Source organism: Allomuricauda sp. NFXS6, from assembly GCF_040148835.1.
Taxonomy (GTDB): domain Bacteria; phylum Bacteroidota; class Bacteroidia; order Flavobacteriales; family Flavobacteriaceae; genus Flagellimonas.
The window spans coordinates 1-57,671 of the sequence record NZ_JAGEMG010000010.1; the positions used below are offsets into that span (position 1 = coordinate 1).

A 57,671-nucleotide genomic window follows, 5' to 3' on the forward strand; every position below is an offset into this window, starting at 1 on the left:
TGGGATATGTGTCCCCTAAACAATATCTGGAACTCAATTCCTTGTGCGGTACCGCACAAGGAATTGAAAACGATAACTTTGATGAAGTTTTAGAAAAATAAGCAGTTCTATCTAAGGGAAGTCTACAGTAAGAAGACGTATTGAATATGTAGTGGGAACAAATCCAAACGGTAGGTTGGAAGTTAAAAAACTTGGAACAAAAGAAGAAACCCGCAATGGATGGGAGTACGAACTGACCTTGAATTTTGAGATGTTGAATGAGCGACATTTGGTTAAGGTCACCAAGGATAGGACAGGATTATTCCTAAACAGACCTGAATTTGTAATTGGCACCTCTACAGGAACGAAACTTAAAAAGTGGCTAGAAAGTGGCTTAAAATTGAATAAAACTCAGATACAACCTATCAAAAAAACAGAATAACTGGTCAAAATACATTGAGTCCAGAAGGTTTTGTATTAAAATAATATAGCGGTTATGGACAAAAAGATAATTGTGGACTTACTAAAATACTCCACGCCCTACAGTATTTTGATAGTGGATTACAACGGAAGGTTAAAAGAGTTGTTTTGTCCATTTCACGTAAAAGCTAAATATTCAATTAGCACAATTAATAGTGGGCAGACATACCAAGTAAAACAAGTTTTACTTTCAGAGACGCTATCTATTATATTTAGGATTGATGATGTGAAGTATTATTACTACCATTTTGAAATTCTCATATAGAGGTTCTATGCTGTATTTTGACATCTATACGATGTGTGTTTGAGACGGTTTCTCCCTCTTAAATCCAAGAAACCCCTGAAAAGGTGTACACAGGATATACGGCTTTATATTTTAATGTTTGCATAAAGTCGTATATTTGTAATGACTTTAGAGTCAATTGACAACTACAAGACAAAAAAGACAACAGTCTACTACAACTTCTTTAACAACTACAGACAACACTTCACAACTTTTATCACAAGAAACTATTTAAATTATTAATGTATTCACGCTCAAAACTATTTGTTATGTAAATGGAATGAAACACAATTTAGGAATTACCCTTGGAAAAATTCAGTTTGATTTAATAGACCTAAAAATGATGACTATTCAATAGGGTGATGAGATGACGACCTAAAAGGTCAGATTATATTTCAAATGAAAAATACAAAAATGTATTTATCGGAAAAGTATGATTTCCGATTCAATGAGGTGCTTAATAGAGTAGAGTACCGCACTAAGGATGAAAAAAGCCAGAATTTTTTTAAGATACTCAATGATTATCAACTAAATTCAATCTACGTTGAGCTTCAAGAAAGTTATATAAATATTTCCAAGGGAAATCTTAGAAGTCTATTGGAGTCAAGATTTTCGGAAAGGTATGATCCAATATTTAATTATTTCATTCAGCTCCCAGAATGGGATAAAGAGAGAGATTATATACTTGAACTTTCTAATACAGTAAAAGTGTCAAATCAAGAGGAATTCAATTGGGCATTTAAAAAATGGATTGTGGCTGTTGTGGCCTCAGCAACTCAAAGAGATGTTAGCAACCATACAGTTCTGATTTTAACAGGAAAACAAGGTTTAGGTAAAAGTACTTGGTTTCAACAAATGATTCCGAAATCACTTAAGAATTACTTTTTTTCAGGGAACATTGATCCCAGAGATAAAGATTCAGTCCTTCAATTATCGGAAAATCTGATTATTAATATGGACGAATTAGCAAGTTTTGATAGGAAGAAAATAGAACAGTTCAAAGAACTAATTACCAGACCCTCGTCAAGGGTGAGGAGAGCATACGCTCAGTTTTCGGAAAATTATCCTAGGCGTGCTTCATTTGTTGGATCTTCCAATGAGAGAAATATACTCACTGATGTATCTGGGAATAGACGTTTTCTTGTCTTTGAAGCTTTAAAAATCGATTGTGGTAAACTAATCAACATAGATGCTGTTTACTCTCAAGCATTTAATTTGTCAAGGTTTGGATTTCAATATTGGTTCGATGAAAACGATATTAATCGTGTTGAGGCAAACAACGAATTCTTCTATCAACCCTCAAAGGAAGAAGAGCTTATTAAGAAATACTTCAGACCAGGGCCGGAAAAAGGTGAAAAGCCGGAATTGATGAATGCTACGGAGGTAATCGAATACATTAATTTACATTCTAAGGGCAAGAAGCACTATGACTTAAACAATGTTGTGTTAGGTAAAGTATTATCTAAAATGGGATTCAAACAAAAGAAAACTAATGGGCTTTTGAAATATGAAATGTCAATAAAGCCGATAGTGGATTAATGTAAAAAAGGGAGGGTATCTTAAGTAGATAGCATAACAATTATGTTGAAATGTTTTTTAGAATTACAAGTTACCCACCCTCATTAAAGGTATATAATGGAAATAAGTGGAATTATTTATAGAGCCGTTAATAGGATAAATGGAAAGGTCTATGTTGGGGCGACTAAAATGACATTGGAACAACGTAAATCAGATCATTTGACCAAGGCTAAGTATGATATTGGATCAACTTTTCATCGAGCAATTAACAAATATAGCCCAGACGCATTCGAGTGGGAAGAGATAGCATGGGCTAAAAATGTAAATGAACTGGCGGTAAAGGAGAGGTTTTATATCAGAAAAAATGACTCCTTCCTTAACGGGTACAATAATGATAGAGGGGGAGGATTTAAAAAGGAAGTTTACTGTTATTGGAGAGATGGTGAACTCATTGGAATATACCCAAGTCTGGCAAGGGCTGCATTTGTGGTTTTAGGAAAGAAGAAGGGTGTGTCAAATGCCTGCATAGGCAATAATTTAACCTATAAAGGTTTTTTTTGGAGTTATGAAAACCACTGGGTCTATCCCGTTACCAAAAATGAAAAGGAAAAAACAGTTGTAAAGCTCTCTATGAATAGAGAGTTACTCAACGTTTATCCTTCCGTAAGTCAAGCAGCAAAAGACAACAAACTTGGAAAGTCTAGTATAGCTAGAGTTTGTAGAAATGAACGCCAGCAAGCAGGAGGGTACATTTGGAGGTATAAATAACTAAAGGTTAAAATTAATAATAGGGCAGCAGCAATGTTGCCCTATTTTAATTAAATCGTGTAGTCTTTTTACTAACAAGGATTTAGTAATTTTATGAACAAATAGAATTTGATGACCGCATCCCAAATTGAAAAGAATGTTCAAACGGTTGTAAGCAACTTTAATAAAGAATCATTCGTCTATGACCTTTTAACTGCCTACGGCATTTCTAAAACATCTATAACACGTTTAAAAAAGGGAGATTTTAATTTATCTAAAGTTGAGGGGGAAGTGCTTTATAAAAGTAAAATGCTTTTTAAAGAAGTAGAATCTGGCACTTTACTAAATACCATTGATGAACTCACAAAAGATGTAGATTCACTAAAGCACAATCCACGCTTTGTAATAGTAACGGATTACAAAACATTCTTAGCAAAAGATATAAGAACAGGTTTAGCATTAGACACGCCTATTCTTGAAATACATAAACACTTTAGTTTCTTTTTGCCATGGGCTGGTCAGGAGAAATACGCCCAAAAAAATGAGAATTATGCCGATAGAAAAGCGTCATATAAAATGGCGAAGCTCTATGATATATTAGTGACTGAAAATCCCAACATCTACGATGATGGCGGTCACAACTTAAATATCTTTCTATCTCGCTTACTCTTTTGTTTTTTTGCAGAAGACACTGATATATTTCCCATTGAGGGTATGTTTACGGATACCTTGGCGCAACACACCAAAGAAGATGGTAGTGATGTAAATACATTTTTAGATAGGCTCTTTAAGGTTCTCAATACCAAAGACAACGATAAAGAAGCATCCCACTTTAGAGAGTTTCCTTTTGTAAATGGTGGCTTGTTTAGAGATACCATTGTATCTCCACAGTTTACCAAAGAAGCGCGTAAAATTATTTTAGAATGTGGCGATTTGGATTGGAGTGAAATCAATCCAGATATTTTTGGTTCTATGATACAGGCAGTAGTAAATCCTGCGTATCGAAGCGGTTTAGGTATGCATTATACCTCTGTACCAAATATTATGAAAGTGATTGAGCCGTTGTTTTTAAATGAGTTGTACGATGAATTTGAAAAAAGAAAATCCAGTGAAAAGCTTTTAAGAACATTGATTTTTCGACTTGGCAAAATAAAAATCTTTGACCCTGCTTGTGGAAGCGGCAACTTTTTAATTATAGCCTACAAAGAATTAAGAAAACTAGAAATAAAGATTTGGAAACAAATAGATATTTTAAAAAAGCAACAAGCTGTTTACCAAACAGAGACTGTTTACACTGAAATTAAACTATCTCAGTTTTATGGTATAGAATTAGACGACTTTGCTCACGAAATGGCAATACTTTCATTATGGCTGGCAGAACACCAAATGAACAAAGTATTTGTGGATGAGTTGTTTGATTTTGGTAAAGCCAAACCTATTCTACCATTAAAAGAAGCTGGCCATATTAAGCAAGGAAATGCGACTCGTTTAAATTGGGGGGATATCTGTCCCAAAAATGAAGGTGATGAAATCTATATAGTGGGAAATCCACCTTTTGATGGTTCAAGGAAACAAAGCAAAGAGCAAAAAGAGGATTTGAAATTTAATTTACTTAAGGATTATAAAAATCTGGATTACGTTGCTGCATGGTTTTATAAGGGCGCTAAATATATTTCGGATTTTAATTCAAAAATGGCATTGGTGTCTACAAATTCAATTTGTCAAGGTGATCAAGTTGCTAGAATTTGGCCGAGAATTTTAGATGATAAAATTGAAATAGATTTTGCCCATCATTCTTTTAAGTGGAAAAATAATGCTAAAGGCAATGCTGGTGTAACTGTGATAATTGTCGGCTTGAGAAATGTTTCTAATAAGCCCAAATACATATACATAGATAATTTCAAGAAAGACGTGAATAACATCAACGCCTATTTATTAGATAGTAAGGATATTTATATAAAAGGTATTGGGCATTCAATTTCTGGTTTACCAAAGATAAATTTTGGGAATATGCCTGCCGATGGAGGTAAATTTATTTTTACTGAAGAGGAGAAAAATATATTTCTAGTAAAAGAGCCAAAAAGTGAAAAATGGTTTAAGGAGTTAATATCATCAAGAGAATATATAAATGGGACAAAACGATATTGCCTGTGGCTAGAAGACATTCAAAATGACGAAATAAATGAGCTAACAGAAGTAAAGAAAATTATTGAAGAGGTTCGGAAAATACGGCTAAACTCGTCAAGGCCTCAATTAGCTGATATTCCACATTTATTTGCACAAATTACTCAACCTTCAAGCGGAGAATGCGTAGTTATCCCAAGAATATCATCTGAAAAACGAAACTATTTGCCAAATGGTTTTATTGAATCAAATAAATCTAAAGTCACAGACTCTCTTTATACTATTGCTACTGAGCAACCGTATATTTTTGGTATAGTATCATCAAGGCTTCATACAGTTTGGGTTAAGGCTACTGGAGGTAAAATGGAGGAAAGATATAGATATGCCAAAAACTTGTGTTATAATACTTTTCCATTCCCAGAAATCAATCAAAAACAAAAAGAGCAAATTAATTTACACGTTTTTGAAGTTTTAGAAGAAAGAGAAAAATATTCAGGTAAAACACTAGCACAACTTTATGACCCAGATAAAATGCCAAAAAGTTTAAAAGAAGCACATCATCAATTAGATTTAGCCATAGAGCGATGTTATCGCTTAAAACCATTTGAGAGTGATACTGAGCGTCTAGAATATCTGTTCAAAGAATATGAAAAAATGATTAATAAAAATACTTTGTTGGAAAAACACAAAAGAACCAGAAAAAAGAAGGCCTAATTTATGGCAGACTTTGATAACAAAATAGAACAATTTTTAGCCCAACCTAAAATTGCTAAAGCGCAGTTTGATGCATTTAAAGCTTCGATAATTCAGCAAGGTCAGGAGAAGGACAAAGAATATTTGAAGAGAATTTTTGATTCTGTAGAAAGGAAGTTTAAAAATGGATATTTAAAAGGTCCAACAACTTTAAAAAAAGCACTGAAAAACAAAGACAGCCAAAGTAAATCTAAAGGAAATAGGTTACTAGCTAAAAGTAAGGCAAAAAGTGGTGCGGACGCTTCTTCAAAATCGAAGAGAAAAAAAATTAAGGAACCAAATATTAAGCCTAGAAAATCACCAAAGTACTCGGATGAATACTATAGATTGAAAAAACTGAAACAAATATTTTTTGGAAATAACTTGACTATTGCAGATATAGCAGATTATTACCATTATAATCAAAATTGGTTTTTAAGCGATTTAAAACCTGCGTTTAAGAACATTAGGTTATCGGACAGTATAAAAGAAAGTCATTTAATATATATTGCAAATAACCTAAAGAATCAACTGGAGGCAAACAAAAAAGATAAAGAAACCATTATTACTAAAACTGCCAAAACCAAACCCAACTATTATAAAACTTATAGAGGATAAAATGCCTGATTTAGTACACGTAAAATATCAACAAACAGGGAAAAGCAAAAAGACTAATGAGCTTGGCATGAGAGAAATGCAACAAAAAGCTTATGAGGCTAGAACAGCTCAATATTTACTGATTAAAGCACCACCAGCCTCTGGTAAATCTAGGGCTCTAATGTTCATTGGATTGGATAAATTAAAAAATCAAGGGATTAAGAAAGTGATTGTTGCCGTACCTGAAAGGTCTATTGGGAGTTCTTTTGCCAGAACGGAACTGAAGAAGTTCGGTTTTTTTGAAGATTGGACACCTAATCCTAAATACAATCTATGCACTCCTGGAGGGGAACAAAGTAAGGTAAAGGCCTTTTTAGAGTTTTTGGATACGGATGAACAAACCTTAATTTGCACCCATGCAACGCTCCGTTTTGCATTTGAAGCAATTGATGAAAAACAACTAAATGATTGCTTGTTGGCCATAGATGAGTTTCATCATGTATCTGTAGATGGCGATAATAAGCTCGGACTTGTTTTAAGCAGTATTATGGATAAGTCCAACGCACATGTAGTGGCAATGACTGGTTCATTTTTTAGAGGGGATAGCGTGCCTATTTTATTGCCAGAAGATGAAGCCAAATTCATTAAGGTAAAGTATGATTATTACCAACAGTTAAATGGATACGATTATTTAAAATCTTTAGGTATTGGTTACCACTTTTACCAAGGAAGGTACACATCAGCTATTCATGAAATATTGGATGAAAACAAAAAGACCATAGTCCATATACCAAGTGTCAATTCAGGTGAGTCTGAAAAGGACAAGTACGAGGAAGTTAACAGAATAGTTGATGGTTTAGGTGAACTAGACTATCAAGACCCTGATACAGGCGTTCTTTATGTAAAAAGTAAAGCGACTGGGAAAATCTTAAAGATTGCGGATTTAGTCCACGACAACCAAAAGGATAGAGACAAAATACAAGAGTATTTACGTAATGTGAAAAGTGTAGATGATATTGATATTATCATCGCACTTGGTATGGCTAAAGAAGGTTTTGACTGGCCATATTGTGAACATGCATTAACAGTAGGTTATAGAGGGTCGTTGACTGAGATTATTCAGATCATAGGTAGAGCAACTAGAGATAGCGAAAATAAAACACACGCACAATTTACCAACTTAATAGCGCAACCAGATGCCGAAGATGATTTAGTAAAGTTATCTGTAAATAATATGCTAAAGGCTATTACTGCTTCTCTATTAATGGAGCAAGTATTAGCACCTAACTTTAAGTTCAAACCAAAATTTCCCGAAGAAGAGGATATTGATGGAGGTGAAGATGATGATAACACGATAAAGATTAGAGGTTTTAAACTTCCAAGTTCACAAAGAGCAAAAGATATTATTGAAAGTGATATTAATGACCTAAAGGCAAAAATTATGCAAGATGACCAAATGCTTAAAGCAATGCCTGGTAATGTGGACCCTGAGGTCATCAATAAAGTACTTATTCCAAAAATCATAAAAGAGACATACCCTGATTTATCCGATGAAGATGTAGAGGCTGTGCGACAACACGTAGTGGTTGACACTGTTATCAAGGATGGAACGATAGAGGAACAAGGAGATAAGCGCTTTATACGAATGGCGGATAGTTTTGTAAACATTGATGACATCAATATTGATTTAATTGACACTATAAATCCATTTCAAAAGGCATTCGAAATATTATCCAAGTCTGTAACTGCATCCGTATTTAAAGCTATTCAAGAGACTATTGATGCCACAAGAATCGAAATGACAGAAGAAGAGGCAATTATTTTGTGGCCTAAAATAAAGAGTTGGATTGCTAAAACAGGAGAACAACCTAGCATACAATCCTTCGACCCTCAGGAAAGACGCTTGGCGGAAGCAATCATTTTTTTAAAAGAACAAAAGCGCAAAGCCAAAGCAAATGAGTAAAAAGAAAACATTAGAGGATATTTTTAATGATGATGAGTTTGGGATTTTGGATTCTAAACCCAAAGACTCTAAGGTTAAATCAGAAAATGAGCGACTCATTGAATCTTTCCAAGAAATCAATAGATTTTATGAAAAGAATAACAGGGAGCCTGAAGCTGCCAATGTTACCGAATTCAAGTTACTGTCTAGGTTAAAAGCATTAAGAACCGATTCCAAGAAAATAGAAATTTTAAAGCCCTTTGACTCTCACCACCTTCTAATCACTAAGGAAGAAGTGAAATCAGTATCAGATATATTAAATGATGATGATTTAGGGATTTTAGATACTGAAGATACCTTGTCAATTTTTAAACTGAAGAATGTACCCAATTCCTCTACGAGGGCTGAATCTGATTTCGTAGCAAAAAGGAAACCAATTAAAGATAAAGAGTTTTTACCTTATGAATCAATGTTCAAAGAGATTCACCAGAAGCTTCGAGAAAGAAAAATCTCATTAAAAAGATTTAGAAACCCAGATAAAAATCTAAAAAAAGGAAATTACTATGTTTTGGATGGCTTACTGTTATACCTTGAAGAAACAGATTTAGAAATAGACAGTGTTAACCTGCCATCTGGTGATAGGGTTAGAAAGGATGGCCGTACTCGAATAATTTTCGAGAACGGGACCATGAGTAATATGCTGTTCAGGTCTTTAGGAAAACAATTATTGGATAATGGCCACATTGTAACTAAAACAGAAGCCGAAACCGGAAAAGAATTGCTTGATCGTGCAAATGCTGTAAATGAAGATGATTTAGAAACAGGGTGGATTTATATCCTGAAATCTAAATCTACACAAAAGGAAATTCTTTCAATTGATGATTTATACAAAATAGGTTACTCTACTGTTCCCGTTCAACAGCGTATAAAAAATGCATCCAAAGAGCCTACTTATTTAATGGCAGATGTTCAAATAGTCGAAGCTTATAAAACTTACAATTTAAATTCACAGAAATTTGAACTATTGATTCACCGCTTCTTTTCTGAAGTATGTTTGAATATTGATATTGTAGATGATAAAGGCAGAAGAATCTCTCCTAGAGAATGGTTTGTAGTTCCTTTATCAATAATTAAAAAGGTTGTACAATTGATTTTATCTGGAGATATTGTCAATTTTAAATATGATCCCAACAACCAATCTTTAGTTCCACTATTGAAAAAGTAATAAAGAAGGATTGTGTTACAGCCTTTGTTTTTCTAATAATCAACTTTCATTTGCTGGTACCACCCACACAAATATCTTTTAACTTCTTTATGGTCATTTCACTGTCTCTGTGAAGCATTCGATGACAATTACTACACACAAGAGCAATATCACTTTTTCGAGTTACCTGAGCACCTTCCCTTTCGCTCAATGGATAAATGTGGTGGGCTTCAATGAATCCTAGTCCAAGTTCACCGTATTGAGCCAAAAAAGAAAAATTGCAAACTACACAGTTGAGCATTTTATTTTCTTTTAATGCTTGTGCTTTAATTTTTTTGATAAGGCTAGCATTTCTCTCATACCTCATATGTGTAGCTAGTTTTGAACCACCTTCAATAATCGTAGGTTCTTCAAATTCGACAGGGGATATGTCGGTTTTTTCTTTTCCAAATTTTCCCAAAATCCTATCTAGAACAAATAAATGGAAATCTTGAGTTAACCAAACCCAGTCAACTGGTCCTAAATGATCTTTTTTTGAAACAGTTAAAGCATTCTTATTGGTACCCAAGGCATTCCAAAACTCCAGATACAATTCTTCAAGTGGGAATTGTTTTAAAAGTGCATGTGATTGTTCACAAAATGATTGGCATTTGGTAATGTAGTCAAGCCCATTTTTGGGGAAAACATCTATTCTTGGATTGTAAAGATATCGGACTACTTCATTAATATTTCTCATAGGAATGGGATAATACTTTTCAGGAAACAGTGTGGAAACCCATACAGAAATACCTCCTGTAAAGCTCATAGTCCTTTTACTCCAATCAATTTTATTAAGGGGTTTGATTTTAGCCTTTTTTAATAGTGTAACATCTGATAAGGAGAGAAAAACGCCAGCTTTTTCACGCCCACTCTTTAAGATAAACTTGATGCCCTTTCTCCCTGTGTACTTTTGTTTTTGGGACTCAATTAAAATATGGAATATTTCTTCGTTAGTTTGTGATTCCCAATTGATAGAATTGTAGATATGATTGGCAAACAAAAATTTGTCGGCTTCACGGGAGAGCCAACCTTCATTTTTACATGCCATTAAGTATTTATTTATTGCGTCTGTACAAGTGTTTGTCATATGTCTAAAGTTGTTATGTGCCAGTAAACTTTTCAAAAGTAAATTAATTAATAGTAACTTTAAATCAATTAAATAGGCATATAATTCGACAACAAGAATAACAAGTACATTGTATGGTGTTGGCAATCAATCTGCTATAGTCCTTGGTTCGAGTCCAAGAGGGGGAGCCAAAAAAGCAAAAGCCACCGGTATCGGTGGCTTTTTTATTGGCTTTATTTCAACGGTATTCATACGTTGCTTAACAACTCCAATAATTGGTTCTTATTTTTTAGTTGAGCTGTCCCGTACTGAAATAAGTTGAATTTGTGTCAACCTATTTTAGGACGACTCAAAGCGTCCTTTTTATTGCTGTGCCATTTCCAAGTGAATGGTCATGTCCACTTCATTGCCAATAGAGGCGGATTCTTCTCCCACACCAAACTCCAATCGGTTGATGGTGCCGGTGAGTTTTAGGCCCGCCTTCAGTTTTCCGCTCCTTTGATCGGTGATAATACCATTTACCTTACCCTCCAAGGTCACAGTTTTGGTTACACCGTGGATGGTGAGGTCTCCGTTGAGCGCAAAAGTTTTATCTCCTGTTTTTTCAAAACTTGTGGTCTTAAAGGCAATGGACGGATACTTTTCGGCATCAAAAAAATCAGCACTCCTCAAGTGATCGTCACGCCGGTCGTTATCTGTGTCGATACTGGTCGTTTTAATATCAACAGTAAAATCTGCTTCATCAAATGTGTCGGTTGCCGTAGCTGTTATATCAAAATCACTAAAATGACCTTCAACTTCGGAGATCATTAAGTGGGTGATGCCAAAACCAACTTTGGAGTGAGCCCCGTCCGATTTCCATGTGGATTGAGCGGTTACCATTAGCGTGGTCAAAAATGCCACGGCAAAAAATACTTTTTTCATGATCATGTTATTTAAGTGTTAGTAGTTTTGTTTTAACTTTTGAGCCAAGCTTTTGAGAATGGCACATCATAAATATGGCATTATCAGGATAAAGTATAAAATATAATCCGTGAACGACAGGGCTTAACCTCCAATCAACCAAACAATTATAGGTTGTAGCTTTGTAAAATGTCGTTGACGGGCTAAACTTTGTTGTTGGTATTGCTCTTTTTCCTTAACAAGAGTTTTATGCATAATTTTAACGCCAATTAATAGTTTAGCATTGATTTCTAGAAAAGAACTTCTTTTTCAAATTACACTTCACGTTTTAGTGCTATTGTTTTTTTCCTTTAGCCGACATACGGGAAGCATTGATGTGCACCGGGCTATTTTCTTGTTGTTTTACAGTGTGGCTACGGTTGCGATCACATATTACTTGATGCCCAGATTTTTGTACAAAAAAAAGTATAGACAATTTTTCTTGGGTTCTGCCTTGTTGGTAGCGGCGGTTATTACCATAGAGGAAGTTGTTTTGGAACCTCTTCTGTTCCCGAATACCAAAAGGGCGGAGACCTTCCCGGGAATATACGTGTCACTTTTGGGGGTTTTGCCCGTAATGTTTATTCTTTCTGGATGTAAATTTGGATGGGACGCACTCAAAAAACAGGCGCAGATCGATGAGCTGGAGACCACCATACAAGAAAGTGAGCTACAGTTTTTACGAAGCCAGATCAATCCTCATTTTTTGTTCAACAACTTGAACAACCTTTATTCTTATGCGTTGCAAGAATCACCAAAAACCCCCGAAATAATATTGGAGATGAGTGGCGTGTTGCGATATATGCTTTACGAATCCAAAGAACAGTTCGTACCTTTAAAAAAGGAACTGGAGCAACTGGGCAACTTTATCCGGTTGTACAAATTACAGATAGAAGATCGGGGCGAGGTACAATTTGATGTTGACAAAATTGAAGGGGAATACAAAATAGCACCCTTAATTTTGATTGTATTTATTGAAAATGCCTTCAAACACAGCCAATCAGGACAGTCTTCCGACATCGAAATCGATATGTCCGTGAAACTGAACAATTCTACACTGGAGTTCCGATGCAAGAACAATTACCAGTCAGGTTTTAGTCTGGATAGCGTAGCCAAAGGAATAGGATTGAAGAACGTGCGAAAGCGATTGGAACTGTTGTATCCTAAAAAGCATATCTTGGAAATTAAAGAAACCGATAATGCTTATAATGTGTACCTACGATTGGAATTGGAAGAAGTATAGGTTATGAGGTGTATAATTGTTGAGGATCAGCCGCCAGCTCAGCGGATACTGAAAAAATTTATTCAAGATGTGCCCACTTTGGAGTTGGTCGAGGTATTTTCCGATGGTTTAAAGGCGATGGAGTTCTTAAACACGGAGTCCGTGGATTTCATGTTCTTGGACATTCATCTTCCAAAAATAAATGGCCTGGATTTTTTAAAGAGCATTCCGGAACCGCCTCAAGTTATCTTGACCACTGCTTTTTCCGAATATGCCTTGGAGGGCTACGACCTTAACGTAGTGGATTATCTTTTAAAACCGTTTTCTTTCCAGCGTTTTTTGCAGGCCGTGAACAAAGTGAATGCCAAGTATGAGCAAGTCATTCCAAAAAACGATGCATCACACTTATCGGAAATCTATGTAAAATCCAGCCACGAACACATCAAAGTACTGGTAAAGGATATTTATACGATTGCTTCAGATTCCGATTATACCGAAATACATCTTCAGGATAAAAAAATACTCTCCAACGAGCCCCTTCGACATTGGATGGAAGTATTGGGCGGCAGCCAATTTTATCAAATACACAAATCGCATATTGTCAATACCAAAAAGATTGATAGAATCTCGGGAAACCTGGTAGTATTGATCAATGGCGCCAAAATCCCGATGGGCAGGGCTTACAAAGACAGTTTCTTAAAAAACATATTGCAATAAAACAGGGCGTCTAAAACCTTGTTACTTGTCAGTTCCAGCAGTCTAGATCCAGATTCAAGTTGATAATCAAGAGGTTTCGACTGCGCTCAACCCTACAAAATCGAAATTTTGTTGCTTTTTAGATCTTTAGTTTTAATCCAATGGTTCTACTTCGCAAAGTAGATATAGATGGCAATTACAATAAAAGCAATAAATCCACTTGCCAATTTCACGTGTTTCCAAGGTTCTATGGATACCTGTTTGGTGTATTCCAACTGGAAAGGTTCCTTTCTTGGATAGAACTTTCCAATGATCAGCATAATAAGGATGTTGGAAATAAACAAGATGGCCATTACGTGCAAATAGTGGGGGTAGGCACCAGCCTCAATCAAATTAAGTTCGGTGGGGTCGGTAATACCGTTTGCTTTGGCTTCGGCCAACGCATTGGCCACCATTTTTGGGCCAACAATAAATTGGCTGATGATGTAAAGTACAGAACCTGAAAGAATACCGATTTTGGCAGCGATTGCAGGTACCCTTTTGGTCAGATACCCCACTACAATGATTGTAAATATCGGGATACTGTAAATACCATTGATTTCTTGAAGATAGTTGAACAAACTGCCTGCATTGGCAATTAGTGGTGCAATGAACATTGCGGCAAGCGCCAAACACACACCGAACACCTTACCGTATTTTACCACGGTCATTTCCGAGGCATTTTTATTGATGTGCTGCTTGTAGATATCAATACCGAACAAGGTCACCGAACTATTCAGCACACTATTAAAGGAACTCAAAATGGCTCCGAAGAGAACGGCAGCAAAAAAGCCCATCAAGGGTTTGGGAAGCACCGCTCGTACCAATTCCGGGTAAGCAAGATCACTACTGGCCAAACCTCCTTCAAAATAGTAGTAGGCAATCATTCCGGGCAATACCAAGATTATCGGGCCCAAAATCTTTAAAAATGCAGCCAGCAAAAGTCCTTTTTGACCTTCGGCCAAGTTTTTGGCCCCCAGGCCGCGTTGAATAATTTGTTGGTTGGTTCCCCAATAGAAAAGCTGAACCAGCATCATTCCGGTAAAAATGGTGGAGAAGGGTACCTCTTGACCAGGATTTCCAGTGGAATCAAAACGTTCCGGGTTGGCCGCCATCAAGGTTTCCAAACCAACCATTACACTTCCATCGCCAATGGCCATCAAACCAAAAACGGGAATCAAGATTCCACCAATAATAAGTCCAACGGCATTGATACTATCTGAAACAGCAACCGCCTTCAATCCTCCAAAAACGGCATAAATGGAACCTATAATTCCAATGCCCCAGATACAAATGACCAATGCAGTGGAGTCCGAAACCCCAAGTAGCTGGGGAACATCGAACATCCCGCTTATGGCGACCGAACCTGAGTACAAAATAACAGGAAGCAGCACCACTACGTAACCCGTGAGAAACAATCCCGAGGTTATGGTTTTTGTGGTTACATCAAAACGTTTGGCCAAAAATTGGGGTACAGTGGTGAGTCCGCCTTTTAAGTATCTTGGAAGCAAGAACATCGCAGTTACAACTATGGCAAGTGCCGCCAAGGTTTCCCATGCCATTACGGAAAGCCCATCTTTATAGGCGCTCCCGTTGAGCCCCACGATTTGCTCCGTGGACAGGTTGGTCAACAGTAAGGATCCTGCTATTACCCCAGCGGTAAGGCTTCTACCTCCCAAAAAGTAACCATCGGAGGATGTTTCATCTGTTTTTCTAACGGACCACCAAGATATGATTCCCACCATTAAGGTGAATCCCAAAAACGAAATAAGTGCCATAAATTAAAGTTTGATGTTCTGGCGTAGGCCAAAACGGGTTGTTTAGTTGGTTGCAATTAACCCGGACTGCACAGAAACTGTTTGGGGAACCGATGATGTCCAAAATTAAAAGCGGCTATCAAATTCTATAAATGCTAATATAACTGGATTTTTCCGAAATGTATATAGAATCAATAAACACAACATTTTGGGTATAAATTAAAGGGATTTAAAATAAATGTAGATGGAAAATTCCATAAAAATATAATCCATAGCTAACAATTATTTAAACTGAATTGTGAGTTTTATATGATAAAAAATTGAGTAATTAGCAACATAATTTTAGTATTAGTAAAATTTGATTGATAAAAGTACGGTCATCAAGCGACCAAGTTTAGTATTTGTCCTGCACGCTTCGCTTGCAGCTTTTGGCACCTACTTTTGCATGTACGCCTTTAGAAAACCATTTTCCGTAGCCACTTTTGATAGTTTGGTCTTTTGGGGAGTGGACTACAAGATTCTATTGGTAATCGCCCAGGTTTTGGGGTATGCACTTTCCAAGTTTGTTGGTATTAAGGTGATATCGGAACTTAAACCCAACCGAAGGTTGCTCTACTTGCTATCACTTATCGGTATTGCGGAAATTTCACTTTTGCTGTTTGCTTGGGTCCCTGCCCCATATAACATTCCTTTTATGTTTCTCAATGGTTTTCCTTTGGGAATGATCTGGGGAATCGTGTTTTCCTATATTGAAGGGCGAAGGTTTACCGATATTTTGGGCGTGGTCCTTTCCGCGAGTTTTATCGTGTCCAGCGGAGTGGTAAAATCCGTAGGGCTTTTTGTTATGAATTCATGGGGTGTCGGCGAATTTTGGATGCCATCCGTAACAGGGGCATTGTTTTTTGTCCCTCTTTTGATTTGCTCCTTCCTTTTGCAGCGCATACCATCCCCAACAACTGATGATATTGTCCATAGGACCGAACGTATACCTATGACTGCTGCTGACCGAAAAGACTTGGTCAAGAAGTTCTTTTTTCCATTGATACTTATCGTGTTGTTCTACACATTTTTAACGGCTTTCAGGGATTTCCGGGACAATTTTGCCCGAGAACTTTGGGATAGTATCGGGTATCAAGGTGATGTTTCCGTTTTTTCAACATCTGAAATCATTATTGCCATTATAGTTCTATTGATCATTGGCTCCATTTTTTATATAAAGAACAATTTTAGGGCCCTACTTACCTATCATGCACTGCTTATTCTTGGCACTTTGGTATTGGCCTTTGGCACCCTCTTGTTTCAAACAGGGCTTTTGGACCCATTTGTATGGATGGTGTGCACCGGATTTGGACTGTATATTTGCTATGTGCCTTTCAATTGCCTCTTTTTTGACCGGTTTATCGCCACTTTTAGGGTTAAGGGCAACTCAGGCTTTCTCATCTATATTGCCGATGCTTTTGGATATGTCGGTAGCATTTTGGTATTGCTTTACAAGAATTTTGGACAGGCCAATGTATCGTGGCTCAACTTCTTTATATACGGAACCTATGCCGTGGCCTTTATTGGAATATGCAGTACACTGATTTTGTATTTTCACTTTACCGCTCTCAACAAGACGGAGCAACTCAAGAAACAACTGGATTATGGACAATAAATTTGATGCTGTCATTGTGGGTGGCGGTATTTTAGGGACTTTCCATGCCTACCACGCACTGGAACTGGGCCTAAAAGTGTGTTTGGTGGAAAAAGATGCTTTTCCCAAGGGAGCTACCACACAGAACTTTGGGCAAGTAGTTCCATCGGGTATGAATACCAAGTGGCAAAAATTTGGTCGCGAAAGTCTTCGAATTTATAAGAAGATTCAGTCACAGTTTGATATTAGTATCCGTCAGAACGGAACCGTATACTTAGCTTCGAACGAAGAAGAAGAACGTTTGCTGGTTGAACTTAGAGCCATAAATAGTGGCAATGACTACGAATCTAGAATGCTCACCAAAGAAGAGTGTTTGGAACACTATCCGGGACTGCGGAGCGAGTATGTAAGGGCGGGACTCTTTTTTCCAGAGGAAGTTACCGTGGAACCACGAACCATGATCCATAAGCTTCAGGAATATTTGGTTGCCCGGAAGGATTTGGACCTCAAGTTTGATTTTCCTGTAGTCTCTTGCGAATCCAACGGAGAATGGGTTTCCGTACAAAACACAAAATGCGAAGAAGTTTTTGGAAGAAAGGTGATAATCTGCAACGGTGCCGATTTTAAAAATCTATATCCCGAAACCTTTGTATCCAGCGATCTAGAGGTCTCTAAGTTACAGATGATGCAGACCAAGCCACAAAAAAACTATCACCTTAAGGGCTCCATATTAACAGGATGGTCGATCCGCAGATACGAAGCGTTCCACGAATGTCCTTCCTATGAGGCAATAAAGACCAATGAGCCAAAGGAAAGCTTGCAGAGAAAATGGGGAGTGCATATTCTTTTTAAACAGGCCAATGACGGTTCGGTGATTCTTGGGGATTCACATCAATACGCCGATGTGGCCAGAATAGAGAATTTGGGGTATGACCTTGATATGGATATTGATGATTTTATGATCGAGGAGGCCAAAAAAATAATTGACTTGCCCACGTATCAAATCCAAAAAAGATGGTACGGAATGTACTCACAATGTAAAAACAGCGATATTTTTCAAAAAACTATGGACCATAATATTCATATTGTTACGGGAATCGGTGGTAAGGGAATGACAGGGAGTGCTGGATTCTCCAAAAAAAATATTGCCACTATATTTAATAAACAGAAAATCAATCTATGAAAAAAATACAACTGGCCGTTTTTGATATGGCCGGCACCACGGTGAACGAAGATAATGTGGTATACAAAACAGTTAGGGCCGCTTTGGCAAAACATGGAGTTGATGTTTCCTTGGAAACCGTTCTGACATTTGGTGCGGGCAAGGAGAAATTCAAGGCCATCTCTGATATTTTAATGGAGAGCCATAACAACAGTGTGGATGCCAATGTGGTTTTTGAAAATTTTAAAGAAATGTTGGCAGAGGCCTACGCAAACCTTGATGTTACTACTTATGATGGCGTAGAGGAACTCTTCAAAATATTAAAGTCCAAAGAGGTCAAAGTTGTGCTGAATACTGGCTACGACCAAAAAACAGCACAATCACTTTTAAACAAATTGGGTTGGGTTCCCGGTAATCAAATTGACGCTGTGATCACGGCAGATGACGTGGTAAAAGGAAGGCCATCTTCTGAAATGATAGATAAAGCGATGGAGATGTTCGGCATCACCGAATCTGAAAATGTGTTGAAGGCAGGAGACTCTGCAATCGATATTGAAGAAGGTAAAAATGCCAATTGTGGTTGGACCGTGGGGGTTCTCACCGGAGCGCAGAGCCGAGAGCAATTGGAGACCGCCGAGCCATCCATGATTTTGGATTCGCTTGCTGATCTGGAAGAGGTATTGTTTCCTTGATCAAATAAAAAAATAGACCACCAACATTTTAGAAGAAACTTTTCCTCGGTTAATGGGTACATGGGGTATTCTGCCATCAAAAAAAATGGAATCCCCTTCTTTTAACAACACTTCTTGGTCACCTATCTCGTAATAGCACTCTCCGGTTAAAATATATTTGAACTCAAAAGCATCCGTCATCACCTTGTCGCGCTTGGAATTCGGTTCCACCTCCAAAAGTACACTTTCAAACCCCACCGAATTCAATTGTTTGCCAAATATGTAGTTATAGGTAAAGCCTACAGCTTCATCCTCTTTTTCGATGATGGAAAGTTCATCTTTACGGGTTACCAAAAAATTGTGGCCATTTGCCCTGGGGATGCCCTCAAAAAAATCGATCATTTCGGTTTCCAAAGCGCCCACTATTTTCAGGAACACCGGAAGGGAAGGTATGGTTCGGCCATTTTCAATACGGGATATGAGCCCGGCCGTTACTCCAGCACTTATGGCAACATCGTTAATGGTCCTTTTATTGTTCTTGCGTATTTCTTTTATTCTTTTTCCAATACCTATCAGGTAATCTTCCATTTTAGTGCGAGCTCCAAAAATTTAGTATTTATAATATTTGTTGATGATTCAAGATTAAGAAAAAAAATGGTTAATCCCTATAGTTGCTGGATTAACTTGTAAATCCAAGACTTGTAGGGCTTTGCATAAATTGAGTATTTGTAAATAATGTTCACCTAACATTAGGTTGATTCTTTTAACCTTTCCATATCCTTTTTTTAATCTATTTGAAGGCCTGTCTTAACTCATGTGTTGGATATTTGTTGATAAATAATTAACCCAATTTTACAAATACTCAAAAAATGAAAAAATCGATTGTAGCATTTTTACTTGCCTTCACTGTAAGTATCATTGGTTACTCCCAAGTTACTTTTACAGGTCAGGTAGTTGACGAGAACAACATGCCCTTGCCAGGTGCATCGGTGGTTGTAAAAGGTGCGTCAATAGGGGCCGCCACAGACTTTGATGGAAATTTTGAAATTGAACTTCCACAAGGAGGAGAAACCTTGATCGTATCCTATATAGGATATATTCCACAGGAACTGGAAACGGTGGGACAGACATCGGCAACCGTGATTTTGCAACCCGATTCACAACAATTGGATGAAGTGGTGGTGACCGCTTTGGGTATCGAGCGCGAGAAAAAATCCCTAGGTTACGCTTCCCAGGAATTGAACAATGATGATGTGGTGGAGGCACGGGAACCGAACCTTCTTAACAGTATGTCCGGTAAGGTTGCCGGTTTACAGATTACCAACAGTCCTTCGGGTCTAGGAGGGTCGGCAAGGGTTACCATACGAGGGGATGCTTCCCTGAACATCAATGGGAACTCACCGTTGTTCGTGGTGGACGGAACTCCTATCAGTAATGAAATTGTTGGATCCAGCGGTTCCGGAACACAAAGTGTGGATTATGGTAACGGCGCGGCAGAAATCAATCCACAGGACATTGAATCCATGAACGTCCTGAAAGGTCCGGCTGCGGCTGCACTTTATGGGGCAAGGGCAGCCAATGGTGCCATAATCATTACCACAAAAAAAGGAAGGTCACAAGGAAGCCGATTAGGTGTTTCCTTTAACACGGGTGTAACCATTGACAATGTACTCATGCTACCGGATTGGCAAAATGAATACGGCCAAGGCAATAATCAGCAGTTCGCCTTCGTGGACGGCAGCGGCTCCGGAATTGCCGATGGTGTGGATGAAAGCTGGGGTCCAAGATTGGATACCGGACTTTTGATTCCACAGTTTGATTCTCCAAGGGCGGACGGAACACGAGGTGGCGACACTTTTGTGAGCGATGCGCCAATAACACCTACTCCTTGGGTTTCCAATCCCGATAATACCAAGGATTTCTTTGAAACCGGAATTACAAAAACAAACAGTATCGCCATTTCCAAATCAGGCGAAATGGGGAATATGCGTTTGTCCTTTCAGAACTTGGATCAGGAAGGTACACTTCCCAACACAGATCTTGAAAGAAACTCCTTGAACTTTTCAGGTAGTCTCAATGTATCGGAAAAGGTAAAGGTCAATGCCAACATCAACTATGTAAAAACGGATAGCGATAACAGACCGGCCGTGGGTTATGGCACGGAAAGCATCATGTACCTTTTTATATGGTACGGTAGACAATTGAACACCAATAATTTGAGGGATTATTGGCAACCGGGTCTTGAAGGAGTTCAACAATTCAATTATAACTATAATTATCATGACAATCCGTACTTTACGATGTACGAGAATACCAACGCCCAGGACAAGGATCGTATTTTTGGAAACATCAGCCTAACCTATGATATAACCGATAATTGGAAGTTGTTACTACGTTCGGGACGTGATTTTTATCGTGATTTCAGGGAGAGAAAAAGGGCATTCAGCACACAACGATTTCCATTTGGAACCTATCAAGAGGATAATATTTTCTTTGAGGAAAGCAATACGGATTTCCTGTTAAGTTATGATAAAACCTTCAACGAAAAATGGAATGTGAACATTTCTGGTGGTGGAAATATCCTAAGGCAAAAACAGGATTTCACCAAAAGTGTTGCTCCCCAATTGATCAACCCAGGGGTTTATTCCTTCAATAATTCCAGGCAGGCCGTTCAGGTCTCTTCCAATAATTATGAAAAACGTATCAATAGTTTATACGGATATGCGCGTTTTGCATACGATAGTAAAATCTTTTTGGATTTGACAGGAAGAAATGACTGGTCCAGCACCTTGCCATCGGACAACAATTCCTATTTCTATCCTTCTGCTACCCTAAGTGCCATAGCCAGTGACATTTTTAAAATGCCGGAATGGGTTACGTTTGCCAAAGTTAGGGCTGCATATGCAGAAGTAGGTAACGATACCGACCCCTACCGATTGCGTAGTTTTTATCAAAATGAAAGACCTTTTGATGGTTCAACTCCCATTTTAACGGAGTCATCCTTGATACCTAATGCGGATTTGAAACCGGAGATTACCTCTTCTTACGAGTTTGGTTTGGATTTGAGGTTTTTCCAAAGTAGAATGAACTTTGACCTTACCTATTATGATAGTTCAACAAAGAACCAGATCATCAATATCAGTACGGATATTGCCAGTGGATATTCCAGCCAGTTGATCAATGCGGGAGAGGTTCGTAACTATGGATTCGAGGCAATTGCGAGTTTTGTGCCCGTACTAACGGATAATTTTAAATGGACTTCCACTTTTAATTTTTCTGCCAACCAGAGTGAGGTTAAAGATCTGGGCGGGGTCAACTTTACCCTTACCAGTGCCAACGGAGCGTTTATCCAGGCTAGGGAAGGTGGTTCAATAAGTGCAATTTATGGAAGGGGCTTTCAGCGTGTTGAAGACCCCAATAGCGAGTTCTTCGGTCAAAAAATCGTAAATAATCAAGGAATCCCTATTCGTACCGATGATTTGGTGTACCAAGGGGATTATGCTCCTGATTTTACCTTGGGCTTTCAAAATACCTTTAGATATAAAAATGTTGATTTTGGATTTCTACTGGACACAAGGCAAGGAGGGATAGTAGTTTCCAGAACCAAAACAATCGGAAGTACCTCTGGGCAATTAATGGAAACGTTGGAAGGTAGGGAGACAGGAATTGTCGCGGAAGGAGTCGTGAATACAGGAACCAGTGAAAATCCGGTTTATGTTCCCAATACAACCAATGTTGATGCACGAACCTATAACAACAGGTTTTATGAAAGGGACAACGTGGAAGCGGCTAAATATGACGCTTCCTATACCAAACTACGGGAAGTTACCTTGGGTTATTCCTTTCCAAAAAAAATAATCGATAGGCTTCCGATTTCGAATGCAAGACTTTCCCTAACAGGTAGAAATTTATTGTTATGGACCGATAACCCACATTTTGATCCTGAAGTTGTTGGGGTGTCCGGAGGAACATTGCAGCCCGGAATCGAGAATATGTCCTACCCCAGTACAAGGTCTTTCACATTTAACCTACAGGTAAACTTTTAAAAGAACATCAGAATTAATTCAAATATTATGAAAAAAATAATCTTATCAATGTTCGCTCTTTCCTTCATCTTTGGGTGTACGGAAGATTTTGACGAAATCAATATAAACCCAAATTTTCCTGCATCCGCACAGCCCGATCTTTTGTTGCCGGGAATTCAAAGGGAGATGGCCTATAACTGGGGCGACCAAGGTTGGGAAGAAGGTTTTACAGTGGTACAGTATGGAGCCCGTCTTCAATTTACCAGTGGAGACACTTATAACTGGTCACCCTCTGGAGACCCATATAATGATGCATATGCTTCTCTAAGGGACGTAGAAAATATAATTAGAAGTACCAAGGACAATATGGAAGCCCAAAATTATTATGGTGTGGCTTTGGTCATGAAATCTTGGATTATGTCCTATGTAACGGATGCTTATGGGGATGTTCCTTACTCAGAAGCTACGAAGGGTATCAGTGACGGCAATGTTACTCCGGCCTTTGATCCGCAATCCAATATTTATGCAGGTATGTTGGCGGATTTGGAGACCGCAAACGCTGTGCTGACTGATGAATCCAATATTTCCGGGGATATTTTCTACGGAGGGGATATTTTAAAATGGAGAAAGTTCGCAAACTCCTTAAGGTTGCGTTTGTTGATGCGTATCAGTAATGTGGACAATGCAACCGCCGTTGCTGGAATGGCTCAAATTATAGGAAATCCAACGGTATATCCCATCTTTGAAAGTAATGAGGATATGGCCGTGGTAGAATGGAACTCCGATAATCCACAACCTAAATACAATACCCGTAGCGGTAGTTTTGACGAGGTTAGGTTAAGCCAAACTTTGGAAACGCGGTTGAAAGAACTGAATGATAATAGGTTATATGTTTTTGCCCAGCCAACGACGGCTTCAGAAAAGGGCATTTTTTCTGAGGATTTTGCTGATTATGTGGGAATGCCGAACGGATTGGATGACGAAGCGGCACTTGGCTATAGTCCATCGGGTAACCCAGATGAAGCCGGTTCAAACTTTATTTCAAGATTGGGAATACTTTTGGCATGTAGGGCCTGTAATCCTGATCAGGCATCGGCTACGGCTTCACAGACCATCATCATGAGCTATTCCGAACTTCAGTTTATATTGGCAGAGGCTAGGGAGCAGGGTTGGATTTCCGTTGGGGATGCCGCAACCTATTATGAGAACGGGATTCGCGCTTCCTTTGAATATTACACTGCAAGGGTTACTGCTGGTGGCTGGTCAGAAATTGCTGCAGCCATGCAGGCGACTGACCTTGATGCCTATTTGGGACAGGCAGCTGTGGCCTATACCGGAACTGCCGATGAAAAGTTGGGTAAAATTGCCCTTCAGAAATGGATTTCACTTTTCTATACAGGTTTTGAAGGTTGGTCAGATTGGAGAAGAACCGGTATGCCGGAAGTGGTACCTGGTCCAGATGCTGTTAACGATGGTCAGGTTCCAGTGCGTTTCCAATATCCCAACTCGGTAAAATCCACAAATGAGGATAATTATAATGCTGCCGTTTCCCGTATGGGAGGGGACAATATCAACACAAAGTTGTGGTGGGATGTCGATTAAGACCACGAAAAAATCACCAAACTTTTCAAACATACCATTTGTTTTAGTACTGACCATAGGGATTCTATCCCTATGGTCTTGTGCTAATCCAGAAAAGGAAAAGAAGGATTTCGGTATAAAACATATCATTGTTATTGGGATAGATGGAATGAGTCCCAACGGTATTCAAAAAGCAAGTACTCCGACATTGGATATGATGATTCAAAATGGTGCGGCAACCATGCATGCAAGGTCTGTGTTGCCATCCAGTTCCAGTTCCAATTGGGCCAGTATGATCATGGGGGCCGATACGGAACAACACGGAGTAACCTCCAATGGTTGGGAAAAATTCGACCATCAGTTGCCACCCGTAGTCGTTACCGAAAACGGGACATTCCCAACCATATTTACCCTTTTAAAGGACCAGCGGCCAGAAGCTCATGTTGGAGCCATCTACGATTGGGATGGTTTTGGACGTTTGTTCGAAAAAGAGGATGTTGATTTCCATATTGACGGGGACCATGAGGACAAGACGACCCAAGCCGCAGTGGACTACATCAAAAAAAATACGCCAACGTTCACTTTTGTGCATTTGGATCATGTAGATCACGCAGGTCATGCCCAGGGGCATGGCACTCCCGATTATTATAAGTCCGTGGAAAAAGCGGATTCCTTGATTGCTAAAATTGTGGATGCCACAAAAGAAGCAGGCATTTTCGAAAAAACCATGTTCATCGTATCAGCAGATCACGGAGGATTGGGCTTTGGTCATGGAGGGGAAAGCCTGGCCGAAATGGAAATACCATTCATTTTGTACGGTGCAGGTATCAAAAAAGGCTACAAAATAGAAGAAACCGTGTATCAGTACGATAATGCAGCGACTGTTGCCTATGCGATGGGCTTACAAACGCCTCAAGCTTGGATAGGCAGACCGGTAAAAGGTGCTTTCGTGGGAAATGAAGCCCCAAAACTTATCTATAAGCGAAAGGAGCAAATAACCCAACCAAAAATTCTTCCGGATGCTGGCTATTTTGAGCCGGCAGGGGGAGTTTTTAAAGCGGATTCTGTTGCAGTGGTGATGCAAAACCCAAACAATCTTGGGGAGATTAGATACACCATTGGTAATAACGTGCCCACCTTGGAAAACAGTCAAGTCTACCGAGACACTTTTTATTTGAAACAGACCAATATTATCAAAGCAGGCATCTTTCAGAACGATCGATTGGTGAGTACGGTTACCGAGGGTAATTTTAGAATTGTTCCGGAATCAAAGGAAGATCCCGTTCAATTTGAAATTTACCAGGTAAAAGGTATAGAAAAGCTACCTGATTTTACATCATTGAAGCCAATTTATGAAGGTGATGTCATCGAATTTTCCCATAAGCAAACACTGACCAACGATATGCCACAAGAACAAGTAGCCATGGTCTTTGAAAGTTATTTGGAAGTAATCGAAAACGGAAACTATAGTTTTTTTGCCAATAGTGATGATGGCAGCAAATTATATGTCAACGGGACTGAAATTGTGGACAACGATGGTGACCACGGCGTTATGGAGCGTAGCGGTTCCTTGGAACTAACCAAAGGGAGACATTTAATCCGAGTGGAGTTTTTTAACGGTGGTGGAGGCTATCATTTGGATGTAAAATATTCAGGCCCCTCCATCCCAAAACAAATTATTCCAGCAAACCATTTGTATAGAGAAAAATAAACATGCATTTCAACCTCAAAAAACTGAATTTCTTCCTCCTCATCTTTTTGATGATGATGCAAATCGCTAATGGGCAAAACCGGAAACTACCTGACTGGCAACCTGGTTTTTTGGACATACACCACATCAACACAGGTAGGGGCGATGCCGCTTTTATGGTTTTTCCCGATGGGACAACTATGTTGGTGGATGCCGGCGATATGTCCGAAACACATCCAAGGACAACATCAAGCAGAAATGCAAAATTGGTGCCGGACAGGTCCAAAACGGCACCTGAATGGATTGTAGATTATATAGATCAATTCTTGCCTAAAAACCAAGAACGAAAGTTGCATTATGCCTTGATTACACATTACCACGATGATCATTTTGGAGAGGTTGATTCCTTGCGCAAATTAGCTACAGGGGGCTATCAACTTACGGGAATCATGGAGGTGGGCACTTTGATTCCGATTAAAACATTGATCGACCGTGGTTTTGATTATCCTATTGATCTAACCAACGAGCAAGTACAATCCAAAGAACGATTCACCAAGGATGCCTACGGAATGATTCCCACCTTGAAGGAATATTGGAAATTCATTGCATATCAATCAGAAAAAGTTGATCTTGAAAATGAAGCCCTGCAGGTGGGAAGTAACCATCAGATTACCTTAAAGCATCATCCAAAGGATTATCCTCATTTTTCTGTCCAAAACATAGCCTCCAACGGGAATATTTGGACAGGATATGACAATTCGTTTTACCCACTTTTTAAAAAAGGGGAGTATCCAGGAGAAAACCCTTTGAGCAATGCCATCCGAATAGATTATGGTAAATTCAATTATTATACGGGCGGTGACATCTCTGGAATAGATGGTTTTGGGCAAGCCGATATGAATGCATTGGAGTCTTATGTGGCACCCGTTATCGGCGCTGTGGATGTGGCTACATTGAATCATCACGGGAACCGTGACTCACAGAATCCATTTTATGTGCGGACGATTCGCCCACGGGTTTGGATTCAACAGAACTGGACGGCCGATCATCCAGGGGAGGAAGTCCTCCGAAGGATAACATCTAAAAAACTGTATCCCGGCGACCGGGATATTTTTTCTACCATTATGCTGCAAGGCACAAAAGATGTGATTGGTGGCAGGTTGGATCTATACAAAAGCCAGAACGGGCATATAGTTGTTCGGGTGTACAACAATGGCGACACCTATAAGGTATATGTGTTGGACGACACCACGGAAGAAAGAAAAATAATAAGTGAACATGGGCCATATACAGCGCGATAAGCACAACTTGGAATCTGTTGTGGAAGGCGACATCAACCTAACTTCCGCTCGGAACGAATGGTTGCAAAACGAAGTAAGCGAAGAAACCAGACAACTATTGGAAAAAGATGCCAAGTACTTTATGCATCAATCTATGTCCACTCCTTGTTTGGATGTGCTACAGAATTGTGAAGGCTCGCATATTGAAAGTGTATCAGGAAAAAAGTATCTCGATTTTCATGGGAACAACGTACATCAAATTGGGTTTTCCCATCCAAAAATGGTGTCGCGTTTAACTCAGCAATTACAAAGCCTTACCTTCTCCACCCGAAGATATGCCAATGAGACGGCTATTCGGTTTGCGGAAAAACTAACCTCATATACTCCCAAAGGCCTTGACCGTATTTTGCTTACTCCCAATGGAAGTTCTGCTATTGGAATTGCCCTAAAATTGGCAAGGGCCGTAACAGGAAAACATAAAGTAGTCTCATTCTGGGATTCGTTCCACGGGGCTTCTCTGGATGCCATAAGTGTAGGGGGCGAGTCCGTTTTTCAGGAACATATAGGGCCATTAATGGCAGGTGTGGAGCGTATTCCGCCCCCAATCACCTATCGCGGTATTTTTGAAGGGGACGAAGAAAAAGCTTTGGAATATCTGCAATATGTTTTGGAAAAAGACCATCAGATAGGGGCATTTTTGGCAGAAACCATCCGTAATACCGATGTTCAGATTCCATCAAAAAAATTCTGGAAAGGGGCTAGGGAACTTTGTACCAAGCATAATGTACTTTTAATCTTGGACGAAATCCCGATCGCCTTTGGGCGCACGGGCAAAATGTTTGCCTATGAGCTTTTTGACATTGAACCGGACATTCTCTGCTTGGGAAAAGGACTGGGAGGAGGAATTTTTCCACAGGCAGCTATTGTAACCAGAGAGGAGTACAATAAGTTCGGAGATATTTCACTTGGCCACTATACCCACGAGAAAAGTCCATTGGGTTCTATGGCGGGATTAACCCTGATGGAAGTGTTGGAAGATGAAGAAATTCTTAAAAAAGTAAAGGAGGACCAAGAATTTATGCGGAAGAACCTGTACAAAATGTACCGTAAATATTCCTTGATCGGAGACGTTCGCGGTGTAGGACTTTTATGGGGCATCGAATTAGTATCCGATAGAGCCACTAAGGAAAAAGCAACGGCCGAAGCTGAGGAAATCATGTACGAATGTCTAAGGCAGGGATTGAGTTTCAAAGTTTCCAAAGGAAACGTTCTGCAACTTTCGCCCCCCTTGACCATTACCAGGGAAGAACTGGAAACCGCATTCGAAATACTTAATTGTGCCTTTTTAAAAACCAACACCATAGCTTAATGAAAAAAATCAACTGTTTATGTATTGTTTTTTGTTTGGGAATAATGCAGCTCGCTGCCCAGACCAAAACCGAAATTCTTGTGCAACCTTATTTGCAAGATGCCGAACCCAATTCCATAGTGGTCATGTGGGAAACCTCTAGCGGGGAAGAAAGTATTGTGGAGTGGGGAACCACCGAAAGGCTGCGCAAAAAAACCTCTGGAAGGGCAGAGGATATCAATTTTTCCGATTCCAGGGTCCACACCGTTAAATTGGAAGGACTCAAACGATTCACCGAGTACTATTATCGTGTAAAAACAGGAAAGGTTCGATCGGATATTTTCCAGTTTAAGACACCCCCGTTTTCAAGTGACGAAGAGTCCTTCAATATAGTCGCTATGAGCGACATGCAATATGATAGTCAGCATCCAAACAAATTTTCCGAGATCGTGAATCAAGGGGTGCTAAAATATCTGGAAAAAGAGCATGGGGGCAAATTACCGAACAATTTGGCCATGGTTATGATTCCCGGTGATTTAGTGACTACAGGAAGCAAATACTATCAATGGAAGGAACATTTTTTTGATCCCGGCCAAAAACTTTTTGCAGAGGTTCCCGTGTATCCCGTTTTGGGGAACCATGAGAGAAATTCGGTTTTTTACTTCAAATATTTTAGCCTTCCGGAAAACGGAACACCTGCATACGCCGAACATTGGTGGTACAAGGATTATGGCAACACCCGAATCATAGGATTGAATTCCAACGAGGGTTACCGTGACCTTCGAGAACAATACGAATGGTTGGAGCAAGTGTTGGCCGATACCGAAAAGAACAATAACATTGATTTTGTGTTCGCACAGCTGCACCACCCCCATAAATCGGAACTTTGGATTCCCGGTGAGGAAGCATCAACGGGAAAGGTGGTTAAGATGTTGGAAGCGTTTTCTACTAAGACTGGCAAGCCAAGCATTCATTTTTTTGGACACACCCACGGTTATTCCAGAGGACAGTCCCGTAATCATAAACACTTGTGGGTCAATGTAGCCTCTGCAGGTGGAGCCATTGACAATTGGGGCGAATTTGAAGGCAGGGATTATGACGAGTTTACCGTTACCCAAGACGAATATGGTTTTGTAATGGTCGAGGTGGACGGCAATAGAAATGATCCTAAGTTTATGATTAAGCGAATTAGCCAAGGGAACAACATAAAGGCAAGAAAAAATGAACTGCGGGATAGCATCACTATTTGGAGGCTCAGTAAAAAGCCTGATGCGCCCAAGGTGGTTTCTCCAATCAATGGTCAAATTGTAGAGGATGAGTTTGCCATGTTGAAAGCCGGAGAGTTTTCCAGCTCACATAATGGATCGTTCCATGCGGCATCCCATTGGCAAGTTTCCGAAACCCAGGATTTTGAGAAATTGGCATTGGATAGTTGGAAACAGTCCGAGAATTGGTACTACAAAGAAAATCGTCAAGAGGATGATGATTTAACAGACGAGAAAACCAGACGATTAAATCCAGGTACAACCTACTATTGGAGAGTCAGATATAGAGATCAGAACCTAAATTGGAGCGATTGGTCCGAAACGACTACATTTAAAACACCACAGGGAAATGAAAAATAGAATTTTATTTTTGATGGCTGCTTTTGCAGCATTATTCAATATCAATGCGCAAAATGAATCAGATACTAAGGTGATTTTGATCACTTTGGACGGTTTCCGTTGGCAAGAATTGTTCACAGGGGCCGACTCACTTTTGATAGGCAACAAAGACTATGTCCATGATGCTGGAATGCTAAAAAAAGCCTTTTGGAGGGACACCTCAAAGGAAAGAAGAGTCGCTTTGATGCCATTTTTCTGGAATCAGGTGGAAAAAATGGGTCAAATCCATGGTAACAGAAACTTGGGGAGCAAGGTTGACCTAACCAATTCCATGTGGTTTTCGTACCCAGGGTATAACGAGATATTGACGGGAACGGCAGATGATAACCGCATAAAAAGCAACGAAAAAATCCCAAATCCCAATAGTACCGTGTTGGAACGATACAATAATACGGATCAAGGAAGAGGCAAGGTAGCCGCTTTTGGCAGTTGGGATGTTTTTCCGTTCATTATCAACGAGGAGCGCTCTGGAGTTCCTGTAAATGCCGGCTTTGAATCGGCCACGGAGAACTTGAGCGATCGGGAAATATTCTTGAATCAACTTCAACAACAGATTCCCAGTCCATGGGGCTCGGTCCGTTTAGATGCCTTTACCCATCATTATGCCTTGGAGCATATGAAAAAAGAACACCCAAAACTTGTTTACATCTCTTATGGGGAAACTGATGATTTTGCCCATGATGGCGATTACCAAGCTTACCTTAAATCTGCAAATAATACGGACGGCCTGATTAAAGAAATCTGGGAATTTACCCAGCAAGATGAGTTCTATAAGGACCAAACCGTGTTTTTAATTACTACCGATCATGGAAGGGGAACACAGCCTTTGGATACCTGGAGAAGTCACGGAAGTGATATAAAGGGAGCAGGGGCAGTTTGGGCGATAGTATTTGGAAAAGATATTAAACCCAATGGTGAAATAGAGAGGGAAGAGCAGTTGTACTCCAATCAGCTTGCACCAACTATTTTAAAGATGTTGGGCATGCCCATATCAAAAGAAATCGAGGGGGAACCCATTAAATTATAAGTTTAAGTAAGTTTGATTCAGTTTATTAGTTTGCATTACAGCAGTAGACCCGTACCATTGGCGCGGGTCTTGCTTTTTAAGCTATTGGACATACGCTTGTTTTTCCCAAAATAGTTACCTTAGAGCAGTGTATCTCGACAATATGGAAGAAGAACTTTTAGGAACATTCAGCAATTATTTTGAACAACCCCTTATCGATGAAATTCTCAATGAAGGAAAACTAGTGGAACTACCTGCGGGCGAAACCATAATGGATATCGGCCAGTACATACGAAGCATTCCCTTGTTGTTGTCGGGTGCAATAAAAGTACTTCGGGAAGATGAGGAAGGCGACGAATTGCTCCTCTACTATTTGGAGCAAGGTGAAACTTGTTCGGTAACGATGGCTTGCTGTATGGGTCAGACCAAAAGTGAAATTCGAGCGATAACGGAGACCGATACCAAAATGGTGATGGTTCCTGTTGGTAAAATGGAAGAATGGATGGGGAAGTACAAAGGATGGCGCAATTATGTTTTTGAAAGTTACCAAAATCGGCTAAACGAGCTGTTGCTGACCGTGGACAGTATCGCCTTTAAAAATTTAGATCAACGTTTGATGGATTATCTGAAAAAGAAAGTGGAAGTGACCAAGGATAACCGCATCAATAGTACGCATCAAGAAATTGCTTATGATCTGCACACCTCAAGAGTGGTCGTTTCCAGACTATTAAAAAAACTGGAGAAAATGAAGAAGTTGGAGCTCCACAGAAATCACATTCTTGTATTAGATCTTTAAATATGTGCCCTTTGTTACAGTTTATAGTATTAGGGACTCCTATTTTTGCATAAAATCAATCGAATGATCAAAAGGATTTTTCCTTTTTTAACTTGGATAGGCTCCTACAATCGCTCTTTGCTCTATGGCGATTTAGTTGCTGGTATTACTGTAGGGATTATGTTGATCCCACAGGGAATGGCCTATGCCATGATTGCGGGCATGCCTCCTATATACGGACTCTACGCGGCATTGGTGCCACAATTGGTCTATGCCTTAACGGGAACATCAAGGCAATTGGCCGTCGGACCCGTTGCCATGGATTCACTTTTGGTAGCTGCCGGAATAGGCGCCATGCAATTGGCAAATACCGAAGATTATATTGCCGCAGTTCTCTTCTTGACCCTACTTATTGGATTGTTTCAATTGTTGCTGGGCATTTTAAAAATGGGTCTTTTCGTAAACTTTTTATCCAAACCGGTGATCAGTGGGTTTACTTCCGCAGCGGCCATTTTAATTGGTCTGGGTCAATTAAAGCACATACTTGGTGTGGATTTGCCTCAATCGGGTAAAATCTATATTCTGCTGGGCAGCATTTTTGACAATATTGGGGAAGTACAACTATTGACCCTGGGGATGGGCATTTTGGTAATGCTATTGATCATTGGCTTAAAAAAAATCAACAAAAAGCTACCGATACCTCTATTGGTCGTGGTGCTAGGTATTTTATCCGTAGTTTTATTAGGATTGGAATCCAAGGGAATAAAAGTGGTTGGTGAAATTCCAAAAGGATTACCTAGTTTTCAATTGCCTAGTTTTCAATGGAACAAAATAGGGCAGTTTGTGCCTATTGCCCTTACCGTTGCACTTTTTGGTTTTATGGAATCCATTTCCATTGCCAAAACGGTAGAAGAAAGACACCCGGAATATGACCTGGACCCTAATCAAGAACTAAGAGCTCTGGGGATATCCAATATTTTAGGGTCATTTTTTCAGTCATTTTCCGTTTCGGGCAGTTTTTCAAGAACCGCGATCAATGATCACTCGGGAGCACGGACAGGAATGGCGTTGGTTTTTAGTGCCTTGTTGGTGGCGGGAGTATTGTTGTTTTTAACCCCACTTTTTTATAACCTTCCCACCGTAGTATTAGGTGCTATTATAATTGTTTCGGTTTTTGGGTTGATTGATTTGAAGTATCCGCTCCAATTGTGGAAAAACAGAAAAGATGAGTTTGTGCTGCTGTTGGCCACCTTTGTAATGACGATGTCCATCGGACTCATAGAAGGCATTCTTTTGGGTGTTTTGTTTTCCTTGTTACTATTGGTCTACAGAATATCAAACCCACATATTGCGGTTTTGGGAAAAATCAAAGGAACCAACTATTTTAAAAATATAGACCGTTTTTCAGAAGATGTGGAAGTAGATGAGGATAAATTGATTTTAAGATTTGATGCCCAGCTATATTTCGGGAACAAGGATTATTTTAAAAAGCAACTCTATCAACAGATCAAAAAGAAAGGACCCAAGCTCAAATTCATCATCCTCAATGCAGAACCCATCAATTATATTGATAGTAGCGCAGCTGTAATGCTGGAGCGAATCATTACGGAACAACGGGAAAAGGGTATCCAGTTTTTAATAGCTGGAGCAATAGGACCTACAAGAGATATATTGTACACAAGCGGAATTATTGATGTGTTGGGAGAGGAAAATCTTTTTGCACAAACCTTCGATGCGGTGGAGTGCTGCCGTAATCCAGAGACATTGAGCACCATACAGAAAAAAGTGTCCCAACAGTATAAAACCAAACGTTTGTAACTTTGGTCACAGAAAATTAGGGATCACAAGACTATTTTTGATAAAAACCATTATCACATGAAGATTGAACAAATTTACACAGGATGTTTGGCCCAAGGGGCATATTATATAGAGAGTGAAGGAGAAGCGGCCATTGTGGATCCTTTAAGGGAAGTAAAACCATATATTAAAAAAGCCGCGGAGGATGGGGCCAAGATCAAGTATATATTTGAAACCCATTTCCATGCCGATTTTGTTAGCGGACACGTAACCCTTTCCAAAGAAACTGGAGCTGATATTGTATATGGCCCAACGGCAAATCCATCTTTCGATGCTGTAATAGCAGAAGACGGACAGGAGTTTAAATTAGGGGAAATCACCATTAAAGTGCTACATACACCGGGACATACCATGGAGAGCTCCACTTTTCTGTTGATAGATGAAAACGGAAAAGACCACGCAATTTTTAGTGGCGATACACTGTTCCTTGGAGATGTAGGCCGTCCGGATCTAGCTCAAAAAGCGGCGCACATGACCCAGGAAGAATTGGCCGGAACCCTGTTCGATAGTCTTCGTAATAAGATAATGCCCTTGGCCGATGATGTAATCGTATATCCGGCGCATGGAGCAGGTTCGGCCTGTGGAAAAAACATGATGAAGGAAACCGTGGACACGCTGGGCAATCAGAAGAAGATGAATTATGCCCTAAGAGCCGATATGACCCGTGATGAATTCATTAAAGAAGTTACCGATGGTCTATTGCCTCCACCTCAATATTTCCCTTTGAACGTAAAAATGAACAAAGAAGGTTATGAGGATATCGATACTGTTTTGAAAAGAGGTACACAAGCACTAAGTCCTGATGCATTTGAGGTTGCAGCCAATGAAACTGGCGCCATAGTACTGGACGTGCGTCATCAAGATGATTTTGCAAAAGGGCACGTACCACGATCAATTTTTATTGGTTTGGACGGCAGTTTTGCCCCTTGGGTAGGCGCTTTGATCGCCGATGTGGAACAACCCATATTGTTGATAACCCCGGAAGGTAGGGAAGAAGAAACCGTTACGCGCTTGTCCCGAGTAGGTTTCGATAATACCTTGGGTTATCTTAAAGGAGGAGTTGAAGCCTGGAAAGAAGCCGGAAAGGAAATCGATACCGTTGATAGCGTAAACGCTGAAGAGTTTAAGCAAGCGGTAGAAAAAAACGTACCTGTATTTGATGTGCGAAAAGAAAGCGAATTCAAGGCCGAACATGTTGTGGATGCGAACTTGACGCCCTTGGACTACATTAACGATCACTTGGCGGAGTTTCCAGACAACGAAACGTTTTACATTCATTGCGCAGGTGGTTACAGGAGTATGATCGCTTCATCCATTTTAAAGAGTAGAGGAATACACAACTTGGTAGATGTAGCAGGTGGATTTGCCCAGATCAAGCAAGTTGGAACACCGGTTACCGATTATGTTTGCCCCTCTACCTTATAATGGACAATAGGTAGATTCATGAAGCAAATAATTAGATTTATTTTGTCCCTGGTTGTATTGGGGACGCTTTCCTGTCATTCCCAAAACGAAAGGGTTATAGAACGGATAGATAAGGCCACAATGCAAACCGATGTTGTTGGCAAGGACGTGCAGTTGATCGATGTAAGAACACCCAGGGAATTCAATGATGGACATATTGATGATGCTAGGAATTTTGATCTAAGCCAACAAAAAGTGTTTTTGGAACAGATAAATACACTGGTAAAGAATCGACCGGTTTATCTGTATTGTACCGTTGGGGCACGCAGTGGATACGCCGCAAAGATTCTAAAGGAGAAAGGCTTCACCAAAGTTTATGATTACTCTGGAGGGTATTATGACTGGGTAGGAAATTGAGTAATTCAGATCATTTTTCCTTATGTAACTATCGTTACTGACGATTATAACTACTTGCGGTATTTTGGAGCCTCAAAACAGAAATGGTATGTCAATATTTAGTTTCTTGTTCAAAGAACAAAACCTGCCGGATGCGATAGCTATTTTGGATAGGAAAGATTATAAAAGTGCAATTTCCAAAGGCAAGGCCCAACTGGTAGATGTCAGAACAAAAAGAGAGTTTATGTCGGGACACATAAAAGGGGCCAAGAACATAGATTTTTTTCAAGGGTCGAGTTTTGAGAGTGAATTTTCAAAATTGAAGAAAGATCAGCCGGTCTATCTGTATTGCCAATCAGGTAACAGGAGTCAAAAAGCAGCTAGAAAACTGGTAAAGATGGGATTCAACAAGGTATACGACCTCCGAGGAGGATACCGGAACTGGGCCTAGTAATTTGAAGATAATACAGCGTGAAAACAACGTTTCAAGTACAAAACCTTAAGTGTGGAGGCTGTGTAAAAACAATTTCCAGCAAACTTTCGGAAATAAAAGAAATCAACGATGTGATTGTGGAGAAGGATAGCTCATCGGTTAGCTTTGATCATCAGAGCGCCGATGATGCTTCCTTGGTTAAAGAGGCCCTCAAACAAATGGGATATCCCACAATCGACGATGAAAATGGTTTTGTGGATAAGGCAAAATCCTTTGTGAGTTGTGCCAGCGGTAAAATATCCAGATAATGAGGAATATTTCGGTTTTCATAATACTTTTAAGTGGAATAGTGTCCTGCAAACAGGGTCCTAAAACTTCCGATGTGGACTCAGGATCAGTTGCACAAATGGAGGCATTTTCTCCGGAGGAAGCCAAAAAATTGATGGAAGCCAAATGTTATCTGTGCCATAATCCTACTGCACCAGAAAAAGGAAAGCGAATAGGACCACCTATGGTGGCCATTAAGGCACATTATTTAGATGTCCATAAGGATAAAGAAGCCTTTGTGAACGGCATCATGGAGTTCGTTAGCGCACCTTCCGAAGAAAACACCTTAATGCAAGGCGCTGTTCGTCGATTTGGTGTAATGCCCGCCCAACAATTCCCCGAAGCGGAGATCCAAAAAATTGCCGAGTTCATGTACGACTATCAAATTGAGGAGCCAGATTGGTTTAAAGAGCACTGGTTGGATAGAAATGAAGACTCCTTGTACAACAAAGGGAAAAAGTTGGCTGCTGAAACGGCAGAACTTACTCCAAAGGAATTGGGAATGCAGTATGCGTTGGGCACCAAAAAAGTATTGGGCCAAAACCTTATGGGTACCATTCAGAACAAAGGTGTAGAGGAGGCCGTTGTGTTTTGCAACGAAAGGGCCTACCCACTCACGGATAGTATGCCCACTAACTTTAACGCACGAATCAAAAGAGTTTCGGACAAGCCCAGAAACCCAAATAACAGGGCCAACTCTTTGGAATTGGAGCATATCGAAACGTTTAAGAACCTCGTGGCCTCAGGAGCATCAGTTGAGCCAATTTTAACCGAGGAAAACGGTAAAGTTTATTTTTATTATCCCATCGTTACCAATACCATGTGCTTAAATTGCCATGGAACCCCTAACAAGGATATAACTCCAAAAGTATATCAGAGTTTATCGGAGCTTTATCCGCAGGATATGGCCATTGGGTATGGTCCCGATGAGGTCCGTGGAATATGGAGTATCGTTTTTGATGCCTCCAAAAACACCAATTAAATTCCTTTCTTTGCTTTTTTGGGCTTTTTAAAGCCATATACCAATTGTCCCCAAAATCCTTTGGGCAGAGTTTCGTCACCAGGAAATCCCAGTTCTATTTTTCCGCTACTTTCGGGAATATAATTGGTCTTGAAGATATAGTCCCAAATACTTAGGCTAATGCCAAAATTTACACCGTACGAACCTTCAGGAATAGTGTAGGCATGGTGGTACAGGTGCATTACTGGATTATTCAGGATATATTTTAAAGGGCCGTAGGTCAGTTTTATGTTGGAGTGGTTAAAATGGCCGATGGCTATTGCTGCAAAATGAACAATATAAGCCTGTTCCGGTTCAAACCCTCCTAAGATCATTACCCCCAATGTTTTTAAAGGTTTGTACAGAATGTTCTCCATCCAATGGAACCTAAGATGTGCGGCAAACCCCATTTCTTTTACACTGTGGTGCACTTTGTGGAACTGCCAAAGCACGGGGTATTTGTGCAAAAGCACATGGGTGAACCATTGAACAAAATCCAATATCACAAAAAATACAAGTAGTTGCACCCATTGGGGCCAATGCGCAATATCAATGATGGTCAAAGATGTAGTGCTAATTCCTAGATCTTTAAAAATCACCCCAAGAAGTTTATAGACTCCACTGATCATTATGGCAAATATGAAAAAGTTGAAAAACATGTAGAGTGCATCTAACCAAAAATCTTTTCTAAAAATGGATTGTTCCTTGCGCCATGGGAAAAGGATTTCCAAGCTCCAGACCACTAGAGAGATCAAGATAAGTCCCCAAAAATAATTGTTGTACCAAGGAACTTCAAAAAGGATGGACTTCCATGTCCAGCGAACCGTTCCCAAAAAACCATTGATCAAAGCATCAAAATATTCCAACATAGGTGCATTTAGTCGTTTGCAAAGAGCAAAGACTGATTTAAATTTAAAAATACTTCAAAAAAAATAGTTGCTGTGTAACCCATGTTACCCGAAAACATTCAAAGAAGCCATAATTTTGATATAATGCTCTGAATATCAAAAACTGAGGTGCAGCTATATACTGAATCATTTTTGGTAACTTGTAAGGAAAGAATTTTAAACTAACGATTATGAAAAAAAACATGGGCGGGGCAGACCGCACAATTCGAATTATCCTTGCAGTCGCAGTTGGAGCATTATATTATTTTAATGTGATTACAGGAACATTGGCATATGTGCTGCTAGCTTTTGCAGCCATATTTGTTTTAACAAGTTTTGTTAGTTTTTGTCCTTTGTATACTCTTTTTGGAATAAATACTTGTAAGGTCAAAAATTAGGTTTTTTGGTTGGTTGATATAAGAAAGCCGCTCGATTTCGAGCGGCTTTCTTGTTTTAAAAATGATAAATTTCAGATATTAAGCCTTAAAATTATCAATTATGTAACTTTTGTTACAAAAAATCATGACATTCCTCAATATTTTACCAATGAGTAAAAATCTTAATAAAAATGAAATCACATTATCAAATTGTAATAATTGGAGGAGGTACTGCCGGCATAATGACTGCTGGGCAGTTGTTGAGGAGGAACAAAAAATTGGACATTGCCATAATTGAACCCTCCGAGACACATTACTATCAACCAGCATGGACCCTTGTTGGGGCAGGAGCTTACGACTTTAACAAAACAGCCAAATCTATGGCCAATGTTATGCCTAAAGGTGTAGATTGGATAAAGGACAGGTGCACTGGTTTCAAACCGGAGAAGAATGCGGTATCCACCGAAAGCAATGGCGACATCACCTACGATTATTTGGTTGTGGCAACAGGCTTGGTCATGGAACCTGGTATGATCAAGGGATTGCCCGAAGCTTTGGAAAAAGGAGTGGCCTGTAGTAATTATATCGACCCCGAATATACTTGGAAGACCATTCGCAATTTCAAAAAGGGGAACGCATTGTTCACCCAACCCACAACTCCGATAAAATGTGGGGGAGCTCCTCAAAAAATCGCCTACCTGGCAGCAGATTATTTTGGAAAACAAGGTTTAAAGGACAATACTAATGTGATTTTTGCCACACCAGGGTCGGTAATTTTCGGGGTAAAGGAAATTAGGGAGACCTTAAACAAAGTAATAGACAGATATGGCATTTATTTTAAGCCATTTTATGCGCCAAAAGAAATTGATGTTGTAAACAGGATCGTGCATTTTAATCATACTGCTCCCGAGGAGAACCGATGTATTATAAATGAGGATAATGATCTTGGAGAGCAGATGATCGGCGATATCGATATACAAGTGCCTTTTGATATGCTTCATATCGCACCACCACAGGCAGCTCCAAAATTTGTTCGTGATTCGGTTTTGGCAAACCAATCCGGTTGGTTGGATGTAAACCAAAATTCCATGCAGCACAATACATATTCCAATGTATTTGGACTGGGCGATGTCGCTGGTCTGCCAACGGCAAAAACAGGGGCCGCAGTACGCAAGCAGGTACCAATAGTAGTGGATAATATAGTAAGTTTGCTCGGTGGGAAAATTACAGAGAACCATTCCTACAATGGCTACTCATCATGTCCTTTGGTTACGGGATATGGCAAAATGACCTTGGCAGAGTTTGATTACAACAACAACTTTATTCCAGACCCTAAACTAAAAAGAATGTTGGTCTTTAACAGTGCAAAAGAGCACTGGAGGCTATGGATGCTTAAAAAATATGGACTCCCCTATTTATATTGGAACAAAATGATGAAAGGTGAGAATGTTTAATTCGAAACTTGTTGGAATGAACATTTATGAGTAATATCATGTTTTGAACAAGTTGGAGCAATTAAATTTGGTTCAAAATTAAAACCAATACATTGTGAAAGCACTTAATAATATTCCTCTGGTAGTTTGGGAAAACGGCATCTGGATGATAGGACTTTTTGTCCTGGTGGTCATTATTTTGATTGTTGCAGTTTTGGCCATGATGAACAGTGGCAAAAAATAAACACCAACCACATATTTGGAAATGGATTTAGCATAATATGGTTTATTTTTATGTTAAATCCATTTTGTTTGTAACCTGGGTCACCTAAAAACATAACTGCCTGGTGTATTTTCGGTCAATAAAATAATGCCCATGGAAACCGAAATTCTCGCCCGGATTCAATTTGCCTTCACCGTTGCTTTTCATTACATCTATCCGCCCTTAAGTATCGGGATTGGATTACTGCTTGTAATTTTCGAAAGTTCCTACATCAGGACAAAAAAGGAAATATATCATAAACTAGCACGTTTCTGGACCAAAATATTTGCCTTGACCTTTGGTATCGGTGTGGTCACGGGCATTGTAATGGAATTTGAATTTGGTACCAATTGGGCCGTATATTCAAGGTTTGTAGGTGATGTATTTGGTAGTGCTTTGGCTGCAGAAGGAATCTTTGCCTTTGCACTTGAAAGCGGATTTTTGGGCATATTGCTCTTCGGATGGAATCGGGTTAAGCCTTGGGTACACTTGGTTTCAACCATTGGAGTATTCTTGGGGTCCATGTTTTCCGCCATTTGGATCGTAGTTGCCAATAGTTGGCAACAGACCCCCGCAGGATTTCATATTGTTGGCGAAGGCTTTGATGCCCGAGCTGAAATAACCGATTTTTGGGCTATGGTGTTCAATCCGTCCAGTGTAGATCGATTGACACATGTTTGGCTCGGAGCATTTTTAGCTGGCGCATTCTTGGTAATGAGTGTTCACGCCTATTATTTGATCAAGGGGAAATATATTGAAATTTCCAAAAAAGCATTTAAGATAGCCTTGGTGGTTGCCACTGTATTTTCTTTAGGGCAGTTGTTCACAGGTCACCAGTCTGCAGATGGGGTGGCCGAAAACCAACCCGCTAAGTTAGCCGCACTGGAGGGTCATTTTGAATCTTCGGCACCTGCCGACATGTATATTTTGGGATGGGTGGATAAAGAAAAGCAAGAAGTAACCGGAATAAAAGTGCCAGGAGGCCTGTCCTTTTTATTGGAGTATGATTTTGATGCTCCGGTAACCGGTCTCAATGCATTTCCCGAAAATGAGCGTCCCTCCCAAGTGAATGCCGTTTTTCAGTTCTATCATATTATGGTGGCCATTGGTATGGTGTTGATATTCTTGACCCTTTATGCCAGCTTTTTGTGGTGGAGGGGTAAATTGTTCAAAAAAAAGTGGCTCTTATGGATTTTTGTGTTCGCGGTTTTTCTACCACAGATTGCCAATCAAGTGGGATGGTTTGCTGCCGAAATGGGAAGACAGCCTTGGGTGGTATATGGTCTTTTAAGAACCGACCAAGCTTTTTCACAAGCCGTATCCGATAATCAAATTTTATTCTCGCTGATCTTGTTCTTCTTCGTATACAGCCTCTTGTTCGTGTTGTTTATTTATTTATTGCACAAAAAGATTAAACACGGCCCATATGAAGAATCGGAAAACGACGAAACACCATTTGGTGGTACACTAACTCATATGATGAAATAAGGATTATGGAAACTTTTTTAGGATTGGATTATCCCACTTGGTGGTTTTTGGTAGTAGGAGGGCTCTTTTCGGGCTATGCCATACTGGATGGTTTTGATTTTGGAGCTGGAGCTTGGCATCTCTTTCTAAAGAAAGAGAACAGTCGTAGAATCGCCTTAAATGCCGTTGGTCCGGTTTGGGATGGTAACGAGGTATGGTTGGTAATCGGCGGGGGTGCATTGTTTGCAGGATTCCCTGTAATGTACGCCACCTTGTTTTCGTCCTTGTACATTCCTTTTATGCTGTTTTTGTTGTTTATAATTTTTAGGGCAATATCCATAGAGTTCAGGGGCAAGGAGCCTATGCTCTGGTGGCGAAAGCTCTGGGACACTAGCTATAGTGTTTCCAGTATAATGTTGGCCTTTTTGTTGGGCGTTGTGCTGGGCAATGTGCTGCAGGGAATTGCCATAGGAGAAAACTATCAATATCAAGGGGGGGTGCTGTTCGAGTTTTTGAATCCATATGCATTAATGACAGGTTTTACCACCTTATCTCTCTTTATGGCGCATGGGGCTATTTTTCTCCTCTTAAAAACCGAAGGGAGGTTATTTGCCAAACTCACCCGCTTATTGAAAAGGGGAATGATTTTTTTTATGGTCAGTTTTGCCGTAACCACACTCTACACCTTGATTTACATACCTCATTTGTCGGACGATTTTAAGAGTAATCCATCACTTTTTATAATACCTTTGCTCACTTTTCTAAGCATTGCCAACGTGCCCAGATTGGCCGAAAAACGGAAGTATAAAGCGGCATTTTTGTTTTCCTCGTTGACCATAGCCTTTTTGTTGGTATTGGTTGCCGTTGAACTTTATCCGGTACTGCTGCGTTCTTCCATAGATCCACAATACAATATTGATATTTACAATGCGGCATCATCCACAAAATCATTGCAGATCATGATGATTATTGTTGCGATAGGTACACCATTGGTGCTTTTCTATACCATCTTTGTTTATAAAACCTTTTGGGGAAAAGTAAAATTGGACGAGACCAGTTATTGAAAGAACCTATGGGCCCTGATAATATCCAGGACATTTTATAGGTGCCCTTTTGTGTGTGTGACCTAGGTCACTTTATATCTCCTTGGCTACCATTACTTTTGGGTAAATCGTAGAAAAATGTCCAAAATAGTCATCTTGGGAGCTGGTATAGCAGGTCATGTGGCAGCATCCCATCTTAGAAGAAAGCTCGCCAAAGAGCATGAGGTTGTGGTGGTTTCCCCAAATAGTAACTACCAATGGATCCCCTCCAATATTTGGGTGGGAATAGGGCGAATGAAACCAAAGGATATCCTGTTCCCTTTAGCGCCCTTGTACAAAAAAAAGCATATTGATTATAAACAGGCCAAGGCGGTCAGTTTTCATCCCGAAGGCGATCAGGAAGAGCCAAAACCTTATGTGTTGGCAGAATATGTTGCAGGTGATGAAAAGGGAATCTCCGAGAAGGTGACCTACGATTACCTGATCAATGCCACTGGTCCAAAACTCAACTTCGAGGCCACCGAAGGACTCTCTCCAGGCAAAAATAAAGCACATTCCGTTTGCACCTATACCCATGCTCAAGAGGCTTGGATTGCACTGGAGACCCTCATAAAACAAATGAAGCAGGGAAAAAAGACCAAAATATTGATTGGAACTGGTCACGCGAAGTCAACCTGTCAGGGTGCCGCTTTCGAATACATCCTGAACGTGGAGCAAGAACTGCGTCGTTACAAGGTTAGGGATATGGCCGAAATCACTTGGATTTCCAACGAATACCATCTCGGGGATTTTGGCATGGACGGTATGCTGCTGAGTTATGGCAGCAATATTATGAAGTCCAGTGAAATGGTAGAAATGGTCTTTGAGGATAGGGGAATCAAATGGATTTTGGGAGCCGGTGTCCATAAAGTGGAAGACGGGGTGGCCCATTATGAAAATCTTGAAGGGGAGCAAAAACAGGAATCTTTTGATTTTGCCATGCTGATCCCTTCCTTTTCAGGTCATGGGTTTAAGGCTTACAACAAAACGGGGGACGATATCACGGACAAACTCTTTAGGGGATTCATGATCGTGGATGCCGATTACACACCCAAACCCTATGAAGAATGGAGTGTACAGGATTGGCCCGAAACCTATCAAAACCCTTCCTATCCCAATATTTTCGCGCCCGGAATTGCCTTTGCACCGCCGCACAGTATTTCCAAACCCAGAAAGAGCAAAAACGGCACCGATATTTCACCTGCCCCTCCAAGAACGGGAATGCCATCGGGTATCACCGCAAAATTGGTGGCCGACAACATCATCGAAATGATCAAACATTCAGATAATGAGTTGCACCATAAAGGATCCATGGGGAATATGGGAGCTGCATGCATAGCATCGGCAGGATTCGGGATGACTAAGGGCAGTGGTATTAGCATTACCACCTATCCCATTGTTCCCGATTTTAAGAAATATCCAGACACACACGGCAGAAAATTGGGCAAAACTTTTGGCACTATTGGCCTTGCCGGACATTGGTTGAAGTTGGCCCTTCACCACGCATTCCTTTACAAAGCAAAAATGAAACCCTTTTGGTGGTTAATTCCAGAATAGACAATTATGACACGAAGAATATCCAAATACAAGCGATTTATGATGATGAACCCCATTGTTCAATTTTTTAAGTTCATCTATTTGAGCATTAAAGTTTTGATTGTGGTGGCTGGAGGGCATGGGGGAACGCGGAACGCATAAACCCCGTCCTCCTTATTGAACTTGCCTCAATATGACCCATTTCTTTGGTTACAGGGGTATGTTGAGGTTCATTTTTTTAGGGAAACAGGACATTTTTCTCGGTAACCAAGGTTACTGTGCAGGCGAATTGCCAAATTTAATTTTGCTTCAAATTATTTAAATACATGAAACGAATAATTACATTCACAATACTCATTTGGATCCAGGGACAACTATTTGCCCAAGACCCTGTCAAGATTTCTATGGAAGAAGTATTGACAAAGGTGCAAGAGTCCAATGCCAGCATCAAGGTGTCCGAACAGGAGGCCAAAATGGCAAAATACGATTATAGGTTCTCCAATTCCATCTTTTTGCCACAGATAGCTGTGTCGCATACAGGAATGGCGACCACAAACCCTTTGATGGCTTTCGGTTCTAAACTCAACCAAGAGATTTTGACCCAGGCAGATTTTAACCCTGCCTTGTTGAACGATCCCGATCAGATCGAGAACTACGCCACCGTGGTTTCGGTGGAACAACCCTTGATCAACTTGGATGGGTTTTATCAGCGCAAAGCCGCCAAGACTACGATGGAGGCCAAAGAGCTTCAGGCCATGCGCACCCGAGATTATCTGGATTTTGAAGCCCAAAAGGCCTACGGGCAATTACAATTGGCGCATAGAGCCGTAAGTGTGTTTCAGAAAGCTTACGATGCAGCAAATGCAAACTTGAACATGGCACAGAACAGCTATGATCAAGGCTTGCTTCAAAAAGCAGATTTGTTGGAAGTGAAGGTACGGGTCACCGAGGTCTCCGATCAATTGAAGACAGCCAAAAGCAATGTGAAAAATGCATCGGACTATTTAGCCTTTTTGATGAACGAGCAAGGAGATGTGGTCTATGAACCCTCCGAAGAATTGGTGCCTGATAATTTGGGCGAATCAGTGGACGTTTCACTGGAAAACAGGGCCGATGTAAAAGCCATGGATTTGGTGTCCGAAGCCTACAAAGCAAACATGAAAGCGGATAACATGACCTTTTTACCAAGGCTGAATGCCTTTGCCAGCTACGAAATGTACGATGACCAAATTTTTCAGGCCGATGCCAAAGGATACATTATTGGTGCAAGTTTGAGTTGGGATGTTTTTAAAGGATCCCAACGCTTTGCCAAAGCAGGAAAGAGTAAAACAAGTTATGAAAAAGCGAAACAGGAATACGAGCAGTACGTCGCCAAAAGTACTATGGAGCTACAACGCACCAAACGGATGGTCGAGGATGCCGCGAGCAGGCTCCAGACCTCAAAATTGGCTATGGAGCAATCCGAAGAATCATTGAGAATCCGTACCAACCGATTTAAAGAAGGTTTGGAAAAAACAACGGATCTATTGATGGCCGAAGCCACCTATGCGGAAAAACAATTGGCCTATTATCAAACCATATTTGAATATAATCAAGCACAATCCTTATTAACATTTTTAACCAAAGAATAATTGCAACATGAAAAACACTACGATATATAAAAGCTTCACTTTAATTCTTGCATTGGGATTGACCCTTGCAGGGTGCGGGGGTGATGAAAAACAAGCCGCAACGACCTCAGAGGCGGTAAAGGTAACCGTTGCCGATGTGGACACGGGAGACCAATCCACCATTAAAGCAGGTAGTGGACAGATTAAAGCTGTGAATAGTGCAACCTTGAGTACCCGAATGATGGGCCATGTGGAATCCCTTCCTGTGAAAATAGGTCAAGAAGTAAACAAGGGAGATCTATTGATTTCCATCAACAATGTGGACCTACGAGCCAAAAAAGCACAGGTAGAGGCATCCATTACGGAGGCAACGGTGGCCTTCAACAATGCCAAGAAAGATTATGAAAGGTTCCAGAATCTTTTTAACGAGAACAGTGCTTCACAAAAGGAATTGGACGATATGACCGCCCACTACGAAATGGCCAAAGCCCGATTGGAAGCCGCAAACCAAATGAAGAACGAAGTTAACTCCCAGTTTGCCTATGCCAATATCAGGGCTCCATTTAGCGGAGTGGTGACTAACACCTACATTGACGAGGGCGATATGGCCAATCCTGGTGTTCCGTTGGTTTCAGTTGAATCAGCTGGAGGAGGTTTTGAAGTAGTTGCGAAGGTTTCAGAGAATAATATTTCCGGTATAAAAGTGGGAACCAGTGCTCAAATACTTGTGAAAACTTTGGATACTACCCTTACAGGTAAAGTGTCTGAGTTAAGTGCATCGGCCCAAAATACGGGCGGGCAATATTTGATGAAGGTTTTAATTGACAAAACGGAAGCCAAGATTTTGTCAGGTATGTATGCAACCGTTAGGCTGGAGGCTGAAAATGAGAGCAACGGAAAAACAGTTGTTACGGTTCCGTCCAAAGCCTTGGTGCATAAAGGACAGTTGACAGGCGTATACACCTTGGGTCAGGATAATGTGGCCTTATTGCGCTGGTTGCGACTGGGCGACAGCTACGGTGATGAAGTGGAAGTGTTGTCGGGCTTGTCCAAAGGAGATCAATATATCGTATCGGCCGAAGGAAAGTTGTACAACGGAGCCAAAGTAAGCATTCAATAACCCAAAAACGCTAACAATGAAAGACGGACTTGCAGGTAGAATTGCCAAAGGGTTTATCAGCTCCAAGCTAACGGTGCTCTTAATGATCGTGTTTATGGTCATTGGGGTGTACAGCTCCTTCCTTATCCCAAGGGAAGAGGAGCCCCAGATAGACGTGCCCATGGCGGATATTTTTGTGGGGTATCCCGGGGCCAGCCCCACCGAGGTGGAATCCAGGATCACAAAACCGCTGGAAAAAATTATATCGAACATTAAAGGCGTAGAATATGTGTATACCACTTCCATGCAAGAGCAGGGAATGGCCATTGTACAGTTCTACGTGGGAGAAGATATCGAAAGGTCTTTGGTACGCTTGTACGACGAGATCAACAAGCACATGGACCAAATGCCCGCCGGGGTTACCATGCCATTGGTAAAAACCCGCGCCATTGATGATGTGCCTATGCTGGCCCTTACACTTTGGAGCGAGGAGTACGATGATTTTCAGCTAAGGCAGATCTCAGGAGAGCTCATCAACGAGATCGAAAAAGTAAACGGGGTTTCCATCACCAAAAAGATAGGAGGTCGCAGTCCCCAGCTTCGTGTGGTGGTGGACAAGGATAAAATGGCCGAATCAGGAATTGATATGTTGGCCGTTGCCCAAATGATCAAGGCCAACAACCAGCAAATGGATGCTGGTAATTTCCTTGCCAACGATACCGAGTTCCACATCAGTACAGGAAACTTTTTAAAAACCAAGGAAGACCTTGAAAACCTGATTGTAGGCACCAAACAAGGTCAACCCATCTATCTAAAGCAGATATCAAAGGTATTGGATGGTCCAGAACTGCCTAAAAACTATGTTTCCCTTGGATTTGGAGCCGCAAGTGAAAAGGCAGAGACCTATAAATCAGAATATCCAGCGGTCACCATTTCCATAGCCAAAAGAAAAGGAGCCGATGCCATGAAGATTGCCGATGTGGTGTTGGAAAAGGTAGACCACTTAAAAACTACCTTGATTCCAGATGAGGTAAAGGTTGAGGTGACCCGAAACTACGGGCAAACAGCTTCGCAAAAAGTATCGGAATTGTTGATGCACTTGATCGGTGCCATCATTGCCGTGACCTTTGTGGTGATGTTGGCCATGGGATGGCGAGGTGGACTTGTGGTGTTCCTATCGGTGCCCATCACCTTTGCGTTGACTTTGCTCAGCTATTATCTGCTGGATTACACCTTGAACCGAATTACCTTGTTTGCCTTGGTGTTTGTAACAGGTATTGTGGTGGACGACTCCATTATTATTGCGGAGAACATGCACCGTCACTTTAAAATGAAACGGTTACCGTTCAAGGATGCTGCGATCTATGCCATTAATGAGGTAGGGAACCCGACCATTTTGGCCACGTTTACGGTAATTGCATCCGTGTTGCCCATGGCATTCGTGTCTGGATTGATGGGGCCTTATATGTCGCCCATGCCCATTGGAGCTTCGATTGCGATGTTGCTATCATTGTTCGTGGCGTTGACCATCACTCCCTATTTGGGCTACATCTTCTTAAGAGAAAAAGACAAAAAGAAGAAAAAGGAAAAAGCCCCCGTTGAAATACAGGACACCTTCATTTACAAAGCTTACTCTCGATTTGAAAGCCCTTTGATAGAGAGCAGGAAAAAAAGATGGTTGTTCTTGGGCATTACCTTCTTCTTGCTGCTTGCCTCCATTGGAATGTTCTTTACCAAATCGGTAGCCGTAAAAATGCTTCCTTTTGATAACAAGAACGAGTTCCAAGTAGTGATAGACCTTCCCGAAGGAACGACCTTGGAAAGGACATCAGCGGTAACCAAAGAAATTGGAGCATATCTGTCCACTCGTCCCGAAGTGGTCAACTATCAAACCTATGTGGGGACATCTGCCCCAATTACATTTAATGGTTTGGTAAGGCATTACGACCTTCGTGGTGGTAGCAATATGGCCGATATTCAGGTCAATTTGGTGGACAAGCACGACAGAAGCGAACAGAGCCACGATATTGCCAAATTGCTCAGACCAAGAATTCAGGAATTGGGCAAAAAATACGATGCGAACATCAAAATTGTTGAGGTGCCGCCTGGACCTCCTGTGCTCTCCACCATTGTGGCCGAAGTATACGGACCCGATTATGATAAACAAATTGCATTGGCCGATAAGGTAAAAGGTATTTTGAACAATACCACCGATGTTGTGGATGTGGATTGGATGGTCGAGGATGATCAAGTCGAGTATGATTTTGTGATCGACAAAGAAAAAGCGATGCTTTATGGAATTACTCCGCAACAAATTGTACAGGTGATGGGTATGGCTTTTCGTGAACAGCCCGTATCACATATCTACCGTGAAGATGCCTTTGATCAAATTGGGATTGTGCTTTCCATTAGTGAGAAGGATAAATCCAGCTTGGAGGAGATCAAACAGTTAAAAATAGCATCCCAGCAGGGCAATATGGTTTCCGTTGGGGATTTGGTTCAGGTAAAAGAAGGCATCAAGGCCAAGAGCATCTACAGAAAAAATCAAAAAAGGGTCGTGTATGTGATGTCCGATATGGCAGGGGAATTGGAAAGCCCCGTGTACGCCATTTTGGGTATGACGGACAAGTTGAACCAATTGGAGCTTCCGCAGGGATACTCCATCAACGAACTCTATATGGAACAGCCCCAGTTTGAAGATGATTACACCGTAAAGTGGGATGGGGAATGGCAGATAACCCTTGAGGTATTCCGCGATCTGGGAATCGCATTCTTGGGTGTGATTGTCATTATTTATATGTTGATCGTAGGGTGGTTCCAAAACTTTAAGGCACCCATGGTGATGATGGTGGCCATACCACTTTCATTGATCGGTATTGTGCTCGGACACTGGTTGCTCGGTGCATTCTTTACAGCAACCTCCTTTATCGGTATGATTGCCCTTGCGGGCATCATGGTGCGGAACTCGGTGTTACTGATTGACTTCGTCAATTTGAGATTGGATGACGGGATTCCCTTGAAACAAGCCGTCATAGAAGCGGGCGCAGTACGTACCACACCAATTTTATTGACAGCGGGGACCGTTGTTATTGGAGCCTTTGTGATTTTGTTCGACCCCATTTTCCAGGGATTGGCCATTTCACTGATGGGAGGAACCATAGTGTCCACTGTTTTGACGCTATTGGTAGTGCCATTGGTGTATTACTTGATAGAACGAAAAAATTACAAATAAGATGAAACCGAGATGGCTAAAATAATCTTTAGGCACACCGTGCAATGATTCTTTTAGTCGTAAAAGGTTCCATGTGACCATTGAAAGAACTATAAAAATATGCGCATGAAAATGATCATTGTTACCACGGTAGAAGAATATAAGAGCGAGGTTTTTAAACTATTTAAAAAGGCCGGCGTGGAAAGTTTTAGTGAATCCGATATTGATGGGTACAAAAGTGCAGCGCCGTTGATGTACACCAGCAGCTGGTTCCCAAGTGAAAAGGGTGGGGCGGCATCCAACATGTTTTTCTCTTTCACCCAAGAGGAAAAAGTAACTGAATTGTTCAAATTAATAAAGCAATTCAATACCGAAAGTGAAACCACCAACCCCATTAGAGCGGTAGAGATACCCATAGAAAGAACTGTTTAAAAAACATTAAAATGAAAAATAGAATTGTAAGAGGCGTAGCGGGAACATTTATATTGATAAGTCTGATTTTGGCCATTTATGTAAGTCAAAATTGGCTCTGGTTTACCGCTTTTGTGGGTGCAAACTTGCTGCAATCATCGTTCACCAAGTGGTGTTTGTTGGAAGATATTTTGAAGAAATTCGGAGTGTCCGATGCCAATAAAAGCTGCTGATAGCACTTATTAGGTTTGATATTTAGAGCATTTTCATGATCTTTGTTCAAAACCTCACGAAAATGCTTTATCAACCTTGGCCTTGGTATGTATCGGGCCCACTTATAGCCATTATTATGGCTCTGCTCATTCTTATGGGCAAAAAATTTGGAATGTCCTCCAATCTTGAGACCTTTTGCTCCATTGGCGGAGCAGGAAAGTTTTCGGATTACTTCAAAATTGATATAAAATCCAAACGATGGAACCTGTTGGTTGTCCTTGGCTCTGTAATCGGGGGGGTTGTTGGAGCTCAGCTGCTTTCCCCCAATCCAGCAGTAAACATTTCAGATAAAACCGTTACCAAATTGCAAGAACTCGGGTTTGATAGTGCTGGTACAGCCTATTTGCCCACCGAGCTTTTTAGTATGGAATCCTTAACAGACCCAAAAGTATGGGTCATTTTACTCGTGGCTGGCTTTTTGGTGGGCTTCGGCACTCGTTATGCGGGAGGTTGTACCTCTGGACATGCTATTTCTGGTCTAAGTAACCTTCAACGACCTTCACTTATAGCAGTAATCGGATTTTTTATCGGAGGACTGATCATGGTTCACCTGTTGTTTCCCTTAATTTTTGCATCATGAAGAGTTTGGCATATATCATCATAGGTACATTTTTAGGAGTAGTGCTTTACAAGTCCGAAGCGGCTTCGTGGTTCAGGATCTATGAAATGTTCCAGTTCGATTCCTTCCATATGTACGGTATTATTGGCTCTGCTTTGGCTGTAGGAGTGGCATTGGTTTTTTGGATAAAAAAATCGAAGGTAAAATCCTTTTCGGGGGAAAACATTAGCATTCCCCACAAAGAAAAAACGTTTGCCAGATACATTTTGGGCGGAACGCTCTTTGGGCTTGGATGGGCCTTGGCCGGTGCTTGTCCCGGACCTATATATATTTTGGTTGGAGCAGGCTATTGGCCCATTGTTATTGTGCTGTTTGGTGCGGTTTTGGGCGCCTTTGTTTACGGTGTTTTAAGTGGTAAACTACCTCATTAAGGTTGACTTAACGGGATATTTGGGCCAAACAACGATCATGAATGGTTTGTTGGTCTCCAGCATATAGCTTTGTCTGTCCCAAAACTTACGTAATAGTCCCTACATGAAGCTAACTACGTTTATTATAGACGATGATTTGGTATCGCAATTCGCGACGCGGTACTGCATACAACAATCCCACGGTAATTTTGATATTGTTACCTGCTCCAGCGGCGAGGAGGGAATACAAGCGTGTTTAAGTTCCATTAAGGAGCACGACAGATTACCAGATATTATTTTTTTGGACTTGGTAATGGATGGCATGAACGGTTGGGATTTTTTGGATAACCTCAAGAATCTGTTCAAGGAACACCAACTACCCAGTGTTTATGTGCTCTCCGCTTTTACGAATGCATCGGATCGAACCATTGCCAAAAAAAATGGCTTGATTTCTGGTTACGTGGATAAACCTTTGTCTCGTTCCTATTTGGAAAAAATACTAAAAGAGGAGGCGGCAAAAAGGTCTTAGGTTGGTTCCTAAAAAATCCACAGAGAAATAGATGGTGGGAGTTGCATAAGATTCATCAAAAAACCTATTTTTGCAATCCATTTTGATGGATGGCCCCGTAGTTCAATGGATAGAATAGAAGTTTCCTAAACTTTAGATGCAAGTTCGATTCTTGCCGGGGCCGCTTTTTGACTACTGAATGATTCAATAAATCATTAAATAAATGAAAATCAGACATTTAATATTTTATGATTTCAATTGAATTCCTTTGATATGTGCTTTAAAAGTTCACAAATCGTCAACATTTTTTAGGTTGCTGTTTTAAATTAAGTAATTAAAATTCAGTAATTTAGTTGGAACACTCGATTTGATTTGACTTTCGTCTTCGCCAACGTTTAACAAAAAGAAGACAATTATGAGGTCAAATTCCACTTTTTCCGTCCTGTTTTGGCTTTATTCCGGTAGGTCAAAAAATGGGAAAGCCCCTATTTATGCCAGGATTTCTGTCAATGGTAAAAAACTGAACATTAGTTTAAAGCGAAGAATCCAAATCAATCAATGGGACTCTGAAAGGCAGCGGGTAAAAAATTCTACTATTGATGCTAAATCCATCAACCAGTATCTTGATGAGTTCTACTCTGGTCTGTTCCAATCATTTCAACAGCTGCGCATAGAGGGCAAGCACATCACCCCTCATAGTGTAAAAGCCAGATTTATGGATGAGGAAGAGGATAATCAACATTTTACCTTGAGGGACATTGTGTCTTATCATAATACCAATATGTTTCCCAAGCTACATTGGAATACTTCAAGATTATATCTCACCAGTCGGAAGTATATCTTTTTGTTTTTGAAGAAAAATTTAAAAAAAGAAGATATCCGACTTGATGAATTGAACTATAAGTTCATCCTTGACTTTGAAAATTTTCTTCGCAGTCATAAACCCAACCACTACCAACAACAAATTGGAAATAATGCTGTAATGAAACATATCCAAAGATTAAGAAAGATGGTTTCTTTGGCATATCGATTGGAATGGATAGACAAAGACCCTTTTAGGCAGTTTAAGCAGAGATTGACTCCGACGAATAGAGAGTATTTAGGTTCCGAGGAACTTCAAGCGATTGAAGAGCTCAAACTTGATAGTAATCGGCTGAAAACCGTCAGAGATCTTTTTGTGTTCAGTTGCTATACCGGGGTATGTTATACGGATTTAATGCTCTTAACGGAAGATAATGTGGTCATGGGCATAGACAAAAAATATTGGATAATCACCAAAAGACAGAAGACCCATAATCCGGTCAAAATACCACTTTTAAAAAAAGCTCTTGACTTGATTGAACTTTATAAAGAGGACACTAGGTCCATCATTAACAACACGTTGTTTCCAAGAATCTCCAACCAAAAGATGAACGCTTATTTGAAAGAGATTGCAAGTGAGGCAAAAATCAAAAAGAATTTGACATTTCATATGGCAAGGCACACGTTCGCCACGACAGTTACCTTGACCAATGGTGTGCCGATAGAAACCATTTCAAAAATGTTGGGGCATCGAAAACTTACTACCACACAGATTTATGCAAAGGTGTTAGAAAGAAAGGTTGGTGAAGATATGGAGATTTTGAGAAGCAAACTGGAATCGCCAATTGAGTCAAATCCAAAAAAGAAATCGAATGAAGCATAGCGAAGTGCTGAAACGCTATATTCTTATCTCGAACTTTTGCGCTTGGTTTCTATCTGGTTTTTGTAATGTTTAGAAAGATAAGTTTAATCAACCGCTCCTAATAAACAAAAACCACTGAATTTATTGTTACTCTATACACCAAAGAAAGGTATTTGGGTTTTCACGCTCGCGTGAAAAATGAATAGCAAGAGGGTGATGCGCAAATTGCGCCATCACGGTTGTTTTCAGGTCTTCAACAAGTTGAAAACCAGTTAATTGAACACCTTTTGGAATACTGTAAACCCTTTGGGAATCCCAGTAAACACTGGAAATTTTTGACGAAAAAATTGACGCAATTTCACTAAAAAACAAAATTGGGCCTATGGAAAAGCAATCTAAAGCTTAAAATAACGGAATGGAGATTGGAATGATATAAAATTGAGGCAAACAGACCATTGGATTACCTCAAATGATGAGGAGAGTATATCGGATTAATAGATAGAATTGCCTCGCTCAGTAAGGTTAGTTTGGCAAGATTTGGGGCTTGCAGCGCGAAACTTGGTTTCGCTCGCCTTTGTTTAGAATTTCAGTTAATGCCTGGTTTTTTACCTGATAAATGCTCAACTCTAGTTAATTCCTTACTACAATCATCCGAACTTGAGGTTTTTAAGATATTGTTTTCCACTATAATGGTTTCATCCCTCCAGGTTTCCTTTCCCATAGTATTTTTCCATTTCACCTGTCCAACATAAGTGCCCGGGTTTTGCTGGGAAAGATGGAAGCCAACTTCATCCAAGGTGAACTTGTACCTTCCAAGCCCCCCGAGCTTTGCATAGCGTCCTTCAATTTCTCCATTTTCATTGGTGTAAAAGGTAACTACACGTCCATCACATCCTTCCCAAGATCCAATGATGTCCGTATAGGTGGAAGTTGCTATTGGACTTATAGATTTACAGCTGACCCATATGCCCAAGCTTAGGGACAAGAATACGATGAACTTTATTTTCTTTACTTTCATTAGTCCTTTCTTTGATATTTATCTTTCATAAATTCAAAATACATATAGCCAAAACGGTCGTACCAGTCTTCAACCCCATACTTGGCCTCGCAAATGTTGAGTTCCATCATGGCATCGGCCAGACTTTGTAGAAATTCAGCATATTTAGCATCATAAGCTTGTTCAAGTTCGGTCACGGACTTTTCGATATTTCTTCGTTGGGTTTGCCAGGCCATACCACCAACACCGCTAGGGGTAAAGCCAGATACGTCGTCTCCAAAGGAAATTGCGGCATTGGAAAAGTCCTTGGTGCATTTATAGATTGTGGCAAGCTTTTCAAACTGGTATCGCATGTTGTTAAACTTCTTTCGGGCTTCAAAAAAACATTCTGCACAGCCTTGGTTTTCCTCCTCAGAGATTTCCCCGTTATCATCAAAATAAAAATCGGTACAAATGGAAGGAATGGAAGGTGCTTGGCCCGGTGGTGCTGAACTGATGCATTTACCCAGTCCATTATTATAGGTAGAATAGAGTAACTTTACATTGTCCCATTGTTTCCGTATCGTAGAGATGGTCTTGTCTAGATCCTTAACTGCTTTGTCCACAGCTTTGCGCTCGCTCTCCAAACCCGCTAATTGGCTCATGACCATTGCATGTTTTGAATTTTGCTGCTTCTTCCAATTTTCAAACTCTTCCATGGTCAACACAGCGCCCCCATCTTGACCAAAGCTTGAAAATGGCATTAATGATAGAAGCAAGAGAATCACTGCTGTCCCTTTTCCCTTTCTACCCATAAGTTTTCCAGCCAAAACACCTATGACCAGTAAAGCAACCCCGAGGGCAATGTATAACAGGTAATTGGTCTTCCCTCCATCGCCGGTCGTCCCAGCAGCTTCAATGGGTGAGGCTTCACCACTGGATGTCATTTCATCTTCATTGATTGACCTAAAGGCACTGCCCAAATAGGTTTTTTTTTCGGGGCTGGCCACCACTGCAATGGTATAGATAGAATTGTTGGGTTGCTCCGGCTCTATTTTTATTCCAAAACTTCCCCAGGTACGTATTTTGAAGTCCGCTACCCCATCTCGAGCATTGACAGTGTTTTGTTGGGCCTGCACGGCTTCCCAGTTATCTTTTGCCAAGCTTACTTTTAATGGAGTGCCGTCTACACTGGTGACCAACACATCAACAAAATTATAAAGGTCGTGGCCGGTAACGTAGTGGTACATTGCGGAATCTTTTAGTCTATTAAAATAAACAATGCCAAGTTCCCCGTCGTGCCCCGTTCTAGTGTCTGCCAATAGTTTCAATTCTACCGGCTGAATCGCTTTGTTCAAGGTGAAAGGTTGGGCATATCCCTGAAACGCACCTATAAACAAGAGGCCAAACAACAAGATGTTTTGCAATAGTTTCATCTTAATTTATTTTTGGTAGTGATCAATAAGATAGTTGGCAATTTTGTACGTATTCTGTTTCTGTTCTTCCCTTTGGGAATCTGTCAGTTTGGGACCACTAGTGTTTAAATAACTGTAACTGATTTTTATAGGGTTTCCATAGTTTGTATTTAACAGCAGCAAGAAGCCCTGTACAGGATGTCTTTTTATATAGGTATCGCCGGATTTACTTATACTGAGATCAATCATCTCGTTCTTCAGTCCACTTTTTATTTGGTCTTCAACAATGTTTTTGTCTCCCCATTTTTCTAGGCTTATTCCGTAATTGACCGTAAAATTGCCTGGATGGGTTACTTTATACCAGCAATCTCCCTGATAGTTGCTTTGTTCTTCTACTTGATGATTACTGTATCCCAAAGCCTTGGCCAATTGAGAAGGGGTAAGTTTGCAATCTCCACTTGGAGTGTATAGTTGGGTATAATCCCCTTTTTGCTCCAAATCCATTGCGCTGGCAGCTTCCAATTTTAGATCTGTCCCAGAACTCTCTGTAGTTGATTTTTCCTTTTTTCCTGTATCGCCACAAGCAGCTATTAGCAACACGCCCAAAAAGGCAATAGTAATGTTTAATGCTTTCATAATGTTGTTCTAATGTTTATTAAAGCTCTCTTATTTTAGAACTTGACTTACAGTTAAGCCCTATCGCATGGATTATTCATCAATTCTATCAACTTTAATATTCGCTATCTCCAAGGGTTCATATTTGATATAATAGTTCTCTGCCCCCGCGATAATCGGACTTATCTTTATTTCTCTGCTATCACCAATAAAATCGAACATAATCTCGTCGTATTGGTTGTTGATAAACCAAGTTTC

51 protein-coding genes and 1 tRNA gene (1 of these 52 running past the window's edge) are annotated in these 57,671 nt (G+C 40.4%); 43 read left to right on the top strand and 9 right to left on the bottom strand.

What is annotated here, in order from left to right; translation table 11 throughout:
• Positions 1-175 precede the first annotated feature (175 nt).
• The 7 genes from J4E06_RS14355 (at position 176) to J4E06_RS14385 (ending at position 9,627) form a co-directional block, all read left to right on the top strand.
• Positions 176-421 carry a hypothetical protein gene (locus J4E06_RS14355; RefSeq protein WP_349524663.1) on the top strand — a complete coding sequence of 82 codons (246 nt, stop codon included), beginning with the start codon at positions 176-178 and terminating at the stop codon, positions 419-421.
• 720 nt (positions 422-1,141) lie between these two features.
• Entirely contained in the window at positions 1,142-2,281 is a 1,140-nt protein-coding gene (locus J4E06_RS14360) for a VapE domain-containing protein (RefSeq protein WP_349524664.1), read from the top strand.
• A 96-nt stretch (positions 2,282-2,377) separates the two neighbouring features.
• Complete coding sequence (locus J4E06_RS14365) at positions 2,378-3,028, top strand: GIY-YIG nuclease family protein (protein ID WP_349524665.1); 651 nt, start codon at positions 2,378-2,380, stop codon at positions 3,026-3,028.
• A gap of 111 nt (positions 3,029-3,139) precedes the next feature.
• The gene (locus J4E06_RS14370; protein ID WP_349524667.1) at positions 3,140-5,845 is read left to right on the top strand and encodes a class I SAM-dependent DNA methyltransferase; all 2,706 of its coding nucleotides are present in this window, start codon (positions 3,140-3,142) and stop codon (positions 5,843-5,845) included.
• A 3-nt stretch (positions 5,846-5,848) separates the two neighbouring features.
• Entirely contained in the window at positions 5,849-6,481 is a 633-nt protein-coding gene (locus J4E06_RS14375) for a hypothetical protein (RefSeq protein WP_349524668.1), read from the top strand.
• Between the two features lies 1 nt (position 6,482).
• Positions 6,483-8,423 carry a DEAD/DEAH box helicase gene (locus tag J4E06_RS14380; RefSeq protein ID WP_349524669.1) on the top strand — a complete coding sequence of 647 codons (1,941 nt, stop codon included), beginning with the start codon at positions 6,483-6,485 and terminating at the stop codon, positions 8,421-8,423.
• Positions 8,416-9,627: a GIY-YIG nuclease family protein gene (locus tag J4E06_RS14385; protein ID WP_349524670.1), complete on the top strand. Its 1,212-nt coding sequence runs from the start codon at positions 8,416-8,418 to the stop codon at positions 9,625-9,627. The genes J4E06_RS14380 and J4E06_RS14385 overlap by 8 nt, the downstream gene beginning before the upstream one ends.
• 46 nt (positions 9,628-9,673) lie before the next feature.
• On the opposite strand, the gene J4E06_RS14390 is transcribed toward J4E06_RS14385, so the two are convergent.
• Complete coding sequence (locus tag J4E06_RS14390; RefSeq protein ID WP_349524671.1) at positions 9,674-10,858, bottom strand: HNH endonuclease; 1,185 nt, start codon at positions 10,856-10,858, stop codon at positions 9,674-9,676.
• Positions 10,859-11,074: 216 nt separating this feature from the next.
• A complete protein-coding gene (locus tag J4E06_RS14395) occupies positions 11,075-11,635 on the bottom strand; it encodes a YceI family protein (protein ID WP_349524672.1) in 561 nt (186 codons plus the stop codon).
• Between the two features lie 262 nt (positions 11,636-11,897).
• On the opposite strand from J4E06_RS14395, the gene J4E06_RS14400 reads away from it, so the two are divergent.
• Both J4E06_RS14400 and J4E06_RS14405 read left to right on the top strand, forming a co-directional pair.
• Positions 11,898-12,896 (top strand): sensor histidine kinase, encoded by a 999-nt coding sequence (locus J4E06_RS14400; RefSeq protein ID WP_349524673.1) that lies wholly within the window; start codon positions 11,898-11,900, stop codon positions 12,894-12,896.
• A 3-nt stretch (positions 12,897-12,899) separates the two neighbouring features.
• Complete coding sequence (locus tag J4E06_RS14405; protein ID WP_349524674.1) at positions 12,900-13,592, top strand: LytR/AlgR family response regulator transcription factor; 693 nt, start codon at positions 12,900-12,902, stop codon at positions 13,590-13,592.
• Positions 13,593-13,738: 146 nt separating this feature from the next.
• On the opposite strand, the gene J4E06_RS14410 is transcribed toward J4E06_RS14405, so the two are convergent.
• Positions 13,739-15,388: a solute:sodium symporter family transporter gene (locus J4E06_RS14410; protein ID WP_349524675.1), complete on the bottom strand. Its 1,650-nt coding sequence runs from the start codon at positions 15,386-15,388 to the stop codon at positions 13,739-13,741.
• Positions 15,389-15,812: 424 nt separating this feature from the next.
• Between J4E06_RS14410 and J4E06_RS14415 the strand changes: the two genes are divergently transcribed.
• Genes J4E06_RS14415 through J4E06_RS14425 form a run of 3 tightly spaced genes read left to right on the top strand, consistent with a single transcriptional unit; the run spans position 15,813 to position 18,854 of the window.
• The gene (locus J4E06_RS14415; protein ID WP_349524796.1) at positions 15,813-17,021 is read left to right on the top strand and encodes a DUF5690 family protein; all 1,209 of its coding nucleotides are present in this window, start codon (positions 15,813-15,815) and stop codon (positions 17,019-17,021) included.
• Positions 17,011-18,183, top strand: a complete 1,173-nt coding sequence (locus J4E06_RS14420) for a TIGR03364 family FAD-dependent oxidoreductase (protein ID WP_349524676.1) — start codon at positions 17,011-17,013, stop codon at positions 18,181-18,183. Before J4E06_RS14415 ends, J4E06_RS14420 begins: the two co-directional genes overlap by 11 nt.
• Positions 18,180-18,854, top strand: a complete 675-nt coding sequence (locus J4E06_RS14425) for a phosphonatase-like hydrolase (protein WP_349524677.1) — start codon at positions 18,180-18,182, stop codon at positions 18,852-18,854. Before J4E06_RS14420 ends, J4E06_RS14425 begins: the two co-directional genes overlap by 4 nt.
• Here the strand turns inward: J4E06_RS14425 and J4E06_RS14430 are convergent, their stop codons facing one another.
• Positions 18,855-19,421, bottom strand: coding sequence for a helix-turn-helix domain-containing protein (locus tag J4E06_RS14430; protein ID WP_349524678.1), 567 nt, complete (start codon positions 19,419-19,421; stop codon positions 18,855-18,857).
• Between the two features lie 281 nt (positions 19,422-19,702).
• Here J4E06_RS14430 and J4E06_RS14435 point away from each other — a divergent pair, with 281 nt between their 5' ends.
• The 14 genes from J4E06_RS14435 to J4E06_RS14500 all read left to right on the top strand — a co-directional run bounded on the left by J4E06_RS14435 (position 19,703) and on the right by J4E06_RS14500 (position 37,601).
• On the top strand, positions 19,703-22,879 hold the full coding sequence (locus tag J4E06_RS14435; protein WP_349524679.1) for a SusC/RagA family TonB-linked outer membrane protein: 3,177 nt from the start codon (positions 19,703-19,705) through the stop codon (positions 22,877-22,879).
• A gap of 27 nt (positions 22,880-22,906) precedes the next feature.
• On the top strand, positions 22,907-24,460 hold the full coding sequence (locus J4E06_RS14440) for a SusD/RagB family nutrient-binding outer membrane lipoprotein (RefSeq protein ID WP_349524680.1): 1,554 nt from the start codon (positions 22,907-22,909) through the stop codon (positions 24,458-24,460).
• The gene (locus J4E06_RS14445; protein ID WP_349524681.1) at positions 24,381-26,150 is read left to right on the top strand and encodes an alkaline phosphatase family protein; all 1,770 of its coding nucleotides are present in this window, start codon (positions 24,381-24,383) and stop codon (positions 26,148-26,150) included. The genes J4E06_RS14440 and J4E06_RS14445 overlap by 80 nt, the downstream gene beginning before the upstream one ends.
• Before the next feature lie 2 nt (positions 26,151-26,152).
• On the top strand, positions 26,153-27,430 hold the full coding sequence (locus J4E06_RS14450) for a ComEC/Rec2 family competence protein (RefSeq protein WP_349524682.1): 1,278 nt from the start codon (positions 26,153-26,155) through the stop codon (positions 27,428-27,430).
• Positions 27,408-28,778: a (R)-1-hydroxy-2-aminoethylphosphonate ammonia-lyase gene (gene pbfA / locus J4E06_RS14455; RefSeq protein ID WP_349524683.1), complete on the top strand. Its 1,371-nt coding sequence runs from the start codon at positions 27,408-27,410 to the stop codon at positions 28,776-28,778. The genes J4E06_RS14450 and pbfA overlap by 23 nt, the downstream gene beginning before the upstream one ends.
• On the top strand, positions 28,778-30,382 hold the full coding sequence (locus J4E06_RS14460) for a fibronectin type III domain-containing protein (protein ID WP_349524684.1): 1,605 nt from the start codon (positions 28,778-28,780) through the stop codon (positions 30,380-30,382). Before pbfA ends, J4E06_RS14460 begins: the two co-directional genes overlap by 1 nt.
• Positions 30,372-31,448 carry an alkaline phosphatase family protein gene (locus J4E06_RS14465; protein ID WP_349524686.1) on the top strand — a complete coding sequence of 359 codons (1,077 nt, stop codon included), beginning with the start codon at positions 30,372-30,374 and terminating at the stop codon, positions 31,446-31,448. Before J4E06_RS14460 ends, J4E06_RS14465 begins: the two co-directional genes overlap by 11 nt.
• A gap of 142 nt (positions 31,449-31,590) precedes the next feature.
• Positions 31,591-32,223 (top strand): Crp/Fnr family transcriptional regulator, encoded by a 633-nt coding sequence (locus J4E06_RS14470; RefSeq protein WP_349524687.1) that lies wholly within the window; start codon positions 31,591-31,593, stop codon positions 32,221-32,223.
• 63 nt (positions 32,224-32,286) lie between these two features.
• Positions 32,287-34,020, top strand: coding sequence for a SulP family inorganic anion transporter (locus tag J4E06_RS14475; protein WP_349524688.1), 1,734 nt, complete (start codon positions 32,287-32,289; stop codon positions 34,018-34,020).
• Between the two features lie 57 nt (positions 34,021-34,077).
• The gene (locus J4E06_RS14480) at positions 34,078-35,484 is read left to right on the top strand and encodes an MBL fold metallo-hydrolase (RefSeq protein WP_349524689.1); all 1,407 of its coding nucleotides are present in this window, start codon (positions 34,078-34,080) and stop codon (positions 35,482-35,484) included.
• 18 nt (positions 35,485-35,502) lie between these two features.
• Positions 35,503-35,880, top strand: coding sequence for a rhodanese-like domain-containing protein (locus tag J4E06_RS14485; RefSeq protein WP_349524690.1), 378 nt, complete (start codon positions 35,503-35,505; stop codon positions 35,878-35,880).
• Positions 35,881-35,968: 88 nt separating this feature from the next.
• Positions 35,969-36,310: a rhodanese-like domain-containing protein gene (locus tag J4E06_RS14490; protein ID WP_349524691.1), complete on the top strand. Its 342-nt coding sequence runs from the start codon at positions 35,969-35,971 to the stop codon at positions 36,308-36,310.
• 20 nt (positions 36,311-36,330) lie between these two features.
• Positions 36,331-36,600, top strand: coding sequence for a heavy-metal-associated domain-containing protein (locus J4E06_RS14495; protein WP_349524692.1), 270 nt, complete (start codon positions 36,331-36,333; stop codon positions 36,598-36,600).
• Entirely contained in the window at positions 36,600-37,601 is a 1,002-nt protein-coding gene (locus tag J4E06_RS14500) for a Tll0287-like domain-containing protein (protein WP_349524693.1), read from the top strand. Before J4E06_RS14495 ends, J4E06_RS14500 begins: the two co-directional genes overlap by 1 nt.
• Here the strand turns inward: J4E06_RS14500 and J4E06_RS14505 are convergent.
• Positions 37,598-38,488 (bottom strand): sterol desaturase family protein, encoded by an 891-nt coding sequence (locus J4E06_RS14505; RefSeq protein ID WP_349524694.1) that lies wholly within the window; start codon positions 38,486-38,488, stop codon positions 37,598-37,600. The two genes, J4E06_RS14500 and J4E06_RS14505, sit on opposite strands and share 4 nt — an antisense overlap.
• Before the next feature lie 209 nt (positions 38,489-38,697).
• Between J4E06_RS14505 and J4E06_RS14510 the strand changes: the two genes are divergently transcribed.
• The 17 genes from J4E06_RS14510 to J4E06_RS14590 all read left to right on the top strand — a co-directional run bounded on the left by J4E06_RS14510 (position 38,698) and on the right by J4E06_RS14590 (position 54,428).
• Positions 38,698-38,904, top strand: coding sequence for a YgaP family membrane protein (locus tag J4E06_RS14510; RefSeq protein ID WP_349524695.1), 207 nt, complete (start codon positions 38,698-38,700; stop codon positions 38,902-38,904).
• 170 nt (positions 38,905-39,074) lie between these two features.
• On the top strand, positions 39,075-40,337 hold the full coding sequence (locus J4E06_RS14515; protein WP_349524696.1) for an FAD/NAD(P)-binding oxidoreductase: 1,263 nt from the start codon (positions 39,075-39,077) through the stop codon (positions 40,335-40,337).
• A gap of 94 nt (positions 40,338-40,431) precedes the next feature.
• Positions 40,432-40,560, top strand: coding sequence for a hypothetical protein (locus tag J4E06_RS14520; protein ID WP_349524697.1), 129 nt, complete (start codon positions 40,432-40,434; stop codon positions 40,558-40,560).
• A gap of 132 nt (positions 40,561-40,692) precedes the next feature.
• Positions 40,693-42,066, top strand: coding sequence for a cytochrome ubiquinol oxidase subunit I (locus tag J4E06_RS14525; RefSeq protein WP_349524699.1), 1,374 nt, complete (start codon positions 40,693-40,695; stop codon positions 42,064-42,066).
• Positions 42,067-42,071: 5 nt separating this feature from the next.
• Positions 42,072-43,109, top strand: a complete 1,038-nt coding sequence (gene cydB / locus J4E06_RS14530) for a cytochrome d ubiquinol oxidase subunit II (protein WP_349524700.1) — start codon at positions 42,072-42,074, stop codon at positions 43,107-43,109.
• 117 nt (positions 43,110-43,226) lie between these two features.
• Positions 43,227-44,684: an NAD(P)/FAD-dependent oxidoreductase gene (locus J4E06_RS14535; protein WP_349524701.1), complete on the top strand. Its 1,458-nt coding sequence runs from the start codon at positions 43,227-43,229 to the stop codon at positions 44,682-44,684.
• A gap of 6 nt (positions 44,685-44,690) precedes the next feature.
• Positions 44,691-44,825 (top strand): hypothetical protein, encoded by a 135-nt coding sequence (locus J4E06_RS14540; RefSeq protein WP_297786902.1) that lies wholly within the window; start codon positions 44,691-44,693, stop codon positions 44,823-44,825.
• A gap of 164 nt (positions 44,826-44,989) precedes the next feature.
• Positions 44,990-46,294, top strand: coding sequence for a TolC family protein (locus J4E06_RS14545; RefSeq protein ID WP_349524702.1), 1,305 nt, complete (start codon positions 44,990-44,992; stop codon positions 46,292-46,294).
• A gap of 7 nt (positions 46,295-46,301) precedes the next feature.
• The gene (locus tag J4E06_RS14550) at positions 46,302-47,393 is read left to right on the top strand and encodes an efflux RND transporter periplasmic adaptor subunit (protein ID WP_349524703.1); all 1,092 of its coding nucleotides are present in this window, start codon (positions 46,302-46,304) and stop codon (positions 47,391-47,393) included.
• 16 nt (positions 47,394-47,409) lie between these two features.
• The gene (locus J4E06_RS14555) at positions 47,410-50,604 is read left to right on the top strand and encodes an efflux RND transporter permease subunit (RefSeq protein WP_349524704.1); all 3,195 of its coding nucleotides are present in this window, start codon (positions 47,410-47,412) and stop codon (positions 50,602-50,604) included.
• A gap of 105 nt (positions 50,605-50,709) precedes the next feature.
• Positions 50,710-51,015: a hypothetical protein gene (locus J4E06_RS14560; RefSeq protein WP_062787381.1), complete on the top strand. Its 306-nt coding sequence runs from the start codon at positions 50,710-50,712 to the stop codon at positions 51,013-51,015.
• Positions 51,016-51,026: 11 nt separating this feature from the next.
• The gene (locus J4E06_RS14565; protein WP_349524705.1) at positions 51,027-51,227 is read left to right on the top strand and encodes a YgaP family membrane protein; all 201 of its coding nucleotides are present in this window, start codon (positions 51,027-51,029) and stop codon (positions 51,225-51,227) included.
• Between the two features lie 62 nt (positions 51,228-51,289).
• Entirely contained in the window at positions 51,290-51,847 is a 558-nt protein-coding gene (locus J4E06_RS14570; RefSeq protein ID WP_349524706.1) for a YeeE/YedE family protein, read from the top strand.
• Complete coding sequence (locus J4E06_RS14575) at positions 51,844-52,257, top strand: YeeE/YedE family protein (RefSeq protein ID WP_349524707.1); 414 nt, start codon at positions 51,844-51,846, stop codon at positions 52,255-52,257. The genes J4E06_RS14570 and J4E06_RS14575 overlap by 4 nt, the downstream gene beginning before the upstream one ends.
• 103 nt (positions 52,258-52,360) lie before the next feature.
• On the top strand, positions 52,361-52,765 hold the full coding sequence (locus J4E06_RS14580) for a response regulator (protein ID WP_349524708.1): 405 nt from the start codon (positions 52,361-52,363) through the stop codon (positions 52,763-52,765).
• A 91-nt stretch (positions 52,766-52,856) separates the two neighbouring features.
• Positions 52,857-52,928 (top strand) — tRNA-Arg (locus tag J4E06_RS14585).
• Between the two features lie 231 nt (positions 52,929-53,159).
• On the top strand, positions 53,160-54,428 hold the full coding sequence (locus tag J4E06_RS14590; RefSeq protein ID WP_349524709.1) for a site-specific integrase: 1,269 nt from the start codon (positions 53,160-53,162) through the stop codon (positions 54,426-54,428).
• Between the two features lie 565 nt (positions 54,429-54,993).
• On the opposite strand, the gene J4E06_RS14595 is transcribed toward J4E06_RS14590, so the two are convergent.
• The 4 genes from J4E06_RS14595 to J4E06_RS14610 all read right to left on the bottom strand — a co-directional run.
• The gene (locus tag J4E06_RS14595) at positions 54,994-55,425 is read right to left on the bottom strand and encodes a hypothetical protein (protein WP_349524710.1); all 432 of its coding nucleotides are present in this window, start codon (positions 55,423-55,425) and stop codon (positions 54,994-54,996) included.
• Positions 55,425-56,819 (bottom strand): hypothetical protein, encoded by a 1,395-nt coding sequence (locus J4E06_RS14600; protein WP_349524712.1) that lies wholly within the window; start codon positions 56,817-56,819, stop codon positions 55,425-55,427. The genes J4E06_RS14595 and J4E06_RS14600 overlap by 1 nt, the downstream gene beginning before the upstream one ends.
• A 6-nt stretch (positions 56,820-56,825) precedes the next feature.
• Entirely contained in the window at positions 56,826-57,434 is a 609-nt protein-coding gene (locus J4E06_RS14605; protein ID WP_349524713.1) for a hypothetical protein, read from the bottom strand.
• Positions 57,435-57,506: 72 nt separating this feature from the next.
• Positions 57,507-57,671, bottom strand: the 3' portion of a protein-coding gene (locus J4E06_RS14610) for a hypothetical protein (protein WP_349524714.1). It continues 531 nt past the right edge of the window; the window shows 165 of its 696 coding nt (coding positions 532-696); the start codon falls outside the window, past its right edge; the stop codon is at positions 57,507-57,509.

Coding starts and splice junctions, on each gene's coding strand:
- J4E06_RS14475 (WP_349524688.1), top strand. CDS start 32,287: ATGATCAAAAGGATTTTTCCTTTTTTAACTTGGATAGGCTCCTACAAT.
- J4E06_RS14510 (WP_349524695.1), top strand. CDS start 38,698: ATGAAAAAAAACATGGGCGGGGCAGACCGCACAATTCGAATTATCCTT.
- J4E06_RS14480 (WP_349524689.1), top strand. CDS start 34,078: ATGAAGATTGAACAAATTTACACAGGATGTTTGGCCCAAGGGGCATAT.
- J4E06_RS14535 (WP_349524701.1), top strand. CDS start 43,227: ATGTCCAAAATAGTCATCTTGGGAGCTGGTATAGCAGGTCATGTGGCA.
- J4E06_RS14460 (WP_349524684.1), top strand. CDS start 28,778: ATGAAAAAAATCAACTGTTTATGTATTGTTTTTTGTTTGGGAATAATG.
- J4E06_RS14470 (WP_349524687.1), top strand. CDS start 31,591: ATGGAAGAAGAACTTTTAGGAACATTCAGCAATTATTTTGAACAACCC.
- J4E06_RS14560 (WP_062787381.1), top strand. CDS start 50,710: ATGAAAATGATCATTGTTACCACGGTAGAAGAATATAAGAGCGAGGTT.
- J4E06_RS14415 (WP_349524796.1), top strand. CDS start 15,813: ATGTACGCCTTTAGAAAACCATTTTCCGTAGCCACTTTTGATAGTTTG.
- J4E06_RS14365 (WP_349524665.1), top strand. CDS start 2,378: ATGGAAATAAGTGGAATTATTTATAGAGCCGTTAATAGGATAAATGGA.
- J4E06_RS14595 (WP_349524710.1), bottom strand. CDS start 55,425: ATGAAAGTAAAGAAAATAAAGTTCATCGTATTCTTGTCCCTAAGCTTG.
- J4E06_RS14465 (WP_349524686.1), top strand. CDS start 30,372: ATGAAAAATAGAATTTTATTTTTGATGGCTGCTTTTGCAGCATTATTC.
- J4E06_RS14370 (WP_349524667.1), top strand. CDS start 3,140: ATGACCGCATCCCAAATTGAAAAGAATGTTCAAACGGTTGTAAGCAAC.
- J4E06_RS14515 (WP_349524696.1), top strand. CDS start 39,075: ATGAAATCACATTATCAAATTGTAATAATTGGAGGAGGTACTGCCGGC.
- J4E06_RS14360 (WP_349524664.1), top strand. CDS start 1,142: ATGAAAAATACAAAAATGTATTTATCGGAAAAGTATGATTTCCGATTC.
- J4E06_RS14575 (WP_349524707.1), top strand. CDS start 51,844: ATGAAGAGTTTGGCATATATCATCATAGGTACATTTTTAGGAGTAGTG.
- J4E06_RS14430 (WP_349524678.1), bottom strand. CDS start 19,421: ATGGAAGATTACCTGATAGGTATTGGAAAAAGAATAAAAGAAATACGC.
- J4E06_RS14565 (WP_349524705.1), top strand. CDS start 51,027: ATGAAAAATAGAATTGTAAGAGGCGTAGCGGGAACATTTATATTGATA.
- J4E06_RS14550 (WP_349524703.1), top strand. CDS start 46,302: ATGAAAAACACTACGATATATAAAAGCTTCACTTTAATTCTTGCATTG.
- J4E06_RS14450 (WP_349524682.1), top strand. CDS start 26,153: ATGCATTTCAACCTCAAAAAACTGAATTTCTTCCTCCTCATCTTTTTG.
- J4E06_RS14435 (WP_349524679.1), top strand. CDS start 19,703: ATGAAAAAATCGATTGTAGCATTTTTACTTGCCTTCACTGTAAGTATC.
- J4E06_RS14445 (WP_349524681.1), top strand. CDS start 24,381: ATGAGGATAATTATAATGCTGCCGTTTCCCGTATGGGAGGGGACAATA.
- J4E06_RS14580 (WP_349524708.1), top strand. CDS start 52,361: ATGAAGCTAACTACGTTTATTATAGACGATGATTTGGTATCGCAATTC.
- J4E06_RS14540 (WP_297786902.1), top strand. CDS start 44,691: ATGACACGAAGAATATCCAAATACAAGCGATTTATGATGATGAACCCC.
- J4E06_RS14600 (WP_349524712.1), bottom strand. CDS start 56,819: ATGAAACTATTGCAAAACATCTTGTTGTTTGGCCTCTTGTTTATAGGT.
- J4E06_RS14410 (WP_349524675.1), bottom strand. CDS start 15,388: ATGGCACTTATTTCGTTTTTGGGATTCACCTTAATGGTGGGAATCATA.
- J4E06_RS14425 (WP_349524677.1), top strand. CDS start 18,180: ATGAAAAAAATACAACTGGCCGTTTTTGATATGGCCGGCACCACGGTG.
- J4E06_RS14605 (WP_349524713.1), bottom strand. CDS start 57,434: ATGAAAGCATTAAACATTACTATTGCCTTTTTGGGCGTGTTGCTAATA.
- J4E06_RS14500 (WP_349524693.1), top strand. CDS start 36,600: ATGAGGAATATTTCGGTTTTCATAATACTTTTAAGTGGAATAGTGTCC.
- J4E06_RS14395 (WP_349524672.1), bottom strand. CDS start 11,635: ATGAAAAAAGTATTTTTTGCCGTGGCATTTTTGACCACGCTAATGGTA.
- J4E06_RS14490 (WP_349524691.1), top strand. CDS start 35,969: ATGTCAATATTTAGTTTCTTGTTCAAAGAACAAAACCTGCCGGATGCG.
- J4E06_RS14590 (WP_349524709.1), top strand. CDS start 53,160: ATGAGGTCAAATTCCACTTTTTCCGTCCTGTTTTGGCTTTATTCCGGT.
- J4E06_RS14545 (WP_349524702.1), top strand. CDS start 44,990: ATGAAACGAATAATTACATTCACAATACTCATTTGGATCCAGGGACAA.
- J4E06_RS14405 (WP_349524674.1), top strand. CDS start 12,900: ATGAGGTGTATAATTGTTGAGGATCAGCCGCCAGCTCAGCGGATACTG.
- J4E06_RS14555 (WP_349524704.1), top strand. CDS start 47,410: ATGAAAGACGGACTTGCAGGTAGAATTGCCAAAGGGTTTATCAGCTCC.
- J4E06_RS14380 (WP_349524669.1), top strand. CDS start 6,483: ATGCCTGATTTAGTACACGTAAAATATCAACAAACAGGGAAAAGCAAA.
- J4E06_RS14525 (WP_349524699.1), top strand. CDS start 40,693: ATGGAAACCGAAATTCTCGCCCGGATTCAATTTGCCTTCACCGTTGCT.
- pbfA (WP_349524683.1), top strand. CDS start 27,408: ATGGGCCATATACAGCGCGATAAGCACAACTTGGAATCTGTTGTGGAA.
- J4E06_RS14440 (WP_349524680.1), top strand. CDS start 22,907: ATGAAAAAAATAATCTTATCAATGTTCGCTCTTTCCTTCATCTTTGGG.
- J4E06_RS14570 (WP_349524706.1), top strand. CDS start 51,290: ATGCTTTATCAACCTTGGCCTTGGTATGTATCGGGCCCACTTATAGCC.
- J4E06_RS14420 (WP_349524676.1), top strand. CDS start 17,011: ATGGACAATAAATTTGATGCTGTCATTGTGGGTGGCGGTATTTTAGGG.
- J4E06_RS14385 (WP_349524670.1), top strand. CDS start 8,416: ATGAGTAAAAAGAAAACATTAGAGGATATTTTTAATGATGATGAGTTT.
- J4E06_RS14375 (WP_349524668.1), top strand. CDS start 5,849: ATGGCAGACTTTGATAACAAAATAGAACAATTTTTAGCCCAACCTAAA.
- J4E06_RS14485 (WP_349524690.1), top strand. CDS start 35,503: ATGAAGCAAATAATTAGATTTATTTTGTCCCTGGTTGTATTGGGGACG.
- J4E06_RS14505 (WP_349524694.1), bottom strand. CDS start 38,488: ATGTTGGAATATTTTGATGCTTTGATCAATGGTTTTTTGGGAACGGTT.
- cydB (WP_349524700.1), top strand. CDS start 42,072: ATGGAAACTTTTTTAGGATTGGATTATCCCACTTGGTGGTTTTTGGTA.